The organism is Roseivivax sp. GX 12232 (assembly GCF_021272185.1).
Classification (GTDB): Bacteria; Pseudomonadota; Alphaproteobacteria; order Rhodobacterales; family Rhodobacteraceae; genus Roseivivax.
Map to the genome: position 1 here is coordinate 1 of NZ_JAJSEC010000011.1, position 55630 is coordinate 55630.

51 protein-coding genes (1 of these 51 cut by a window edge) are annotated in these 55630 nt (G+C 70.3%); 39 read left to right on the forward strand and 12 right to left on the reverse strand.

Translation table 11 applies throughout. The features are described from left to right. Positions 1–234 precede the first annotated feature (234 nt). The gene (gene mutY, locus LR948_RS16215; RefSeq protein ID WP_232755131.1) at positions 235–1305 is read right to left on the reverse strand and encodes an A/G-specific adenine glycosylase; all 1071 of its coding nucleotides are present in this window, start codon (positions 1303–1305) and stop codon (positions 235–237) included. A gap of 92 nt (positions 1306–1397) precedes the next feature. Here mutY and LR948_RS16220 point away from each other — a divergent pair, with 92 nt between their 5' ends. From LR948_RS16220 to LR948_RS16230, 3 genes are read left to right on the forward strand one after another with little or no spacing between them, the layout of a single operon-like run. After that, on the forward strand, positions 1398–1910 hold the full coding sequence (locus LR948_RS16220) for a DUF721 domain-containing protein (RefSeq protein ID WP_232755132.1): 513 nt from the start codon (positions 1398–1400) through the stop codon (positions 1908–1910). 26 nt (positions 1911–1936) lie between these two features. Beyond that, positions 1937–2626, forward strand: a complete 690-nt coding sequence (locus tag LR948_RS16225; protein WP_232755133.1) for a DsbA family protein — start codon at positions 1937–1939, stop codon at positions 2624–2626. Continuing rightward, entirely contained in the window at positions 2623–3747 is a 1125-nt protein-coding gene (locus LR948_RS16230; RefSeq protein WP_232755134.1) for a CaiB/BaiF CoA-transferase family protein, read from the forward strand. The genes LR948_RS16225 and LR948_RS16230 overlap by 4 nt, the downstream gene beginning before the upstream one ends. Before the next feature lie 815 nt (positions 3748–4562). Here the strand turns inward: LR948_RS16230 and LR948_RS16235 are convergent. Then, on the reverse strand, positions 4563–6233 hold the full coding sequence (locus LR948_RS16235) for a DNA polymerase Y family protein (RefSeq protein ID WP_232755231.1): 1671 nt from the start codon (positions 6231–6233) through the stop codon (positions 4563–4565). A gap of 495 nt (positions 6234–6728) precedes the next feature. After that, entirely contained in the window at positions 6729–7112 is a 384-nt protein-coding gene (locus tag LR948_RS16240) for an I78 family peptidase inhibitor (RefSeq protein ID WP_232755135.1), read from the reverse strand. 53 nt (positions 7113–7165) lie between these two features. Here LR948_RS16240 and LR948_RS16245 point away from each other — a divergent pair, with 53 nt between their 5' ends. The 4 genes from LR948_RS16245 to LR948_RS16260 all read left to right on the forward strand — a co-directional run bounded on the left by LR948_RS16245 (position 7166) and on the right by LR948_RS16260 (position 10079). Continuing rightward, positions 7166–8296, forward strand: a complete 1131-nt coding sequence (locus LR948_RS16245; protein WP_232755136.1) for an S-(hydroxymethyl)glutathione dehydrogenase/class III alcohol dehydrogenase — start codon at positions 7166–7168, stop codon at positions 8294–8296. 88 nt (positions 8297–8384) lie between these two features. Then, the gene (locus tag LR948_RS16250; RefSeq protein ID WP_232755137.1) at positions 8385–8822 is read left to right on the forward strand and encodes a cytochrome c; all 438 of its coding nucleotides are present in this window, start codon (positions 8385–8387) and stop codon (positions 8820–8822) included. After that, the gene (locus tag LR948_RS16255) at positions 8822–9349 is read left to right on the forward strand and encodes a GNAT family N-acetyltransferase (protein WP_232755138.1); all 528 of its coding nucleotides are present in this window, start codon (positions 8822–8824) and stop codon (positions 9347–9349) included. Before LR948_RS16250 ends, LR948_RS16255 begins: the two co-directional genes overlap by 1 nt. Before the next feature lie 16 nt (positions 9350–9365). Continuing rightward, positions 9366–10079, forward strand: a complete 714-nt coding sequence (locus LR948_RS16260) for an NYN domain-containing protein (protein WP_232755139.1) — start codon at positions 9366–9368, stop codon at positions 10077–10079. A 3-nt stretch (positions 10080–10082) separates the two neighbouring features. Here the strand turns inward: LR948_RS16260 and LR948_RS16265 are convergent, their stop codons facing one another. Further along, positions 10083–10712, reverse strand: coding sequence for a TetR/AcrR family transcriptional regulator (locus LR948_RS16265; RefSeq protein WP_232755140.1), 630 nt, complete (start codon positions 10710–10712; stop codon positions 10083–10085). An 81-nt stretch (positions 10713–10793) separates the two neighbouring features. Further along, positions 10794–10946, reverse strand: coding sequence for a hypothetical protein (locus tag LR948_RS16270; RefSeq protein ID WP_232755141.1), 153 nt, complete (start codon positions 10944–10946; stop codon positions 10794–10796). A gap of 147 nt (positions 10947–11093) precedes the next feature. Here LR948_RS16270 and mbfA point away from each other — a divergent pair, with 147 nt between their 5' ends. From mbfA to LR948_RS16310, 8 genes are all read left to right on the forward strand, one after another. Beyond that, positions 11094–12068, forward strand: a complete 975-nt coding sequence (gene mbfA / locus LR948_RS16275; protein ID WP_232755142.1) for an iron exporter MbfA — start codon at positions 11094–11096, stop codon at positions 12066–12068. Between the two features lie 51 nt (positions 12069–12119). Next, positions 12120–12830, forward strand: coding sequence for a nitroreductase family protein (locus LR948_RS16280; RefSeq protein ID WP_232755143.1), 711 nt, complete (start codon positions 12120–12122; stop codon positions 12828–12830). 32 nt (positions 12831–12862) lie between these two features. Further along, a complete protein-coding gene (locus LR948_RS16285; protein WP_232755144.1) occupies positions 12863–13789 on the forward strand; it encodes an AEC family transporter in 927 nt (308 codons plus the stop codon). A 67-nt stretch (positions 13790–13856) separates the two neighbouring features. Then, positions 13857–14687 carry an S-formylglutathione hydrolase gene (gene fghA, locus LR948_RS16290; RefSeq protein ID WP_232755145.1) on the forward strand — a complete coding sequence of 277 codons (831 nt, stop codon included), beginning with the start codon at positions 13857–13859 and terminating at the stop codon, positions 14685–14687. Then, on the forward strand, positions 14684–15142 hold the full coding sequence (locus LR948_RS16295; protein ID WP_232755146.1) for a YaiI/YqxD family protein: 459 nt from the start codon (positions 14684–14686) through the stop codon (positions 15140–15142). The genes fghA and LR948_RS16295 overlap by 4 nt, the downstream gene beginning before the upstream one ends. Beyond that, positions 15142–15762 carry an HAD family phosphatase gene (locus LR948_RS16300; RefSeq protein WP_232755147.1) on the forward strand — a complete coding sequence of 207 codons (621 nt, stop codon included), beginning with the start codon at positions 15142–15144 and terminating at the stop codon, positions 15760–15762. The genes LR948_RS16295 and LR948_RS16300 overlap by 1 nt, the downstream gene beginning before the upstream one ends. Further along, the gene (locus LR948_RS16305) at positions 15759–16673 is read left to right on the forward strand and encodes an ornithine cyclodeaminase family protein (protein ID WP_232755148.1); all 915 of its coding nucleotides are present in this window, start codon (positions 15759–15761) and stop codon (positions 16671–16673) included. Before LR948_RS16300 ends, LR948_RS16305 begins: the two co-directional genes overlap by 4 nt. Beyond that, entirely contained in the window at positions 16673–17605 is a 933-nt protein-coding gene (locus LR948_RS16310) for an alpha/beta fold hydrolase (RefSeq protein WP_232755149.1), read from the forward strand. The genes LR948_RS16305 and LR948_RS16310 overlap by 1 nt, the downstream gene beginning before the upstream one ends. On the opposite strand, the gene LR948_RS16315 is transcribed toward LR948_RS16310, so the two are convergent. Then, on the reverse strand, positions 17586–18830 hold the full coding sequence (locus LR948_RS16315) for an MFS transporter (RefSeq protein WP_232755150.1): 1245 nt from the start codon (positions 18828–18830) through the stop codon (positions 17586–17588). The two genes, LR948_RS16310 and LR948_RS16315, sit on opposite strands and share 20 nt — an antisense overlap. Before the next feature lie 231 nt (positions 18831–19061). Next, entirely contained in the window at positions 19062–19487 is a 426-nt protein-coding gene (locus tag LR948_RS16320; protein ID WP_232755151.1) for a tellurite resistance TerB family protein, read from the reverse strand. A 141-nt stretch (positions 19488–19628) separates the two neighbouring features. Here LR948_RS16320 and LR948_RS16325 point away from each other — a divergent pair, with 141 nt between their 5' ends. From LR948_RS16325 to LR948_RS16335, 3 genes are all read left to right on the forward strand, one after another. Further along, complete coding sequence (locus LR948_RS16325; protein ID WP_232755152.1) at positions 19629–21206, forward strand: lysine--tRNA ligase; 1578 nt, start codon at positions 19629–19631, stop codon at positions 21204–21206. Between the two features lie 874 nt (positions 21207–22080). Beyond that, a complete protein-coding gene (locus tag LR948_RS16330; RefSeq protein ID WP_232755153.1) occupies positions 22081–22500 on the forward strand; it encodes a DUF4864 domain-containing protein in 420 nt (139 codons plus the stop codon). Between the two features lie 130 nt (positions 22501–22630). Further along, positions 22631–24913 (forward strand): right-handed parallel beta-helix repeat-containing protein, encoded by a 2283-nt coding sequence (locus tag LR948_RS16335; RefSeq protein ID WP_232755154.1) that lies wholly within the window; start codon positions 22631–22633, stop codon positions 24911–24913. A 126-nt stretch (positions 24914–25039) separates the two neighbouring features. Here the strand turns inward: LR948_RS16335 and LR948_RS16340 are convergent, their stop codons facing one another. After that, on the reverse strand, positions 25040–25714 hold the full coding sequence (locus tag LR948_RS16340; RefSeq protein WP_232755155.1) for a hypothetical protein: 675 nt from the start codon (positions 25712–25714) through the stop codon (positions 25040–25042). A 447-nt stretch (positions 25715–26161) separates the two neighbouring features. Between LR948_RS16340 and parA the strand changes: the two genes are divergently transcribed. Genes parA through zapE form a run of 3 tightly spaced genes read left to right on the forward strand, consistent with a single transcriptional unit; the run spans position 26162 to position 28745 of the window. Next, positions 26162–26803: a ParA family partition ATPase gene (gene parA, locus LR948_RS16345; protein WP_232755156.1), complete on the forward strand. Its 642-nt coding sequence runs from the start codon at positions 26162–26164 to the stop codon at positions 26801–26803. 42 nt (positions 26804–26845) lie between these two features. Beyond that, on the forward strand, positions 26846–27688 hold the full coding sequence (locus tag LR948_RS16350; RefSeq protein WP_232755157.1) for a DUF6206 family protein: 843 nt from the start codon (positions 26846–26848) through the stop codon (positions 27686–27688). Then, on the forward strand, positions 27681–28745 hold the full coding sequence (gene zapE / locus LR948_RS16355) for a cell division protein ZapE (protein WP_232755158.1): 1065 nt from the start codon (positions 27681–27683) through the stop codon (positions 28743–28745). Before LR948_RS16350 ends, zapE begins: the two co-directional genes overlap by 8 nt. An 871-nt stretch (positions 28746–29616) precedes the next feature. On the opposite strand, the gene LR948_RS16360 is transcribed toward zapE, so the two are convergent. The 4 genes from LR948_RS16360 to LR948_RS16375 all read right to left on the reverse strand — a co-directional run bounded on the left by LR948_RS16360 (position 29617) and on the right by LR948_RS16375 (position 33742). Further along, positions 29617–30891, reverse strand: a complete 1275-nt coding sequence (locus LR948_RS16360; protein ID WP_232755159.1) for a folylpolyglutamate synthase/dihydrofolate synthase family protein — start codon at positions 30889–30891, stop codon at positions 29617–29619. Beyond that, positions 30888–31838 carry an acetyl-CoA carboxylase, carboxyltransferase subunit beta gene (gene accD / locus LR948_RS16365; RefSeq protein WP_232755160.1) on the reverse strand — a complete coding sequence of 317 codons (951 nt, stop codon included), beginning with the start codon at positions 31836–31838 and terminating at the stop codon, positions 30888–30890. Before accD ends, LR948_RS16360 begins: the two co-directional genes overlap by 4 nt. Positions 31839–31922: 84 nt before the next feature. Continuing rightward, on the reverse strand, positions 31923–32801 hold the full coding sequence (locus LR948_RS16370) for a CPBP family intramembrane glutamic endopeptidase (protein ID WP_232755161.1): 879 nt from the start codon (positions 32799–32801) through the stop codon (positions 31923–31925). After that, a complete protein-coding gene (locus LR948_RS16375; RefSeq protein ID WP_232755162.1) occupies positions 32798–33742 on the reverse strand; it encodes a fatty acid desaturase family protein in 945 nt (314 codons plus the stop codon). The genes LR948_RS16370 and LR948_RS16375 overlap by 4 nt, the downstream gene beginning before the upstream one ends. Positions 33743–33846: 104 nt before the next feature. Here LR948_RS16375 and LR948_RS16380 point away from each other — a divergent pair, with 104 nt between their 5' ends. From LR948_RS16380 to LR948_RS16465, 18 genes are all read left to right on the forward strand, one after another. Then, positions 33847–34464 carry an HAD family hydrolase gene (locus tag LR948_RS16380; RefSeq protein WP_232755163.1) on the forward strand — a complete coding sequence of 206 codons (618 nt, stop codon included), beginning with the start codon at positions 33847–33849 and terminating at the stop codon, positions 34462–34464. Between the two features lie 1032 nt (positions 34465–35496). Then, positions 35497–37260 carry a dihydroxy-acid dehydratase gene (gene ilvD / locus LR948_RS16385; RefSeq protein WP_232755164.1) on the forward strand — a complete coding sequence of 588 codons (1764 nt, stop codon included), beginning with the start codon at positions 35497–35499 and terminating at the stop codon, positions 37258–37260. Then, positions 37260–37958 carry a dihydroxy-acid dehydratase gene (locus LR948_RS16390; protein ID WP_232755165.1) on the forward strand — a complete coding sequence of 233 codons (699 nt, stop codon included), beginning with the start codon at positions 37260–37262 and terminating at the stop codon, positions 37956–37958. The genes ilvD and LR948_RS16390 overlap by 1 nt, the downstream gene beginning before the upstream one ends. An 88-nt stretch (positions 37959–38046) precedes the next feature. Continuing rightward, entirely contained in the window at positions 38047–38817 is a 771-nt protein-coding gene (locus tag LR948_RS16395) for a DUF6478 family protein (RefSeq protein WP_232755166.1), read from the forward strand. 8 nt (positions 38818–38825) lie between these two features. Next, on the forward strand, positions 38826–39203 hold the full coding sequence (locus LR948_RS16400; RefSeq protein ID WP_232755167.1) for a hypothetical protein: 378 nt from the start codon (positions 38826–38828) through the stop codon (positions 39201–39203). 442 nt (positions 39204–39645) lie between these two features. Beyond that, complete coding sequence (locus tag LR948_RS16405; RefSeq protein ID WP_232755168.1) at positions 39646–40290, forward strand: response regulator transcription factor; 645 nt, start codon at positions 39646–39648, stop codon at positions 40288–40290. A gap of 12 nt (positions 40291–40302) precedes the next feature. After that, positions 40303–40935: a response regulator transcription factor gene (locus LR948_RS16410; protein WP_232755169.1), complete on the forward strand. Its 633-nt coding sequence runs from the start codon at positions 40303–40305 to the stop codon at positions 40933–40935. A gap of 582 nt (positions 40936–41517) precedes the next feature. Further along, positions 41518–42837 (forward strand): nucleotide sugar dehydrogenase, encoded by a 1320-nt coding sequence (locus tag LR948_RS16415; protein ID WP_232755170.1) that lies wholly within the window; start codon positions 41518–41520, stop codon positions 42835–42837. A gap of 4 nt (positions 42838–42841) precedes the next feature. Then, positions 42842–44305 (forward strand): glycosyltransferase, encoded by a 1464-nt coding sequence (locus LR948_RS16420; protein ID WP_232755171.1) that lies wholly within the window; start codon positions 42842–42844, stop codon positions 44303–44305. A 23-nt stretch (positions 44306–44328) separates the two neighbouring features. After that, on the forward strand, positions 44329–45516 hold the full coding sequence (locus LR948_RS16425) for a hypothetical protein (RefSeq protein WP_232755172.1): 1188 nt from the start codon (positions 44329–44331) through the stop codon (positions 45514–45516). Beyond that, positions 45513–46952 (forward strand): sugar phosphate nucleotidyltransferase, encoded by a 1440-nt coding sequence (locus LR948_RS16430; RefSeq protein ID WP_232755173.1) that lies wholly within the window; start codon positions 45513–45515, stop codon positions 46950–46952. The genes LR948_RS16425 and LR948_RS16430 overlap by 4 nt, the downstream gene beginning before the upstream one ends. Beyond that, entirely contained in the window at positions 46945–48315 is a 1371-nt protein-coding gene (locus LR948_RS16435; RefSeq protein WP_232755174.1) for a right-handed parallel beta-helix repeat-containing protein, read from the forward strand. Before LR948_RS16430 ends, LR948_RS16435 begins: the two co-directional genes overlap by 8 nt. Beyond that, on the forward strand, positions 48315–49733 hold the full coding sequence (locus LR948_RS16440; RefSeq protein WP_232755175.1) for an MBOAT family protein: 1419 nt from the start codon (positions 48315–48317) through the stop codon (positions 49731–49733). Before LR948_RS16435 ends, LR948_RS16440 begins: the two co-directional genes overlap by 1 nt. 29 nt (positions 49734–49762) lie before the next feature. After that, complete coding sequence (locus LR948_RS16445) at positions 49763–50818, forward strand: hypothetical protein (protein ID WP_232755176.1); 1056 nt, start codon at positions 49763–49765, stop codon at positions 50816–50818. Beyond that, positions 50811–51587 carry a hypothetical protein gene (locus LR948_RS16450; protein WP_232755177.1) on the forward strand — a complete coding sequence of 259 codons (777 nt, stop codon included), beginning with the start codon at positions 50811–50813 and terminating at the stop codon, positions 51585–51587. The genes LR948_RS16445 and LR948_RS16450 overlap by 8 nt, the downstream gene beginning before the upstream one ends. Continuing rightward, a complete protein-coding gene (locus tag LR948_RS16455; RefSeq protein ID WP_232755178.1) occupies positions 51584–52927 on the forward strand; it encodes a hypothetical protein in 1344 nt (447 codons plus the stop codon). The genes LR948_RS16450 and LR948_RS16455 overlap by 4 nt, the downstream gene beginning before the upstream one ends. Continuing rightward, positions 52924–53547: an alginate O-acetyltransferase AlgF gene (locus LR948_RS16460; protein WP_232755179.1), complete on the forward strand. Its 624-nt coding sequence runs from the start codon at positions 52924–52926 to the stop codon at positions 53545–53547. The genes LR948_RS16455 and LR948_RS16460 overlap by 4 nt, the downstream gene beginning before the upstream one ends. A 39-nt stretch (positions 53548–53586) precedes the next feature. After that, positions 53587–55630, forward strand: the 5' portion of a protein-coding gene (locus LR948_RS16465) for a hypothetical protein (RefSeq protein WP_232755180.1). Its footprint extends 689 nt past the window's final position; 2044 of the gene's 2733 nt are visible here — the first part of the coding sequence; the start codon lies at positions 53587–53589; the stop codon falls past the right edge of the window.

The window sequence follows — 55630 nt, forward strand, 5'->3', positions numbered from 1 at the left end:
GCCCGGCACCTTCGGTGCTATTCGGGCGCAAGGGGGTGGGCTTGGTAGGTGCGGTGAAGGCGATTGTCAGAGGGGTGCGGGGTGAGGCGTCTTAGGTGAGGCTTTTTACCTGTCGTCCGGGGAAATTTTCCGGCTTTTCGAGCAGTCGCGCCTGCCCGTCCTCAGCCACATCCCGCCCGGCGCCAGTCATTACGACTGCCACGCCATCCAGTCAAAGCGCCTCGCCAGCCCCCCTTACCGCGGCCGTCCCAAATCAAACGCCTTCCGCATGAGCGTCGGCAGGTCCCCCGGGCGGAATGCCTCGGGCGGCACGAACTCCCCGCGCTCCGGCGCGCGGTCCATGGGCACCAGCGCCACCTTCAGGGTCAGGCGCAGGTGGAAATGGGTGAAAGTGTGCCGCGCCTCCTCGGGCAGGGTCTTCCATTCCGCGCGGATCGGGGCGGCCTCGCCGGGCAGAGGCGTCTCGATGTCCACCCAATCGGTGCCGGGCCAGCCGAGCATCCCGCCCAGAAGCCCGGTCTCGGGCCGGGTCTCCAGGAGCCAGGCGCCGTCCACGCGCCGCGCGAGATAGGCGATGCCGTGGCGCACCGGCTTGCGCTTCTTGGGCGCCTTCTTCGGCAGCTCGGCCTGGGTGCCCGCCGCCCAGGCCGCGCAGGCCCCGCGCCAGGGGCAGAGCCCGCAGAGCGGGTTGCGCGGCGTGCAGACCGTGGCGCCGAGGTCCATCACCGCCTGGGCGTAATCGCCGGGTCGGGCCGTGGGCGTCAGCGCCTCGGCATGGGCGGTCAGAAGCGGCTTGGCCTGGGGCAGCGGCACATGTTCGTCAAAAAGCCGCGCCATGACCCGCTCGACGTTGCCGTCGACCACGGTCTCGGCCCGGTCGAAGGCGATGGCGGAGACGGCGGCGGCGGTATAGGGGCCGATGCCGGGCAGGGCCAGAAGCCCCTCGCGGGTGTCGGGGAAGACGCCGTCGTGTTCCTGAGCCACGGCGCGGGCGCATTTCAACAGGTTGCGCGCCCGGGCGTAGTAACCCAGCCCCGCCCAGGCGGCCATGACCTCGGCGTCCTCGGCGGCGGCCAGATCGGTGACCCGCGGCCAGCGCGCGGTGAAGGCCTCGAAATAGGATTTGACGGCGGCCACGGTGGTCTGTTGCAACATGACCTCGGAGAGCCAGACCCGGTAGGGATCGGGCCGCTGCCCCCGGGCCCGGTCGGCGGGGCCCACCCGCCAGGGCATCACCCGGGCGTGGCGGTCGTACCAGTCGAGAAGCTCCTGCGGCAGCAGCGCGGTATCGGCGGTTTCACGCACGGATCAAGTCCCTTTGATCTTGTGGCCGGCGCGGCTGGGGTGGCGCTGGCCGCGCGGGTGTCTAGTATATCCGCCAGGAGTGGAGTCCAACCATGACGCGACAGCGCAGCACCACGCGGGGCTTCCAGCAGACCGCGAGCCTGCTCAAGACCTCGATCCGCCGCGCCACCGAGACGCGCGGCTTCTCGCAGTCGCGGGTGCTGACCCACTGGGAGGAGATCGCCGGGCCGGAAACCGCCCGCATCGCCCGCCCGGTCGAGGTGAGCTACGGCCGCGGCGGGCTGGGCGCGACGCTGGTGCTTCTGACCACCGGCGCCAATGCGCCGCAGCTCGAGATGCAGAAAGAGCAGATTCGCACCCGGGTGAACCAGGTCTACGGGTTCAACGCGATCCAGAAGGTGCGGATCACCCAGACGGCGCCGACGGGCTTCGCCGAGGGGCAGGTGCGCTTCGCGCCCGCGCCCAAGGCCGAACCCGCGCCGCCCGATCCCAAGGTGATCGCCGAGGCGCAGGATCGTGCCAGCGACGTGGGCGACGAGGGGCTCAGGGTTGCGCTTGAACGTCTGGCGACCAACGTTCTATCCCGAAATCGAAAACCGGGCTGAGGCCCGCGACAGAAAAGGTGACGTGAATGAAACGGATGATTTCCGCGACCGCGCTTGCGGCGGTGCTGGGCCTCGGCGGCTTCTGGGCGCTCGAGCGGATCGGCGCGCCGGCCTCGCCCGAGTTCGACCTGCCGGGCGCCGCCCAGGCGCAGGACGACAGCGAGGATGCCGCGCCCACGGGCACGGTCCAGGAGATGGTGCTGGGCGCCGAGGACGCGCCGGTCGAGGTGATCGAATACGCCTCCTATACCTGCCCGCATTGCGCCAGCTTCCACGAGAACGTCTTCGACCGGATCAAGGAAAACTACGTCGAGACCGGCCAGGTGAAATTCGTCTACCGCGAGGTCTATTTCGACAAATACGGCATGTGGGCCTCCCTGGTGGCGCGCTGCGGCGGCAACACCGACCGCTTCTTCGGGATCACCGACATGATCTACGAGACCCAGTCCGAATGGGCCCGCGCGGGCTCGGATGCGGCCATCGCCGACGGGCTGCGCAAGATCGGCAAGGTGGCGGGGCTGGATGACAGCCAGCTCGAGGCCTGCCTGACCGACGGCGACCAGCTGCGCAGCCTGGTGGAATGGTACCAGGAGAACGCCGAGGCCGACGGCATCCGCTCGACCCCGAGCTTCATGATCGACGGCGAGCTGCATTCCAACATGAACTACGACGACTTCGCCGAGATCCTCGACGAGAAGATCGCCGCGGCGGAATGAGCGTCTCGGCTCCGGATGGCCCGCTGGCCGGGCTGAAGGTCGTCGAGCTCGCGCGGATCCTGGCCGGCCCCTGGGCCGGCCAGACGCTGGCCGATCTCGGCGCCGAGGTGATCAAGGTCGAGGCCGCTGCAGGCGATGACACCCGCCAGTGGGGCCCGCCCTTCATCGAGCGCGAGGGCGACCGCTCGGCCGCCTATTTCCACTCCTGCAACCGCGGCAAGCGCTCGGTGGTGATCGACCTGCGCACCGAGGAAGGCCAGGCGGAGCTGCGCGCCCTGGTCGCCGAGGCCGACATCCTGATCGAGAACTTCAAGGTCGGCGGGCTGGCGAAATACGGCGCGGATTACGCGTCGCTCTCGCAGGTCAATCCGCGGCTGATCTATTGTTCGATCACCGGTTTCGGGCAGGACGGGCCCTATGCCCATCGCGCGGGCTATGACTACATCATCCAGGGGATGTCGGGGCTCATGTCGATCACCGGCGACCCCGAGGGCCAGCCGCAGCGCGCCGGCGTGGCGGTGACCGATCTCTTCACCGGGCTCTATTCGGTGGTGGGCATCCTCTCGGCGCTCGAGCAGCGTCACCGCACCGGGCGCGGGCAGCACATCGACATGGCGCTGCTCGACTGCGCGGTGGCGGCCACGGCGAACCAGGCGATGAACTACCTCGCCACCGGCACGCCGCCCGGGCGGACCGGGAACTACCACCCGAACCTGACGCCCTACCAGGTCTTCGACGTGGCCGACGGGTTCATCATCATCGCCACCGGCAATGATGCGCAGTACCGGCGGTTGTGCGGGCTTCTGGGGCTGGAGGAGATGGCCGAGGCGCCCGAGTTCCTGACCAATGCCGACCGGGTGGCCCACCGCGAGGAGATGATCCGCCGGCTGAGCGAGGCGACGCTGCGCTTCTCCAAGGCCGAGCTGCTGGCCGCCTGCGAGGCCGAGGGCGTGCCCGCCGGGCCGATCAACGACATGGCCGAGGTCATGGCCGACCCGCAGGTCGTCGCGCGCGGGCTTCAGATCGCCCCCGAGGGCCTGCCCGGCGTGCGCGCGCCCTTCCGGTTCTCCGACGCCGAGCTGGTGCTGGATCGCGCCGCGCCGAAGCTGGGCGAAGGGTGAGGGGGGCTGTTCGTGGTTTGGGTCAGGCAATGTCCTCACCACCCCTCGCGCCCGTCTTGCGCCCGAATAGCATCGAAGATGCCGGGCGCGCGCCGGACCGGCCCCTTGGGCCGGCGCTCCTTTGGATGGCGCGCTTAGATCGCAGCTCGTCCTGACCTTGCTGGGATAAAGCGCCTCGCTCAGAGGGCAGCAGCGCCGGCCCCCGGTCCGGCGCGCGCCCTCTGTTGGGGAGGGTGTCGACCGGGCTTGGGCGCAGTTTGAGAGGCCGGTGCAATGCCGGGCGACGCGCGTTCTCGACGGATTTGCCGTTCTGTTGGGGCGTTACTGCAAAGCCCGGCCCCCTTCTGCGTCTGTGGGCTGACGTTGCCCCCCTTGCGCCCGAACAGCATCGAAGGTGCCACGCTGAGGTCAAGGCGCCTCCTTGCGCCCGAATAGCACCGAAGGTGCCGGGCGCGCGCCGGACCGGCCCGATGGGCCGGCGCTCCTTGGAGTGGCGTGCCTAGCTCAAAGCCAGCCCTGACCTTGCTGGGATAAAGCGCCTTGCTCAGAGGTCAGAAGCGCCGGCCCCCGGCCCGGCGCGCGCCCTCTGTTGGCGAGGGTGTCGACCGGGCCTGGTCGCAGTTTGAGAGGCCGGTGCAAAGCCGGGCGACGCGCGCCCTTTGTTGGGAAGGCCGAGAGGGTGGTGACCCCGGCGTCTTTTCTTTGGGAAGGGGAGAGCCGCGGAGGATGGCCGTGCCTTCTCTTCGGGAGGAGACGTGGAACGAAGGCCGAGAACGCGCGCCGTCCGCATCGCCACCCCCCGCACACACCACCCCCTACCCAAACGTCCCATGGCAGAACCAGCCCGAGGACAGCAGGCCGCCGTGGGCGTAGAACAGCCAGAGCCGCTCGCCGCGGTCGGTCTCCACCTGCCAGTAGTCGCGCTGGCCCGAGCGCCAGTCGGGCTCCTCGAGCCACCATTCGGGCGCGATCCGTTCCGGGCCGGTGGCGCCGCGGGTCTCGTGGTCGCGGCCGCGCCAGCGGAAGCGCCCTGGCAGATGCGGCGCGTCGGGGGCCTGCACCGGCTCGGGCCGCCAGAGCCTGAGCGGCCGGGGCACCGGCGGTTCGGGCCAGCCCGGGGCGGGCTCGGACCAGGCGGCGGCCAGGGTCAGCGCGGCCTTCTCGGGGATATGGCTCGAGGCCGGGTGGCGCCGGGTGATCGCCTCGAGCCCGAGCCGCGCGCCGAGCCGTCCGATCAGGTCCTCGAGCGCGGTATCGGCGCTGAGCTTCTCCGAAACCCGCCGCCCGGCATCGAGATGCCCCGCGGGGCTGCGCGCATGCACCGGCTCGTGGGTCAGCACCTCGAGGCGCAGCATGTCGATGCCGAAGCCCGCGTCGATCTCGGCGACCTTCATCGCCAGGAGCGGGCGCAGCCGGGCGGGGTCCTGGGCGGGCCGGGCGAGGCCGACCACGGCCCAGTCCATCGACTGGTCGGCGCGGTAAGCCTCGAGCCGCACCCGCCGGGCGCCGCGCCCCTGCCGGCGGAGCTTCTCGCAGAGCGGCGGCAGCAGCCGGTCGAGCCCGGCCAGGAGGTCGGCCTCGAGCCCGATCGGCTCGGGCAGGGTGAGGCGGATCGAGAAGCGCACCGGCGGGGCGGCGGGCGTGATCGGCTCGGGCGCGGCGCCGAGCGCCTGGTCGAGCCGCCCCACGAGCCCGGTGCCGAAGCGCCGCGCGAGGCTGGCGCGGGGCTGGCCGGCCAGGTCGCCGATCCGCCGCAGCCCGAGCCGCGAGAGGCTCTCCACCGTCTCGGGCGGCAGCCGGAGCGCCGCCACGGGCAGGGGCGCGAGCGCGCCGTAGGTCTTGCCCGGGGCGGCGATCCTCTCGCTGCCACTCCGGGGGGTGCCGGCCTGGGGCGTGCCGACCTGGGGCGCCGCGCCGCCGCGCTCCCAGTGGCGCCGCTTGCCGGCCCGGGCCCGGGTGGCGCGGGCCTCCTGGTCGATGGCGTCGCCGCTGCGGTGGCCCTCGGCGCGGCGGCCGCCGTAGCGCGCCAGCGCCCAGGCTGCGCCCAGGGTGTCGGCGATGCCCGCGCGCAGGCTGAGGCCGAGGTCGGCGCAATCCTCCTCGACCTGGGCCAGGAGCGCCGCCTCGCCGCCGAAGAGATGCGCGCAGCCGGTCAGATCGATGACCAGCGCGTCCGGGGCCTCGCGGGCGACCCAGGGCGAGAACTTGCCCGCCCAGCGGTGCAGGGTGCCGAGAAAGGCCGCCTCGCGGTGCGGGTTGGCCAGCCGGGTCAGCAGGTCGGCGCAGGCGGCATGGGCGTCACGCAGCGGCTGGCCGGGATAGAGCCCCTCCGCCGAGGCGCGCGGCGAGAGCGCCGCCAGGAGCTGGGCGTTGCCCTGCTCCTCGACGGTGGCGAAGGGCACCTGCCCGAGATTGGGGTCGCGGCGGATCAGCCGTTCGGCCCCCAGCCGGGGGAACCAGAGGGAGAGGATGCGTCGGTTGGGCATGGCAGGCGGCAGCATGTGTTCGTGCTTTGTTCTTTATAGGGCGAGTCGGCTGCGGGGTCGAGTCAGGGGGGTGTGGGAGGGGCGTGGCTTCGAATTGCGGGCTTGCTTGCGGGGGCTGGGCCCCATGCGGCGCTCCGCTGCCACGGGCCCGCATCTCTCGAGCCCCGCTTACCCAAGCGCCCCTCTTGCGCCCGAATAGCATCGAAGGTGCCGGGCGCGCGCCGGACCGGCCCCTTGGGCCGGCGCTCTTTGGGGTGGCGTGCTTAGTTCGGCCCTAGCCCTGACCTTGCTGGGATAAAGCGCCTCGCTCAGAGGTCGGCAGCGCCGGCCCCCGGTCCGGCGCGCGCCCTCTGGTGTGACGGGTTTCGACCGGGCAGGGGGCGCGCGGTGTCTTTGAGGAGGGTGCGTCAGGCTCCGGGCTGGGGCCATCCGGCTACGCGCCATCTGGCCAAGCGCCTTCCGGCGCGCGCCCGCGCTCCCCGAGCCCCAATCACCTCACCCGCAATACACCCGGGTGATCACGCCCTCCGCGTCGAGCGCGATGTTCAGCCGGCTTTCGGAGTAATCCATGGTGACCATGTCACCGGGCCTGATGATCCGGGCGTCGAGGTCGGCGGGCAGGGTCACGGCGGCGAGGGGGCTGCCGAGCAATGCGCGGTAGCCCTCGGCGCCGCAGGCGTCCGCGTCGGGAGACCCGGGCTCCTGCAGGCCGTCCCCGGGCGCGCCACCCGGCGCACCGGGGCGCGCACCGGGCCCGCCATCGGCCACCTCCTCACCCCCGGGCACCCCCGGCGCCCCCACCACCGTGCCCCCCGGCGCGCAGGCGGCGAGCAGAAGCGGCAGAAGCCAGGCGAGGCGCGGCGCGGTCTTCGGTTGCATGGGCGCTCCTTTCGGCACAATCTCTGCCCCGATTGAACATCAGGAGGCCCTCCATGAAAACCCGCGCCGCCGTCGCTCTCGAAGCCGGAAAACCACTCGAAATCATGGAGGTGAACCTCGAAGGCCCGAAGGCCGGTGAAGTGCTGATCGAGGTCAAGGCGACCGGCATCTGCCACACCGACGAGTTTACCCGCTCGGGCGCCGACCCCGAGGGCATCTTCCCCGCGATCCTCGGCCACGAAGGCGCGGGCGTGGTGCTCGAAGTGGGCGAGGGCGTCACCAGCCTGGAGCCGGGCGACCACGTCATCCCGCTCTACACCCCGGAATGCCGCGAATGCGCCTCGTGCCTCTCGGGCAAGACCAACCTCTGCACCCGGATCCGCGCCACCCAGGGCCAGGGCAAGATGCCCGACGGGACGACGCGCTTCTCGATGGCGGACGGCACGCCGATCCACCACTACATGGGCTGCTCGACCTTCGCCAATCACACCGTCCTGCCGGAGATCGCGCTGGCCAAGGTGCGCAAGGACGCGCCCTTCGACAAGATCTGCTACATCGGCTGCGGGGTGACCACCGGCATCGGCGCGGTGATCAACACCGCCGGCGTGGAGATCGGCTCCACCGCCGCGGTCTTCGGCCTCGGCGGGATCGGGCTCAACGTGATCCAGGGCCTGCGCATGGCCGGCGCCGACAAGATCATCGGCGTCGACATCAACCCCGAGAAGAAGGCCATGGCCGAGAAGTTCGGCATGACCCATTTCGTGAACCCCAAGGAGCTCTCGGGCACCGTGGTCGAAGAGATCGTCGCGCTGACCAAGACCGATTTCGACCAGATCGGCGGGGTGGATTATTCCTTCGACGCCACCGGCAACGTGCAGGTCATGCGCGACGCGCTGGAGTGCACCCACCGCGGCTGGGGGCAGTCGATCATCATCGGCGTGGCGCCGGCGGGGGCGGAAATCTCGACCCGGCCCTTCCAGCTGGTCACCGGGCGGGTCTGGAAAGGCACGGCCTTCGGCGGCGCCAAGGGCCGGACCGACGTGCCGAAGATCGTCGACTGGTACATGGACGGCAAGATCGAGATCGACCCGATGATCACCCATACCCTCAGCCTCGACGAGATCAACGAGGGCTTCGAGCTGATGCACGAGGGCAAGTCGATTCGCGCGGTTGTGACCTTCTGAGCCGTCTTTGCACTTGCGCCCCGGGGCCCGGCTGGCATGACCGGCGGACCCCGGGGGCAAGCGCCGCCGGACCCCTGGAAGGAGCCCCATGATGACCCGTTCCCTGAGCCTGACCCTCGCGCTGGCCTTCACCGCAGGCGTCGCCCTCGCCCATGAGGGCGTGAAGGATCCCGACGTCATGGCGCGGATGGAGCTGATGGAGGACATCAAGGCCGCCACCGCCCGGATCGACAAGATGCGCCGGGGCCAGGCGCCCTTCGACGCCGGGAAGGCCGCCGCCGACCGCGCGCTCCTGGTCGAGAAGGCCGAGGCCATCCCCGACGCCTTCGCGCGCAAGGCCGAGGACCCGAAATCCGAGGCGCTGCCCGCGATCTGGACCGATTGGGACGATTTCACCGCCCGCGCCGAGGAGATGGCCGCAGCCGCCGCCTCGATGCGCACCGGCTCGCGCCAGGCGCTGACCGGCAGCTTCGGTGACTATGCCGCGACCTGCCGGGCCTGCCACGAAGACTTCCGGATGCCCTGATGCCCGAGACCGCGCCCCAGTTCACGCCCCAGACCGCGGCCCTGCGCCTGCGCCCCTATTCGGAGGGCGATGCCGAGCCGCTCTGGCGGATGCTGGAGCCGGTGTTCCGCGCCGGCGAGACCTATGCGATCGAGCCCGACATCTCGCGCGCCGAGGCGCTGGCCTTCTGGACCGGCGACGGCAACCGGGTGAGCCTCGCCGAGGATGCGGACGGCGCGATCCTCGGCAGCTATTTCCTGCGCCCCAACAAGCGCGGCGGCGGGGCGCATGTGGCCAATGCCGCCTTTGTCACCGCGCCCGCCGCGCAAGGCCGGGGCGTCGCCCGGCAGATGCTCGCCCATGCCGAGGCCGCGGCCCGCGCGGCGGGCTTCCGGGCGATGCAGTTCAATTTCGTGGTTGCCGAGAACACCCGCGCCGTTGCCACATGGGAGCGGGCGGGATACGCGGTCGTCGGGCGCCTTCCGGGCGCTTTCCATCATCCCTCGGCCGGCTATGTCGACGCCCTGGTGATGATGAAACACCTCTGACCCGACAGGAGGCCACATGGCCGAACCGAACCCGCTGCTTGCCGTGCTGATCGACGCGGACAACACCTCGCCGAAATACGCCCGCGCGCTCTTCGACGAGATCGCCACCCTGGGCGAGGCGAGCGTAAGGCGGCTCTACGGCGATTTCTCCAGCCACCAGATGTCGGGCTGGTCCAAGGTCGCCGCCGAGTTCGGCCTGGTGCCGCACCACCAGCCGGCCAATACCGTGGGCAAGAACGCCTCGGACATCGCGCTGGTGATCGACGCCATGGACCTGATGCACTCGGGCCGTTTCGACGGCTTCGTCTTGGTCTCTTCGGACAGCGATTTCACCCGGCTCGCCTCGCGGCTGCGCGAACAGGGGCTCGAGGTCTACGGCATGGGCATGAAGAAGACGCCCGACGCCTTCCGCAAGGCCTGCAAGCGGTTCATCTTCCTGGAAAACATCGACGCCGCGGCCGAGGCGGCGAAATCCGGGCAGCGCGACACCAAGGCCACCGGCAGCCTCGAGGAAGCGCGCAACCTGATCTTCAACGCCATGGATGCGATCGAGCAGGACGACGAGTGGTACACGCTGGGCCAGCTCGGCCAGTATCTGACCGCCGCCAACCCCGATTTCGACACCCGCACCTACGGCAAGCGCAAGCTCTCGGACCTGATCTCGGACCTCAAGGTCTTCGAGACCAAGCGCTCGCAGGGCAACCAGATGCTGGTGCGGCGGCTCGACTGAGGCTCAGGCCCGGGTGCCGTAGCGCGCCATGAAGGTGCGCACGGCCTCGGTCACATTGGCCTCCTTCTCGGCCTCGCTCACATCGCTGCGGATGTTGAAGAGCCGCGCCATGAAAAGCCGCGCCTTGCAGAGCTCGCCGAACTGATGCGCGGCGTGTTCGCGCTGGTCCTCGGGGATCTCGAGGTCGCCGCGCGCGATGGCCAGGTCGAAAAGCGTCAGAAGCGCCTCGACGAAGTAGACCGGGCCGCAGCGCCAGAATTCCTCGGCGAGCGCGGGGAAGCGTTCGGCCTCGGCCAGGCACATCCGGCAGTTCTGGATCGCGAGCGGCGAGAAGACGATCTCGACGAAGGTGCGGCCCGCCTCGTGCAGGAGCGCCTCGGTCGGGCGCGAGCGGTCGAGATGGGTGATCGCCTCCTCGGCCTGGTCGCGGCATTGCAGCCGGGCCACCTCGAGGAAGAGCAGCCGCTTGTCCGAGAAATAGGAATAGAGCGTGGCCTTCGAGACCCCGGCGGCGCGGGCGATGTCATCCACGCTCGCGCCGTCGAAGCCGTCACGCAGGAAGACATCCCGCGCGCCCGCGATCACCTGGTCGTATTTGCGACCCTTGCGGATCGTGTCGAGTGCGGCGTCCATGCTCTCTCCCGCTTTGGGAAAGAACTATAAACTGGGTGGTTCAGTTTCAACAATTCCTGCCCGTATGCCAGTTGCGGCTTTTCAGTAACTCTGTGTCCCGGAAGGCGCTTGCGGCGCCGGCACCGTGGGGGCGCTTTCGGGGAACCAGAGGTTCGGGATGTCGGGTGCCGGGATGCCGGCCGAAGCGGCCGAGGCAAGGGTGGCGGCGGCGATCAGGGAAAGGAACGTGCGCATTTTGGCCTCCTGTGGGTTCGTGAAGCTGAAATGAACAGTGCAGTTCACTTTTTCAAGTATCTGCTGAACTGATCGGTTCACGTTTTCGGGTTGTGCGGGGATCTGGCGGGGTTAGATTAGAATCGTTCTAAACAAAAGGCTGCCGCCATGCGCTTTCTCCCGCACCGCCGCCGGTTCCGCGACCTCTCCGAGAAGGAGGTGCTGGCGCTGGCCATCTCCTCGGAGGAGGACGACGCCCGGATCTACCGGATGTATGCCGAACGCCTGCGCCCGGAATATCCCGCCAGCGCCCGGGTCTTCGACGGGATGGCCCAAGAGGAGGACGGCCACCGCCGCCGGCTGATCGACCTTTTTGCGGCGCGCTTCGGGCAGGTGATCCCGCTGCTGCGCCGCGAACATGTCGCGGGCTTCCACCAGCGCCGCCCGCATTGGCAGGCCGAGACCATGAGCCTCGAGGCGATCCGCAGCGAGGCCCGCGAGATGGAGCGCGCCGCCGAACGCTTCTACCGCGAGGCCGCCCGGCGCTGCAGCGATGCCGACACGCGGCGGCTCCTGGGCGACCTGGCCGCCGAGGAGGCCCAGCACGAGGGCACCGCCGGCGCGCTCGAGGCTGCGCATCTGCCCGAGGAGGTGCGCGCCACCGAGGACGACAGCGCCCAGCGGCAATTCGTGCTGACATGGGTGCAGCCGGGGCTGGCGGGGCTGATGGACGGCTCGGTCTCGACCCTGGCGCCGATCTTCGCCACCGCCTTCGCCACCCAGGACACCTGGACGACCTTCCTTGTGGGTCTTGCCGCCTCCGTCGGCGCGGGCATCTCCATGGGCTTCACCGAGGCCGCCTCGGACGACGGCGAGCTCTCGGGTCGCGGCGCGCCCTGGAAGCGCGGGCTGGCCTCGGGGGTGATGACCACGCTCGGCGGGCTGGGCCATGCGCTGCCCTATCTGATCCCGCATTTCACCACCGCCACGGCCATCGCTATCGTGGTGGTCTTCATCGAGCTCTGGGCCATCGCCTGGATCCAGAACCGCTACATGGAGACGCCCTTCCTGCGCGCGACCTTCCAGGTGGTCCTGGGCGGCGCGCTGGTCTTCGCGGCGGGCGCGCTGATCGGCTCAGGTTGACGCCGGGCGGGCAGGGTGGTCCTGTCTCGCAACGCGACGGAGGAGAACGCCATGCCCAAGGACGACCAGCCGGTCTACACGCCCCTGCCCCTGCCCGACCGGGTGCAGCTGCCCGCCGAGCAGTCCATCGCGGCGGCGGAAGCCTTCCGCGACTACATGAAAAAGCGCCACTCGGTGCGCGACTACGCCGAGACTCCGGTGCCCGAGGCGGTGATCCGCGCCTGCATCGAGGCGGCGGCGACCGCGCCCTCGGGGGCCAACCGCCAGCCCTGGCACTTCGTGGCGATTTCGGACCCGGCGATGAAGGCCCGCGTCCGCGAGGGCGCCGAGGAGGAGGAACGCCAGTTCTACGGCGGCGGGGCGGGCGACGCCTGGCTCTCGGCGCTGGAGCCCATCGGCACCGGGGTGGAAAAGCCGCATCTGACCACCGCGCCCTGGTTGATCGTGGTCTTCGCCGAACGCTGGGGCGTCGACGCGGAAGGCGAACGCTACAAGAACTACTACGTCCCCGAAAGCGTCGGCATCGCCACGGGCATGCTGATCACCGCGATCCATCAGGCCGGGCTGGTCTGCCTCGAGCATACGCCCAACCCGATGAAGTTCCTCAACGAGATGTGCCACCGCCCCGAGCGCGAGAAGCCGGTGATGATCCTGCCGGTGGGCTACCCTTCCGAAGAGGCCACGGTGCCGCAGGCCGCCAAGCGGAAGAAACCGCTCGACGAGGTGATGACGCTTTTCCCCGCGGGGCCGTCGCCCCGTTGACCCCGGGGCGACGCGCGCGCAGTTAGCGGCTCATGCTGGCGATCCTTCTCAAGACCCTGCCGTTCTTCGCCCTGATCGGGCTCGGCTACGGCGCGGCCAAGACGCGGTTCTTCACCGAGGAGGCCAGCGCCTATCTGACGAAGTTCGTCTTCTACTTCGCGCTGTCGGCGATGCTCTTTAGGTTCTCGGCGAACCTGTCCTTCAGCGAGATCTTCGACCCCTGGCTGGCGCTGGCCTACCTCTGGGGCACGGCCTTCGTCTACGGCGTCGGGCTGATGGTGGCCTTCTGGCGCCGGGTGAAGATCGAGACCGCCGCGATCGAGGCGCAATGCGTGGCGATCGGCAACACCGGCTTTCTCGGCGTGCCGATGCTGGCGCTTCTTCTGGGCGAGGCTTCGGTCGGGCCGATCATCCTGCTTCTGTCGATCGACCTGATCATCTTCTCCTCGGCGCTGGTGATCCTGGTCGAGGGCTCGCGCGACGGGCGGATGTCGCTCGGGGTGCTGCGCACCATCGGGCTGGGGCTTCTGAAGAACCCGATGATCGTCTCGATCACGCTGGGCATCTCGGTGGCGGCCTCGGGCTGGCAACTGCCGGTGCCGGTGAACGAGTTCGTCACCATCCTCGGCAATGCCGCGACGCCCGGGGCGCTTTTCGCCATCGGCGCCTCGCTGGCCTCGAAATCCGCCGAGCGGCTGGTGATCGCGGGCTGGCTGAGCTTCGGCAAGCTGATCCTGCATCCGCTCTTCGTGGCGCTGGGCACGCTGGTCCTCTTCCCGGTCGAGGCCTATCCGGCGGCGGTGGCGATCTCGGCGGCGGCGCTGCCGGTCGCGGGCAATGTCTTCATCCTGGCCCAGCACTACGGCACCTCGCCGCAGCGGGTCTCGGCCTCGATCCTGATCTCCACGGCGGCCAGCATCGTGACCGTCTCGGCCTGGATCGCCTGGGTCACCGGCTGACCCCTTGCCGGACCCGCGCCGGGCCGGTAGCCAAAACCGCAAAGCCGCTTGAGCGAGGGATCGACAGATGCAGACGAAATCGGAAAACCGCGCCTTCGGAGGCTTCCAAGGGGTCTACAGCCACGCCTCGGAGGCCTGCGGCTGCGAGATGACTTTTGGGCTTTTCCTGCCCGAGGAGGCGGCGACCGCGCCGGTGCCGCTGCTGTGGTATCTCTCGGGGCTGACCTGCACCCATGAGAACGCGATGACCAAGGCCGGCGCCCAGGGCTGGGCGGCCGAACACGGGGTGGCGCTCTGTTTCCCCGACACCTCGCCGCGCGGCGCGGATGTGGCCGACGACGAGGCTTTCGACCTGGGCCAGGGCGCGGGCTTCTACGTCAACGCCAGCGAGGCCCCCTGGGCGCCGCATTACCGGATGTGGGACTATCTCTCCGAGGAGCTGCCGGCGCTTCTGGGCGCGGAATTCGCGCTCGACATGGAGCGGCAGGCGATCACCGGGCACAGCATGGGCGGCCATGGCTCGCTGACACTGGCGATGCGGCACCCCGGGCGCTACCGCTCGGTCTCGGCCTTCGCGCCGATCGCCAATCCGACCGAAAGCGACTGGGGGCGCAAGCAGTTCACCGCCTACCTCGGTGCGGAGGAGACGACCTGGGCCGCGCATGACGCGACGCTCCTGATGCGCGAGACGGGCTTCGACGGCCCGGTGCTGATCGACCAGGGGGCCGCCGACGACTTCCTGCCGCTCCTGCGGCCCGAGGCCCTGTCTGAGGCCATGGCCGCGCGCCGGCAGGAGGGCAGCTTCCGGATGCAGAAGGGCTATGACCACAGCTACTTCTTCATCTCGAGCTTCATGGAAGAGCATGTCGCCTTCCACGCCGAGGCGCTCTATCGGTGAGCGCGCTTTACGTCGACGCCGATGCCTGCCCGGTCAAGGATGAGGCCGAACGGGTCGCCACCCGCCACGGGGTGCGCATGTTCCTGGTCGCCAACGGCGGGCTGCGCCCCTCGCGCAACCCGCTGGTCGAGGTGGTCGTCGTGCCCGAGGGCCCGGATGTCGCCGACATCTGGATTGCCGAGCGCGCGGGCCGGGGCGACGTGGTGGTGACCTCGGACGTGCCGCTGGCCGCGAAATCCGTCGCAGCCGGGGCACAGGTGCTCGCGCCCGACGGCACACCCTTCACGGAAGCCAATATCGGTGCCAAGCTCGCGGCGCGGGATCTCGCGGCGGATCTGCGCGCCGCCGATCCCTTCCGGCAGGGCAGCGGGCGCGGCTTCTCCAAGAGCGACCGGGCGCGGTTCCTCGACGGCTTGGAACGCGCCATGCGGCAGGCAGCGAAGGAGGCAGGCTGATGCAGCCACAGGCGGTGGTCTTCGACATCGGCAACGTGCTGATCGAATGGCAGCCCGAGCGGTTCTACGACGCCCGGATCGGGCCGGAACGCCGCAAGCGGCTGTTCTCGGAGGTGGATCTGCACGGGGTCAACGACGCCGTGGACCGGGGCGGGGATTTCCGCGCGCTGGTCTATGCCGCCGCCGAGGCCAACCCCGGCTGGGAAGACGAGATCCGGCACTGGCACGACAGCTGGTCGCGCATCGCCGGGCCCGAGATCCCGGCCTCGGTCGCCACGCTGCGCGCGCTGCGGCGCCGGGGCGTGCCGGTCTTCGCGCTGTCGAACTTCGGCATCGGCCCCTTCGAGGTCGCCCAGGAGGTCTGGCCCTTCCTGACCGAGTTCGACCGGCCTTACATCTCGGGGCACATGGGCATGGCCAAGCCCGACGCCGAGATCTACGCCGCGCTCGAGGCCGACAGCGGCGTCGCGCCCGGCGGGCTTCTCTTCACCGACGACCGGGCCGAGAACATCGCCGCCGCCGAGGCGCGCGGCTGGCAGACCCATCTCTTCGAGGGCCCCGAGGGCTTTGCCGCCCGGTTGGTGGACCTGGGCCTGCTTGCGCCCGAGGACCTGGCATGAGCGCCCCCGCGGTCATCCCCTTCGCCGAGGGCGAGGCGGCGCTCGACTGGCTGGGCCTCTGCGCGGCTTTCGAGGCGGGCCACGCCCGCCCCCGCGCCGAGATCGCCGATACCTTCCTCTACCGCGGTGAGGACACGCTTCTGAACCGCGGCGCCTGGATCGACGGGCTGGGCCTCGCGGTGAAGGCGGCGACCATCTTCCCGGGCAATACCGCCGCCGGGCAGCCCGCGGTCAACGGCGCGGTGAACCTCTTTTCCGACACCACCGGCATGCTCGAGGCGGTGGTCGATTTTCACCTGGTGACCAAGTGGAAGACCGCCGGGGACAGCCTCTACGGCGCGCGGATGCTGGCCCGGCCCGAGAGCCGCGAGATCCTGATCATCGGCGCGGGCACCGTCGCGCGCTCGCTGATCGCGGCCTATGGGGCGGGCTTCCCCGAGGCGCGGGTGACGATCTGGAACCGCTCGCCCGCCCGGGCCGAGGAACTGGCCGCCGAGGTGCCGGGCCTGCGCGTCGCCACCGACCTCGAGGCCGCGGTGGCCCGCGCCGACATCATCGCCACCACGACCATGGCCAAGGAGCCGGTCCTGCGCGGCGACTGGCTGCGCCCGGGCCAGCACCTTGACCTGATCGGCGCCTATCGCCCCGACATGCGCGAGGTCGACGATGCCGCGCTGACCCGCGCGCGCATCTTCGTGGACAGTTTCGACACCACGCTGGGCCATATCGGCGAGCTGAAGATCCCGCTCGAGGCGGGCGTGATCTCGCGCGCCGACGTGCTGGGCGATTACTACGACCCCGGCGCCTTCACCCGTGCGACCGAGGACATCACCATCCTCAAGAACGGCGGCGGCGCGCATCTCGACCTGATGTGCGCGCGCTACATCTACGAGGCCTGGCGGGGGGCGTGATGGGCTGGGCGCTTCTCCTCCTCGTCCTGGTGCTGGCGCTGCTGCCCACCCTGCGCGAGAGGATGCGCCGCCCGATCACCGAGGCCCAGCGGCAGGCGGCCCCCGGCGAGGTGCTGGAGCTGTCGCGCGGGGCCACGCAGTGCCGCTGGTCGGGCCGGGTGCGAGGGCCGGTGGCGGTCTGCGTGCACGGGCTGACCACGCCCTCCGAGGCCTGGGACGGCTTCACCCCCTATCTCGAGGCGGCGGGCTTCCGGGTGCTGGTCTACGACCTCTACGGGCGCGGGCTCTCCGATGCGCCCGCCGGGCGGCAGGACCTGGCCTTCTTCACCGACCAGCTGCGCGAGGTGCTCGACCACTACGGGCTGACCGAGGATGTCACGCTTTTCGGCTATTCCATGGGCGGGCTCATCGCCGCGAAACTGGCCGGGGAGGAGCCGCAGCGCTTCCGCCAGGTGGCGCTGGTGGCGCCCGCCGGGCTGGGCATGCCCTTCTCGCCCGCGCAGCGCTTCGCCATGCGCTGGCCCTGGATCGGCGACTGGGTCTTCCAGGTGCGCTACCCGCGCGCCCATGCCGCCGCGCTCCGGGCCGGGCAGACCCCCGAGGAGGTGCTGGCCGTGCAGCTCGCCCAGCTCGACCGGCGCGGCTTCGTGCCCGGGGTGCTCTCGAGTCTGCGTCACACGCTGGCCGATCCCGCGCCGCAGGTCTTCTCGCGGCTGGCGGCCACCGGGCTGCCGGTGCTGGCGGTCTGGGGCGGGGCCGACCGGGTGATCCCCGTCGCCTGCATGGGTCGGCTCGCGCAATCGGTGCGCCGCGCCCACCAGGAGGTGCTCGAGGAGGCCGACCACGGGCTGCCCTTCACCCATCCCGAGCCGCTGGCGCGCGCCATGGCGCGGATGATGGACGAGCTGCGCCTCAGGCCGTCGCGGGGGTGATCCGCGGCCCGCGGTCCTCCTTCACGCCCAGGTGCACCAGCGCCGAGACCGCGCCGACACCCACGCCGACCCACCAGACCATGGTGTAGCCGCCGGTCAGATCGTACATCCGCCCGCCCAGCCAGACGCCGATGAAGCTGCCGAGCTGGTGGCTGAAGAAGACGATCCCGTAGAGCGTGCCCATGTAGCGCAGACCCCAGATATGCGCGACCAGCCCCGAGGTCAGCGGCACCGTCGCGAGCCAGAGCGCCCCCATGACGGCACTGAAGACCAGGACCGAGACCGGCGTGATCGGCAGCATGATGAACAGCGCCGCGGCGATGGTCCGCCCGGTGTAGATCGCCGTCAGCAGGTATTTCCGCGGGAAATGGTTGCCGAGCCAGCCCGCCACCAGCGTGCCCGCGATGTTGAAGAGCCCGATGAGCGAGATCGCCACCGCCCCCAGCGCCGAGGTCGTGGTGATCCCCACCGAATGCAGCACCCCGCCCTGCAGGATCGGGCCGCACATCTCGGTCACCAGCGCGGGGAAATGCGCGGTCACGAAGGCGAGCTGGTAGCCGCAGGAGAAAAAGCCGATGAAAATCAGCGAGAAGGAGGGATCGCGCAGCGCCTTGCCGAGGATATGGCCCATGCTCTCTTCCAGCTCGCTCTTCGAGGCCTGCGGCGCGCGGATCATCGGCAGGCACAGCAGCACCGCGAGGATCGCCGCGGCGAAGAGCAGGAAGACCTCCTGCCAGGCCATGAAGCCCAGCATCCATTCCGCCAGCGGCGCACCGAAGACCTGGCCCGCGCTGCCCGCCGCCGTGGCGATGGCCAGCGACATGGAGCGGTTCTTGTCCGAGGAGGCGCGGCCCACCACCGCGAGGATCACCCCGAAGCCGGTGCCCGCGACGCCGAAGCCCACCAGCACCTCGAGCGCCTGGTGCGCCTCGGGCGTGGTCGCGAAGGACGACAGCACCAGCCCCACCGCGTAGGTGATCGCCCCGAGCACGATCGCCAGCCGGTCGCCCAGCCGTTCCGCCATGGCCCCGAATAGCGGCTGGCCGATGCCCCAGGCCAGGTTCTGGATCGCGATGGCGAGCGAGAACTCCGAGCGCAGCCAGCCGAACTCCTCGGCGACGGGGATCTGGAAGACCCCGAAGCTCGCGCGGATCGCGAAACTCACGAGGATGATGATGCAGCCGGCGACAAGCACGGGCGTGATCAAGGGCGCGGGACGGTCCATGGGCGGGCTCCTTTGGCCCGGAAATACCCCGCGTCGCCCGGACGGGCAATTTTTCGATTGTCACCGATACGATTCGCGGGGGGGCGCCCGGCCTCGCAAGTGGCGCGCCGATCAGGGCACCCGGGGTGCCACGCCGGTCAGGGCGCCGCGAAATCTCTCCTGCGCCCGCCAGCTCACCAGGCGTTCAGTCCCGCCAACCTCCCGAATGAGGCACGGCCCCGCCGGTGCCCCTCACGCCCGCATGTGGCGAGCGCGGGCGCCGCGTTCGATGGCGGCGGCGTGCAGGCGGTCGATGTCGAGCTCGTAGCGGATCTCCTCGAGCAGGCGCAGCTCGGGGTCGGTCAGCGTGCCGTCGGCGGCGGCCACGTCGCAGGCCAGGGCATAGGCGGTCTCGTTCAGCCGCTCGGGCAGGGCCTCGCGCAAGAGCCCGAAGAGCGCGTCGAGCCCGTCTTCCTGGTCGAAGAGGTCGAAGACGCTCTGCGAGACGTTCTTGATCCGGTCGACGTCGAAATCGGTGAAGACCGGCAGAGTGGTCACGATCGACTGGATCTTCACCAGTTCGGTGGTGCGGATGTTCTCGTCCGAGGCCGAGACCGCGACCATCAGCGCCACCAGGGCGTCCTGCGGTGAAAACGAATGTTCGATCGAATCTTGCATGTGTCGGTCCTTGCCGGAGGGGAACTTTTGCCTGCGTTGAAAATATTGACCCCGATCAAGCGCCGCAATAGGTAGCGGGCGCTCGAGAGAGCCCCATTTTCCCCGCCTGCGCGGGGTCTTGCCAATCAAGGAGCAGACGAGATGTCGGAGTTTCGCGACGCCGCGATGAATTCGAAGGCCTGGCCGTTCGAAGAGGCACGCCGTCTGCTCAAACGCCACGAGGCCGGCAAGAGCCAGAAGGACCACATCCTGTTCGAGACCGGCTACGGCCCCTCGGGGCTGCCGCATATCGGCACCTTCGGCGAGGTGGCGCGCACCACGATGATCCGCCGCGCCTTCGAGGCGATCTCGGATGTGCCGACCCGGCTGATCTGCTTCTCGGACGACATGGACGGCATGCGCAAGGTGCCCGACAACGTGCCCAACCCCGAGATGCTGCGCGAGCACCTGCAGAAGCCGCTCACCTCGGTGCCCGATCCCTTCGGCACGCATGAGAGCTTCGGCCATCACAACAACGCCATGCTGCGGCGTTTCCTCGACACCTTCGGCTTCGAGTACGAGTTCTACTCGGCCACCGAATACTACAAGTCCGGCGCCTTCGACGAGGTGCTCCTGCGCGCCTGCGAGCGCTACGACGACATCATGGCGGTGATGCTGAAGTCGCTGCGCGAGGAGCGCCAGCAGACCTATTCGATCTTCCTGCCGCTGCACCCCGAGACCGGCCGCGTGCTTTACGTGCCGATCAAGCATGTCGATGCCGCCAAGGGCGAGATCACCTTCGACGACGAGGACGGCCGCGAGTGGACCCTGCCGGTCACCGGCGGCCAGGTGAAGCTGCAGTGGAAGCCCGATTTCGGCGCGCGCTGGGCGGCGCTGGGCGTCGACTTCGAGATGTATGGCAAGGACCATTCCACCAACACGCCGATCTACGACCGGATCTGCGAGATCCTCGGCGGCGCCAAGCCCGAGCATTTTACCTACGAGCTGTTCCTCGATGCCAACGGCGAGAAGATCTCGAAGTCCAAGGGCAATGGCCTCTCGATCGACGAATGGCTGACCTATGCCTCGACCGAGAGCCTGGCCTATTACATGTTCCAGAAGCCCAAGACCGCCAAGCGGCTGTCCTGGGACGTGATCCCCAAGGCGGTCGACGAATACCACCAGCAGCTGCGCGCCTACCCGGGCCAGAGCCCCGAGCAGCAGGCCGCGAACCCGGTGTGGCACATCCACGGCGGCGCGGTGCCGGCCTCGACCATGGTGGTGCCCTTCGCGATGCTTCTGAACCTGGTGTCGGTCTCGGGCGCCGAGAGCAAGGAGACGCTCTGGGGCTTCATCCGGCGCTACGCGCCCGAGGCCTCGCCCGAGGGCAACCCGGATCTCGACCAGGCCGCGGGCTTCGCGATCCGCTACTACGAGGACTTCGTGAAGCCGGGCAAGACCTACCGCGCGCCGGACGAGACCGAGGCCGCCGCGATGCGCGACCTGGCCGAGCGGCTGCGCGCCCACGAGGGCCCGCGCGACGACGAGACGCTGCAGAGCCTGGTCTTCGCGGTCGGCAAGGAGCACGGCTTCGAGCCGCTGCGGAACTGGTTCAAGGCGCTCTACGAGGTGCTGATGGGCGCGAGCCAGGGCCCGCGCTTCGGCGGGTTCATCGCGCTTTACGGCGTGGAAGAGAGCGTGGCGCTGATCGAGAAGGGCCTGGCGGGCGAGCTGGGGTGATTTTGGCGGGGCTTTGGGGGGCGGCGTGGCGTGATGGTGCTGCACCGCTGACAGTCGCGCGCACCGCCCAAATCCCCGCGCCCCCTTGCGCCCGAACAGCACCGAAGGTGCCGGGCGCGCGCCGGACCGGCCCGATGGGCCGGCGCTCCTTGGGGTGGCGCGCATAGCTCACCCCTAGCCCTGACCTTGCGTGGATAAAGCGCGTCGCCCAGAGGTCAGCAGCGCCGGCCCCCGGTCCGGCGCGCGCCCTCTGGCCGTGCGGGCCGATAGGGCGGCATGGCGCTCCCTGTGCCGACCTTTCGCTGCACAACGCTAATCCTCAGAACGCCCACGGCGGGTTGTCCGCTCCCATCTGCCAGCTGGCGGGAGGGGCGGCGAGGGCAGAGCGCGTGGCTTCTGCACGTGGTCTTCTGGCCAGCCGCCAGCACCAGCGTGCTCCGGTTCAGCCAGCCCCCCTTGCGCCCGAATAGCACCGAAGGTGCCGGGCGCGCGCCGGACCGGCCCCTTGGGCCGGCGCTCCTTGGGATGGCGCGCATAGCTCACCCCTAGCCCCGACCTTGCTACCATAAAGCGCGTCGCCCAGAGGTCGGCAGCGCCGGCCCCCGGTCCGGCGCGCGCCCTCTGGCCGTGCGAGCCGATTGGGCGGCATGGTGCTGTCTGTGCCGACCGTCCGCTGCACAACGGTAACCCCCAGAACGCCCACAGCGGGTTGTCCGCTCCCATCCGCCGACACACCCCATGCGCCGATGCATCCCGCACCACATCCGCCATCGCGCCCCGACACCCCCCCGAAACTCCCCGGCTCGCCGGGCCGTGACTTGGGGACGGGCGGAGACGCGCTATCTCTCCTCCCACCCCGAGGAGAGGAGGACCCATGATGCGCCTGCGCATTCTCGCCCCGCTCGCCGCGCTCTGGCTGGCCCTGCCGGCCTGGGCGCAGGATGTCCTGGCCCCCGAGCCCGGCATCGAGGCGGTGATCTCGAAACAGATGGAGGCCTTCCGCGGCGGCGATGTCGCGGGCGCCTTCGAATACGCCAGCCCGATGATCCGCGGCATCTTCCGCACGCCCGAGATGTTCGGCCGCATGGTCGAACAGGGCTACCCGATGGTCTGGCGCCCCGACAACATCGACTTCGGCGCGCTCAGACAGATGGACGGGCGGCTCTTCCAGCGCGTCATCGTCACCGACGAGGGCGGGCGGCTGCATGTCCTCGAATACCGGATGCTGGAGACCGAGGGCGGCTGGCTGATCGACGGCGTGCAGATCCTGCCGCAGACCGGCGTCGCGGCCTGAGCCAAACCGCGCCCCGGCCCGCCCCGAAGGCCGCAACGCGCGCCGCCCCAAGGCCCGGTTAACCAAGGGCTCGCTATCCCTGTCCTCCCGCGCGGTGCCGCCGCGCGGCCTGCCAAGGAAGGGGACAGCGATGAACAAGGCGATCACCGAGGGCTGGGACCTGATGCCGCCGCCCTTTGCCGAGGGGCTCGAGGTCTGGTCGCGCCAGGACGGCACGCCGGGCTCGGACAGCTACGCCAGTGCGGCGGGCGCCAGCATCGTGACCGCCGACCAGGACTTCGGCGGCTGCCTCGAGCTTCTGAAGACCGAGGCCACCCAGAAGATCCGCTACATGGGCGAGGTGCCGATCGCGCCGGGCGTCTACCTGCGGGTGCGGACCCGGGTGAAGGTGCTCTCGGGCAGCCTGCCCTCGGTGCGGGTCGCGGCCTGGGCCGGATCCCCGGGCGGAGCGGCGGTGACCGGCATCCCGCTCACCGCCGCGAGCGTCGCGGTGCCGGACTACGGCACCGTGGTGGAGGTCTCGGCGATCATCGGCTCGGGCGCGCGCACCGGCGTCGACATGGTCTGGGGGCCAAGCCCGACATACGGCCATTTCGGCATCGACCTCACGGGCGCGACGGGCGCGCTCGTGCGCGTCGACGACATCGAGATCGAGGATGTGACCTCGGTCTTCCTGCGCGACATGCTGGGCTATGTCGACGTGCGCGACTACGGCGCGCTGGGCGACGGGATCACCGACGACAGCGCCGCCTTCGAGGCCGCCGACGCCGCGACCCAGGGCCGCTCGCTCTTCGTCAGCGCGGGCAGCTACCTCCTGGCCGAGGACGTGACCCTCGACAGCGAGGTGATCTTCGAGGGCCAGGTGACCATGCCCGCCGAGAAGCGCCTCTCGCTGACCAAGAACTTCCGCCTGCCGAGCTATATCGACGCCTTCGGCGACGAGGAGGAGGCGCTGAAGAAGGCGCTCCAGGCGCTGATGAACGACGCCGACCACGAGAGCCTCGACATGGGCGGGCGGCGGGTCTCGCTCTCGGGCCCGCTCGACGTGCAGGCGGCGGTGGCCAACCGCACGAGCTATGCCCAGCGGCGGGTGCTGCGGAACGGCCAGCTGCAGGCCTCGGCGGGCGGCGACTGGGCGGAAAGCGTGGTCACCCGGCAGGCCAGCTATTCCGCCGCCCAGCCCACCCGGCTCAGCAATGTGACCAATGCCGAGGTCATCCCCGTCGGCGCGCTGGTCGAGGGCGCGGGCGTCGGCCGCGAGATCTACGTCCGCGCGGTCAATCCCGCCGCCCAGGAGGTCACGCTCTCGCAGCCGCTCTCGGACGCGGTGGGCACCCAGAACTACACCTTCCGGCGCTTCCGCTACATGCTGGATTTCTCGGGCTTCGAGCGGCTCGACGTTTTCCAGCTCGAGGACATCGAGTTCCAATGCGCGATCGAGGCTTCGGGCGTCATGCTCGCACCCTCGGGCACGGTGATGGTGATCCGCGAATGCACCTTCAACCGGCCGAAGAACCGCGGCATCACCAGCCCCGGCGAGGGCTGCCAGGGCATGTTGATCGAACATTGCCAGTTCCTCAGCCACGAGGGCGGCGAGCTGGTGCAGAACCGCCAGTCCGTGGCGATCAACGTCAACGCCAACGACGTGAAGCTGCGCGATTGCCGGGCCTCGCAGTTCCGCCATTTCGTGGTCGCCTCGGGGGCGCAGAACCTGATCACCGGCAACCATTTCTTCCAGGGCGACGCGGCGGCGAACGGCATCCGCACGGCGGGCATCGTGCTGGCGCTCCGGGCCTGCAACACGCAGATCGCCAACAACTACATCGACAATTGCTTCGTCGAATGGACCAACGAGCGCGAGCCCGAGCCCGATTACGTCAGCGGCTTCGGCTTCGCGGGGCTCTCGATCACCGACAATGTCTTCCTCTGCTCCAAGGTCGCGACGAGCTTCGCCTTCATCGTGGTCAAACCCTATGGCTCGGGGCATTTCCTCAACGGGTTCAACGTCTCGGGCAATACCTTCCGGGCCTCCTCGGGCACGATCGAGCGGGTCGAGCGGCCCGACACCAGCTTCGCGCCCCTGGATTTCGCCAGGATGAAGCGGGTGCGCTTCACCAACAACACCTTCGCCAATGTCGAGAAGGCCGCGCAGAACCCGCTGGTGGTGGCGCATGCCCAGAACACACATGCCGACACCTGGGTGATCGACACCGAGGGCGAGCTGCCCTTCGACGCCTGGGCCGAGGAAGTGGACGCCGTGGTGCATACCTCGCGGCTGCGCAACGCCGCCAATGTGAGCGAATGGTGGATGCCCTATGTCTCGACCCGCGAGGGCGGGGCGAACAACCAGGTCCATCTGATCTACCCCGGCGCGGTGCGGGGTGACGCCAATGTGACGATCCGGATGGATTGAGGTTTGGGCGGGGGGTTGGGGGCGGGAGAGTGTGGCGGGTGTGAGTGTGGGGCAGGGGCGTTTTCGGGGCTGGACAGGGCGGGGCGGTTGCTCGGGTGGCTGGTGGAGGCGCCGGCCGCTGCCCTCTCAGAACTCCGCCCAGAGCCCCAGCTTCAGCCCCATGCTGCTGTCCCCGATCACCCCGTAGCTGCCGCCGAGCTCCAGCTCGTAGCGCTTGAAAAGCGGCGTCGTGACCGAGGGCACCACCCGCAGGAAGGGCGCGTCGCCCGCCTGCTGGCCGCCCTGGAACTGCACCATCGCGCGGCGGCGGCCGAATTTGGCGCCCATGGTCAGGTCGAGCTTCACGTCGGTCTCGCCGCGCTCCGGGAAGAGCTCGGCGGCGAAATCCGCCGCCAGCCAGCCCCAGTCCGCGCCCTTGCCGAGCGAGAGCGCCGGGCGGATCACCTGCATCCCGTCGATCTGGCCGATGCCCAGCGTCGGCGCCACCTGCAGCCCAAGGACCGGCCGCGCGAAGGGCCGGGTCGCGAAGGCCACCGTCTTGGTCGCCCCCGAGACCGAGCGCCCGAGGTCGAGCCCCACCGTCCAGCGCTCGGTCAGCCCGTATTCGATGAAGAGCGTGTCGTAGCGGGCGCTCGGGTAGTAGCTCGTCCAGGTGGTCAGGTCCTGCGACCAGGAGAGGTAGCTGGTGGTCGAGACGAAAAGCGCACCCTTCTCGCGCGGCCAGGCCCCGGCCTCGGCAAGCGCGGCGGGCAGACAGGCCAGAAGCGCCAGACCGGCGCGGCGGAGGGCGGAGCGCAACATGGCGGAATCGTCTCGCCAAAGCGGTTAACCGTTGGTTAATCGGCGGGGGTGTGGGGGGACGTGAGGGCGCGCGGCGGACCGGGGGCCGGCGCTGCTGCCCTCCGGGCTATGCGCTTTATGGCAACAAGGTCATTGCTCACTGTGAGCTAGGCACGCCACTCCCAAGAGCGCCGGCCCATCGGGCCGGTCCGGCGCGCGCCCGGCATCTTCGATGCTGTTCGGGCGCAAGTGGGGGCCGTCAGCGTCTTGCAGCAACCTGCCGTCTCGTCGCATGGCGAGCCCCCTGCCACACACCTCCCGGCCCTCCCAAACACCTCCCCCAAAGCCCACCCTTTCAGCACCCCCGTCACCCGCATGCCGCGCTGCGGCGCTGTCTCGGCGGCGCATGTGGCCATTCCTATGCTGCAGGTGCAAACTCCCTCGCGGATCAACAGGAGGGCGATTCGCATGGCCGGCTCGATCATCACCGTCGCGCAGCAGAAGGGCGGCTCCGGCAAGACCACGCTGGCCGCCAATCTCGCGGTCGGCTTCCTGCGCCAGGGCAAGACCGTGGCGCTGGTCGACACCGACCCGCAGGGCAGCCTCGGGCGCTGGTTCATGACCCGGGTCGAGGACCATCCCGACGCCACGGTGGGGCTCGATTTCGCGACCTCTTCGGCCTGGGGGATCACCTATGAGACCCGCAAGCTCTCCTCGGAATGCGACGTGGTCATCGTCGACACCCCGCCCAAGGCCGACAGCGACCTGCGCCCGGCGCTGCGGGTGGCCGACCTCGTGGTCGTGCCGGTGGCCATGAGCCATGTCGATCTCTGGGCCACCGAGGGCGTGCTCGACCTTGCACGCCGCGAGGAGAAGGACGCGCTGGTGGTGATGAACCGCACCCGCGCCCGCACCCGGCTCGCCGGCGAGGTGAGCGAGGCCGCGGCCCGGCTCGAGGCCGCGATCGCGGCGAGCCAGATCGCCAACCGCACCATCTACGCCGAGGCCATGGGCAAGGGGCTCTCGGGCGCCGAGGGCCGCAAGACGCCGGCCCGCGCCGAGGTCGAGGCGCTTGCACAAGAGGTGGCAGAGCGGCTCGCAACCGGGTAGACCCCGAGGGCAGAGGATGTCCGACCCGCGCCCGGAGACGCCATGACCGACCTTGCCGCCCTTGCCGATCTGATCACCTCCGATGCCGCCACGCGGGGCCGGACGATATCCCGGCTGGGCTATTTCTGCGCGCCCTTCCAGCCGCCCTCGGGGCCCTTCTCGGACCGGGTGATCAAGGTCTACCGCGGGGCCGCCAGCCGCGCCGAGCTGGCCAAGCTCGCCCAGGCGCACGAGGATTACGTCCGGGTGCTGACCGACTGCGACGTGCCGCTGCCCGAGACCGAGTTCCACCTCGTCGAGCTCTCCGGCAAGGAGACCCCGGTCATCGTGCAGGAGGCGCTGCCGCTCGACAGCCTGATGCGGCCGCGGATGCGCGACGACGGCAAGCAGGCGACGCTCGACATGATGCAGGCCGCGGGCGAGGTCATCGCCGGCTTCTGGGCCAAGGCCGAGGGGCTCGAGACCCGCGTCGGCTTTCACCCCTCGATCCGCAACTTCGCGATCCGCGACGGCCGCGCGATCTTCTTCGACACCTTCCCGCCGCTGATCCACTACAACCGCGACGAGATGGGCAAGCTGCTGCTGCAGTTCTCGGAAAAGCGCATCATGCGGCTTGTCGGGCCTTTCCTGCAGTCCACCGTGACCGGCATCCAGGACGAATGGTATTCGCCGCCCGAGACGCTGGTGGGGCTTGTCGGTTCGGCCTGCCGGCTGCGCCCGGAATATGCCGACGACTACCTCGACTGGGGGCGCGGCTTCGCGCGCTCGCATATGGCGCCCTGGGCCGAGGCTGCGATCGAGGGGCTCGACGGCCCGCCGCAGCTGCCCGGCTATTGGACCGGCTTCCGCAAGCTCCTGGGGCTGCAGGGCGAACCGAATGTCTGACCCGCTGACGGCGCTTTACGAGGCGCGGATCGCGGAAGGACGGCTCGAGGCCGACCCCGCGCAGCGCGCCGTCCTGCCCGAGTTCGACCGTATCGCAAAGGCGCTGAACGCGCCGAAGAAGCGCGGGCTTTTCCGCAAGGCGCCGCCGCCGCCCGAGGGGCTTTACATCTGGGGCGGGGTCGGGCGCGGCAAGTCGATGCTCATGGACCTTTTCGTGGAAAGCCTCGAGGTGCCGACCCGCCGGGTGCATTTCCACGCCTTCATGCAGGAGGTGCAGGAGGCCGTGCACCGCGAGCGCCAGGCCGGCACCGAGGATCCGATCAAGCCGGTCGCCAAGGCGGTCTCGGACAGCGTGAAGGTCTTTGCCTTCGACGAGATGCAGATCACCGACATCGCCGACGCGATGATCGTGGGGCGGCTTTTCGAGCAGCTCTTCGAGGCCGGCTGCGTGGTGGTCACCACCTCGAACCGGGTGCCGGATGATCTTTACAAGGACGGGCTGAACCGGCAACTCTTCCTGCCCTTCATCGCGCTTCTGAAAGAGCGGATGGTGGTGCACGAGCTTTCCGCCGCCAAGGACTACCGCCAGGACCGGCTGGCCGGGACCGAGACCTATTTCACCCCCGCCAATGCCGAGGCCCGCGTCGCGCTGGATGCGCTCTGGGAGCGGCTCTCCGGGGGCCAAGAGGAGGAGCTGGTGCTCTCGGTCAAGGGTCGCCAGATCACCCTGCCGCGCTACGCCGGCGGCGCCGCGCGGGTGCCCTTCTACGAGCTTTGCGGCAAGCCGCTCGGGCCCGCGGATTACCTCAAGCTGGCCGAGAGCCTGCGGGTCCTGATCCTCGAGAACGTGCCGCAGCTCGGCCGGTCGAACTTCAACGAGGCGAAGCGCTTCGTGACGCTGATCGACACGCTTTACGAGGCCGGGACGCGGTTGATCGTCTCGGCGGCGGCGGAGCCCGAGTATCTTTACGTCGAGGGTCCGGGGGCTTTCGAGTTCGAGCGCACCGCGAGCCGGCTGCGAGAGATGCAGTCCGCGGATTGGGGGCAGGAGAGGTAGAGGGGGCTTCTGCCACTTTGCCTTGGCGCACGACCCTCACCACCCGCGCCTCTTCTTGCGCCCGGACAACACCGAAAGTGCCGGGTTTGGACCAATGCGCCCCACTTGCGCCCGAACAGCACCGAAGGTGCCGGGCGCGCGCCGGACCGGCCCCTTGGGCCGGCGCTCCTTGGGGTGGTGCGTTTAGCTTGCAGCTTGTCCTGACCTTGCGTGGATAAAGCGCATAGCTCAGAGGTCGGCAGCGCCGGCCCCCGGTCCGGCGCGCGCCCTTTGTTGGGGCTTGTTGAGAGGGGGCAAGGGCGCGGGATTTGGCTGTTTCTATTGGGTGTGGCGGCGTCGCGAGGCGGTGGCCTCATGCGCTGTCGAGTTGATCAGTGTGTCGGGGTGCGTTCCATCCGGGTGCGGCCCGGCCGTTAGCCCGCCACGCGCGCTTCACGCGTGCGTCTCGACCCCGGCACCCCCCGCGCGCTTCACGCGTGCGCCTCGACCCCAGCACCCGCCAAGCGCCACCAAGAAAAACCGACCGCCCACACACCCACCTCACTCACGCGCCCCAACACCTCTCAACACTCCACCAAACAAACACAAAAAAAGGGGCCCCGAAGGACCCCTATTGTTCTCTGCTCGATCCGGCCTTGAACTGCCTGTTTTGTCGCGTGGCCCGGGCGCTGTCCCCGCGGGCGCGAGACGGAGTCCTTCCGTCGCGCGAGGCCGCGATCGCCTGGGCGATGTCCCCTCGTGCCGTCCCCTGGTTGTATTGTTCGGCAAGATGTTGCCCGAATCATAGCGGGCTTTGCACAGAGCCGTCAATATATAGTGTTGCCGCCAAGCTATGGTTTCGCAGAAATCCGACCCGACAACTTGTTGCGGGTCAGCCGTTCTCGCGCAGGATGCGGCCGGCGAGGTAGAGCGAGCCGCAGATCAGCACCCGGGCGCCGGGGCTGCGGGCGGTGATCGCGGCCAGCGCCGCAAGCACATCGGAAGCCGTCTCGGCCTCGAGCCCGGCGTCGCGGGCGCGGGCGGCGGTCTCCTCGGCGGGCAGGGTGTTGGCCTCTCCGGGGATGTCCACCGCGACGAGCCCGCGAACCTGGCCCGCGAAGGCGCGCAGGAAGCCGGTCACATCCTTGGTGTTGAGCATCCCGCACAAGAGATAGGTCGGCCGCTCCGGCAGATCGCCCAGATGCGCGGCCAGCGCGGCCCCGGCGGCCGGGTTGTGCCCGCCGTCGAGCCAGAGCTCGGCGCCCCCGGCGGCCGCGACGAGCGGGCCGTCGCGCAGCCGCTGCATCCGCGCGGGCCATTCGGCGCGGGTCACGGCAGCCTCGCAGGCGGCCTCACCGCGGCCCAGGTGCCGAAGCGCGGCCAGCGCGGCCCCGGCGTTGTCGAACTGGTGCCGCCCGGGCAGCACCGGGCGCGGCAGGTCGAGCAGCCCGCGCTCGTCCTGGAAGACCAGCCGGCCGTGCTCCTCGGTCACATGCCAGTGCTGGCCCGCGGCGATGACCTCGGCGCCGAGCCGGGCCGCGCGGGCCTCGATCACCTCGAGCGCGGCCTCCTCCTGCGGGCCGACGACCACCGGCACGCCGCGCTTCAGGATGCCGGCCTTCTCGCCCGCGATCTTGGTCAGCGTGTCGCCGAGGTAGGCCTCGTGGTCCATGGCAATCGGGGTGATCACCGTCAGCGCCGGGCGCGCGACCACATTGGTCGCGTCGAGCCGCCCGCCGAGCCCGGTCTCGAGCAGCAGGTAATCCGCGGGGCTGCGCGCGAAAGCCAGCAGCGCGGCGCAGGTCGTGATCTCGAAATAGGTGATCGGGTCGGGGCCGTTGACCGCATAGACCTCGTCGAGGAGCGCGGCGAGGTCGGGCTCCGAGATCAGCGCCCCGGCCAGGCGGATGCGCTCGTGAAAGCGCGCCAGATGCGGCGAGGTATAGGCATGCACCCGCGCGCCCCCGGCCTCGAGCCCGGCGCGGATCATCGCCTGGGTCGAGCCCTTGCCGTTGGTGCCCGCGAGGTGGATCACCGGCGGCAGGTCGCGCTCGGGGTGCCCGAGCTTTTCCAGAAGCCGCCAGACCCGGTCGAGCGTGAGGTCGATATACTTGGGGTGCAGGGCCATCATCCGCTCGAGGATGTGGTCCGAGGCGGCCCCGCTCATTCCTTGGAGGACTCGCCCGCGGGGGGCTCGGGGGCCTCCGCGCCCTGATCCTCGACGACGGGCTCGGCGGGGGCGGGCAGATCGCCCCAGACCGCCGGCGGCGACTGCATCAGGATGCGCAGGATCACCACCAGTTCCTCGCGCAGCTCGCGGCGGTCGGTCACCCGGTCGAGCATCCCGTGCTCGAGCAGGTATTCCGCGCGCTGGAAGCCCTCGGGCAGCTTCTCGCGGATGGTCTGTTCGATCACCCGCGGGCCCGCGAAGCAGATCAGCGCGTTGGGCTCGGCGATCTGCACGTCGCCCAGCATCGCGTAGGAGGCCGTCACCCCGCCGGTGGTGGGATGGGTCAGCACGACGATATAGGGCAGCCCCGCCTCGCGCAGCATCTGGATCGCGACCGTGGTGCGCGGCATCTGCATGAGCGACAGGATGCCCTCCTGCATCCGCGCGCCGCCCGCGGCGGAGAACAGCACCAGCGGACGGTGCAGGCGCAGGGCCTCTTCGGCGGCGGCGATGATCGCATTGCCGACATACATGCCCATGGAGCCGCCCATGAAGCTGAAGTCCTGCGCGGCGGCCACCACCGGGGTGCGGCCGATCTCGCCGGCGGCGACCAGCATGGCCTCTTTCTCGCCGGTGGAGCGCTGCGCCGACTTCAGCCGGTCGGGGTATTTCTTCTGGTCGCGGAAATGCAGCGGGTCGGCGACCGGCTCGGGCACCGTCACCTCCGAGAAGATCCCGCCGTCGAAGAGCGCGGTGAAGCGCGCCCGCGGGGTGATCTGCATGTGGTGGCTGCAGTTCGAGCAGACATAGAGGCTGTCGGTCAGCTCACGGTGGAACAGCATCGTCCCGCAGGACTCGCACTTGGTCCAGAGGTTCTCTGGAATCTCGCGCCGCGAGAAGATCGAGTTGATGCGCGGACGAACGTAGTTGGTGATCCAGTTCATGCGGTCTTTCCGGCGCTGCCTAGGTCGAGGCCCGACTTATTCCGGGGCGGGGCGAAATGCAATCACGCGGGGGAATGCGGGCGCCTATCGCCTGAGCGCGACCCGCGCGGCGAGCCAGCTCACCAGCAGGCCGCCGAACTCCAGCGGCATGGCGCGGGCGACCTCGGTCTCGTCCCCGGGCGAGAAGGGCAGCGTGTAGAGCGACAGGCCCGAGAGCATCCCGTCCATGGAGATCACCAGGATCACCATGGCGTTGTTGACGAAATGCAGCGCCATGGCGGGGCCCAGCGTGCCCGAGCGCGCGGTCAGGTCCCCGGCGATCAGCCCGAAGACCCCGGCCCAGAGCGCGATCCCCAGGGCGTTCGACCCGAAGGTCCCGGCGGTGTAATGCCCGGCGGCGAAAAGCGCCGCCTGCGGCAGGATCCAGAGCGCGGGATGGGAAAAGCGCGCCGCGAGCTGGCCCTGGATGTAGCCGCGGAAGAGGATCTCCTCGGCGCTGGTCTGGATCAGCACCGCGAGCAGCCCCAGCGGCAGGAGTGCCAGCCAGATCCCCAGCGCCCTCTGCTGGATCAGCGCGCCCTCGAAGCCCCAGCTCATCAGCCCCAGGAGCAGCGCCTGCAGCACCACCAGCGCGCCGAAGACCCGGCCCGCCTGGCGCAGCGCCAGCCCGTAGGGCCCGATCAGCGTGCGCAGCCCGCGCCCGTGCAGCAAATGCGTCGCCGCCAGCGTGCCGAGCGTCAGCGTGCCCATGCCGGAAAGCACCAGGATCAGCCCCGCTGGCGTGGTGCCGCCGATGATGCCGGGCAGAAGCTCCTCGCCGCCGATGCGCACCGCCCCGAACAGGAGCGCCTGGCTCAGCGCCAGCGAGACGATGAGCGCCAGCGCCAGCCCGGCCAGGAGCCGCCAGAGAGCGGGCTTGGTCCGGGCCTCCGCGATGCGGGGGCCGTAGGGGGCGTAGCTCATGCGGGGCGCGACGAGGCGCGGGCCAGGACGGAAAGGTAGTTCGGCGCGGTGGTCATCGTGCTCCCGTGTCCCTTCTCGATCATCAGGGCGTGCAGCTTCGGCAGGTTATGCGCCGGGATGTGCATCACCAGGTGGTGTTCGAGATGGTAGTTCACCCAGTAGGGCGCAACCAGCAGCCGCTCGAGCGGGTTGGCCAGCGTCGTCCGGGTGTTGCGTAGCGGGTCGTCGGAGAACTCCACCGCGCCGTGTTCGGCGATGTTGCGGATGCGTAGCACCAGCTGGAACCAGGTCAGGAGCGGCAGGAGCCAGAAGGCGAGCCAGGCCCACCAGAGCCCCGAGACGGCCCAGAACAGCGCGAAGAGCGCCAGGTTGGCCAGCACCGCCCGCCCGATCACCGGCCCCGAGAAGGCCTGCGCGAGGTCCTGCGAGGAGGGCGTGCCCTCGACCTCGCCGGCCATCTTGAAGGCGAACATGATCTGCTGGGCGCGCTGCTTGATGCCGGTCTGGCCGGTGATGTCGCGGAAGAACTTCCGCATCAGCGAGGCGCGGGTGGTCGGGAAGGGCTTGGAGAGCCGCAGGTCGGGGTCGCGCTCGGTCTGGGTGTGGCGGTGGTGGGTCAGGTGGTAGTGCCGGTATTCCGGCAGGTCGGCGATGATCGGCCGCCCGCAGAGCCATTCGCCGGCAAACTCGTTCCAGGCCTTGGTGCGGAAGAGCGCGTTATGGGCCGCCTCATGCATCAGGATCGCGAGGCCGAGCTGTCGCGAGCCGATCACGATCACCGCGATCAGGAAGTTCAGTGGGTTCGGCCAGAGCGCGAAGAGCCCCAGCGCCAGGAGGATCACCCCCCAGCAATGGCCGACAAGCCACATCCCCCAGAGATCCGATCGGGCCGAGAGGCTGCGGATCTCCTCGGATGTCAGAAAGGCCTTGCCGGGTGTCATGTCGTTCTCCCTTGGTTCTCATTCTGCGCCCCGCGCCCGGCCCCGGTCAAGCGGGACGCCACGTCCTATGGGCAAAGGGGCGCGCGGGGCCTAGCTTGGCGGTGATGGCACAGGATCTCGCCCTCATCGCCTGGGACTTCGACGGCGTGTTGAACGACAACATCCACGAGGGGCGCCACCTCTGGGCGCGCCACTTCGAGGCGGAGATCGGGCATCCGGTGTCCTCGCTGACGCGGCATCTCTCGGGCGAGGTCTTCGAGGCGGTGGTCGCCGGCCGCCGCGACCTGCGCGAGGCGGTGGCAGGCTGGACCGAGGAGGTGGGCTACGCCCCCGGCCCCGACGCCATCCTGCGCTACTGGTTCGAGCGCGACGCCAACACCGATCCGGCAATGCAGGCGCGGCTGAAGGCTTTGAGGGCGCGCGGGCTGCGCCAGGTGATCGCCACCAACAACGAGGACCGCCGCTGCCGCTACATCGAGGAGGAGATGGGCTTCGGCCCGCTGATCGACGGGATGTTCTCCTCGGGGCGGATGGGGGTGCGCAAGCCCTTCGCGGAGTTCTTCGCGATCCTGGAGCGCGAGACCGAGGTGCCGCCCGGGCGGATCCTGCTGGTCGACGACACCGAGGAGAACCTCGAGGCCGCGAGCGCGCGCGGGTGGCAGGTATTCCACTACCGCGCCGGGGCGGGGGAGGCGCTGGACCGGCGGTTGGGGTTGGGGTGAGTGGTTGTGGTAGGGTGTGGGGCGCTTGTGTGGGGCTTCGGGTCACCGGGTCACCTCCGGGCTGCCCAGTCCGTCCGAAGCCAAGTCTGCGCAACAGCGACACTCAAGTTTCCCTGCACTTCCCACCTCCAGAGCAAATTCCGTCGAGTTTGCTCCCTCCTTACATCTAATCCGAGCACATCCCGTCGTGTCTGTGCCCTCCTTGCGCCCGAATAGCACCGAAGGTGCCGGGCGCGCGCCGGACCGGCCCCTTGGGCCGGCGCTCCTTCAGGCGGTGTGCTAAGCTCACACCTAGCCCTGACCTTGTTGGGATAAAGCGCGTAGCTCAAAGGTCAGAAGCGCCGGCCCCCGGTCCGGCGCGCGCCCTCTGTTGAGCTGGTGGAGAGGGTCGTGGCGAGGTCGTCGGCGACAGCACGTTGATCAGACTGCTCAGTTGGACGCCACGTTTAGGCCGAAGCGCCCGCTTGCGTCCGAACAGCAACGAAGATGCAGCGCCGGGACCAAAAGCGCCCGACCAACACGGAAGATGCCACGCTGGAGCCAAAGTGCCCTCCTTTCGCCCGAATAGCATCGAAGATGCCGGGCGCGCGCCGGACCGGCCCCTTGGGCCGGCGCTCTTGTGGGCGAAGCAAATAGATCACCTCTAGCCCTGACCTTGCTGGGATAAAGCGCGTAGCTCAGAGGTCGGCAGCGCCGGCCCCCGGTCCGGCGCGCGCCCTCTGTCTGGAAGGGGTGAGAGGGTGGTGGGGGGATGCTGTCGACCTCGGCACGACGCACCGACCTTTCGCCAAGACGCCGCGGTCCGCCCGCGCCCCTGAATCCCCCTCCGCCGAGCCCACCAACCGCCCCCAAGCCCCCTCCTCTCGGCAGGATGTGGCCGACACCCCGCCCAACGCTCCCGATCCGCTGGCCCCTGCGCCCGCGCCGCGCCATGCTCCCGCGCATGGCAGCGCTGAGCCTTCTTTCTTGTGAAGCCACAGGGGCTTTTGTATGCGGGATCGAACAATCGCACGAGCCCCGCGGGAGGAAGCCATGCTGAAGCGCGCCTTCGACAAAACCAAACTGCCCAGCCGTCACGTCACCGAGGGGCCGGCGCGCGCGCCGCACCGGTCCTATTACTACGCCATGGGGATGTCCGAAGAGGAGATCCACCAGCCGCTGGTCGGCGTGGCGACCTGCTGGAACGAGGCCGCGCCCTGCAACATCGCGCTTTCGCGGCAGGCCCAGGCGGTGAAGCTCGGCGTCAAGGCGGCCGCGGGCAGCCCGCGCGAGTTCACCACCATCACCGTCACCGACGGCATCGCCATGGGCCACGAGGGCATGCGCTCCTCGCTGGCCTCGCGCGAGGCCATCGCCGACACCGTCGAGCTGACCATGCGCGGGCATTGCTACGACGCGCTCGTGGGGCTCGCGGGCTGCGACAAGTCGCTGCCGGGCATGATGATGGCCATGGTGCGGCTGAACGTGCCCTCGGTCTTCATCTACGGCGGCTCGATCCTGCCGGGCAAGGCGCCCGCCAGGGCCGACATCCCCGAGGATTTCGCCAGCCGCGACCTGACCGTGCAGGACATGTTCGAGGCCGTCGGCCGGCACCAGAACGGCCAGCTTTCCGACGCCGCGCTCGACGTGCTCGAGCGCGTGGCCTGCCCCTCGGCGGGCGCCTGCGGCGGCCAGTTCACCGCCAACACCATGGCCTGCGTCTCCGAGGCGATCGGGCTGGCGCTCTTCAACTCCTCGGGTATGCCCGCCCCCTACGAGAGCCGCGACCAGTATGGCGAGGCCTCGGGCCAGGCGGTCATGGACCTGATCGAGAAGAACATCCGCGCGCGCGACATCGTCACCCGCGAGGCGCTGGAGAACGCCGCCCGCGTGGTGGCCTGCACCGGCGGTTCGACCAATGCCGGGCTGCACCTGCCGGCCATCGCCCATGAGGCGGGCATCGAGTTCTACCTCGACGACGTCTGCGAGATCTTCCGCGACACGCCTTACTTCGTCGACCTCAAGCCCGGCGGGCAGTTCGTCGCCAAGGACCTCTACGAGGCCGGCGGCCTGCCGGTGGTGATGAAGGAGCTGCGCAAGGCGGGGCTGATCCACGAGGATTGCATCACCGCCTCGGGCCGCTCGATCGGCGAAGAGCTCGACCGCACCACCCGCGAGGCCGACGGCCGGGTGATCCACAGCATCGAGACGCCGATCACCAAGACCGGCGGCGTGGTTGGCCTCAAGGGCAACCTCGCCCCCGAGGGCGCCATAGTGAAGGTCGCGGGCATCGCCGCCGAGGACCAGGTCTTCACCGGCCCGGCGCGCGTCTACGAATGCGAGGAAGAGGCTTTCGAAGGCGTCAAGAACCGCGAATACGCCGAGGGCGAGGTCATCGTGATCCGCAACGAGGGCCCCGCCGGCGGCCCCGGCATGCGCGAGATGCTGGCCACCACCGCGGCGCTCTCGGGCCAGGGCATGGGCAAGAAGGTGGCGCTGATCACCGACGGCCGCTTCTCCGGCGCGACCCGCGGCTTCTGCGTCGGCCACGTCGGCCCCGAGGCCGCCCACGGCGGGCCCATCGCGCTTCTGAAGAACGGCGACATGATCACCATCGACGCGGTCTCGGGCGAGCTGTCGGTCGACCTCTCCCAGGAGGAGCTGGACAAGCGCCGCGCCGATTGGGCCGGTCCGAAGGACACGATCTACGCCTCGGGCGCGCTGTGGAAATTCGCCCAGCTCGTGGGCGCGACCTACAAGGGCGCCGTGACCCATCCGGGCGGCGCCAAGGAAAAACACGTCTATATGGATATCTGATGACCAGAACGCGCGCGGTTCTCCTTTCGCTCTGTCTTCCGGTGCTCGCGGGCTGCGAGGTCTCACCCGAAGGCGAGCTCGTGCCCGCGCGCGGCTTCCTGTCGGACTTCGCCTCGCCCGGCTCCTCGGGCGGGGCCTCGGCACTGGCGCAGCCCGACGGCGGCGCGCGGCTGATCGAGGCCGCCCCGCTCGCCGACGGCGAGATCATCGTCGCCGGCCCGCCGGGCTATTGCATCGACCCCGAGACGGTCGAGAGCGGCCGCCGCGGCGGCTTTGCCATGCTGGCCAGCTGCAACATCCTCTCGGGCGGGAAGACCGGCCCCGAGGTGACGCCCGCGATCATCACTGTCTCGGTCGGCCCGGAAGAGGAAACCCCGGTCCAGCCCAGCGTCGAGACCCTGGCCGAGCTGTCCGGCGCCTCGGTGCTCGAGGCGCGCAGCGACGAGGCGACCACATTTGTCTACCTCGAAGAGGGCGGCCAGGAGCTCCTGCCCGGCGGCAGCCCGGGCTACTGGCGCGGCGCCTTCCTGCAGGGCGCGCGGCTTGTCGGCCTTGCGGTCTATGCCCCCGCCGACAGCGGGCTGACCCGCGACGCGGGCGCCGAGCTGCTCTCGATCACCGCCGAACGCATCCGCCGCGCCAGCCCGCGCCGCGAGATCCCGGTCTCGGCCAGCGGCAGCGCCACCCCGCCGGGCTGAGCGGGCTTTGTCAAAGCCCGACTTTCTGTCATAGGATGATGAACCGGCGCAGAGGTGCCGGATTGCGGGCAGAGCGACAGGCAGTGACATGGCGGGGCGGCAGGGCTTTCTTGAAGGGTTGTTCCAGCGCGGCGCACTGCGCCGCCTGAAGCGCATGGCGCGGCGCGCGCCCCGGGCCGACCTCGCACGGCTGCGCCGCCAGCGCGGCGAGGCGCAGAAGCTGCGCCGGGCGCTCGATGATCTGCTTTTCGTGGCCGACAGCCGGCTGGCGCTGCCGCCGCTCGGCAGCCAGTCCTTCCCGCGCCCGCATGACGCCGACTGGGCCTGGCGCCCCGAGATCTGGACCGCGCCGCTGCCGGCCCCCGGCGCCGCGGCGGTGGAAAGCGGCACCGCGCTCGGCCGCGAGGCGCGGCTTTTCCACGATTGCGCCCGCTCCGAGGTGACCCTGCGCCAGCTGCGCAACCGCCGCGAGGCCGACCTCGCGCCGCAGGGGCTGCGCATGGATGTCTTCCGCTTCGACGGCTCCTACCTGTCGCTGGCGCTCGAGCTGCCGCGCGAGGTCGCCAAGGGGTTGAAGCGCCGCCACCTGATCCGGCTCGAGAGCGTGATCGAGATGGAGCGCCCGATCGAGATCTTCGCCCGGCTCAACATCAAGCACGGGCCGAACACCGAACAGCTGGTGCGCGAGCTGCCGCTCGGGGCCCCCGAGGTCGCGGTGGAGTTCGACCTGGCCTATACCAAGCTCAACGAGAAGCGGGTGGAGAAGCTCTGGCTCGACATCATCTTCGAGGGGCCGGAAATGAACCAGGTGGTGCTGCGCGACCTGACCTTCTCGCGCCGCCCGCGCGCCGAACTCTGAGGGATGCCATGGCCGCCTATACGCTGACCAAGACCCGCTTCAAGGACGGACGCTGGCAGGGCGAGATCGCCGCCGAGCCCGCCGATGCGCCGGCCCCCGAGGTGCAGGTCTCGCTTTTCGACGCGCCCCTGCGCGGCGCGGTCCTGAGCCCCACCGACAGGCCCGGCCGCTGGGCGCTAGAGGTGCCGGTGCCGCCCGAGGCGCTGGGCGACGGGGTGATGACCTTCCTGATCACCGAGGCCGCGAGCGGCGCCCGGCTCGGCTCCTTCACGATGATCGGCGATGAGCCCCTGGCCGAGGACATCCGCGCCGAGGTCGACCTGTTGCGCGCCGAGCTCGACATGCTGAAACGCGCCTTCCGGCGGCATTGCACCGAAACGGGGTGAAGGGCGGGGTTAGCCCGGGCGGCTGATTTGGCGGTCCCCGCGCCTTGAGCGGCGCGGGGGCAGGTCTGGCCCTTGGCGCCTTGGCAGGCGCTGCGGGCGGGTCCGGGCCGCCTTTGGCGCCCCGGACCGGGGGGCTCTGCCCCCTCAGCGGGCCTTTGGGCCCGCATTCACCCCCGAGGTATTTTTGCCAAGCTGAAGCTGCGGGGGGGCGCTTGTTGGGGTGCGGGCGCTCTGATGGGGGACGGTGTGCTGGTGGCACGGAGGTGTGATCGAGGGGCGCTATTTTCGGCGGATTTGCGCGGCGGCGGGCGGCGGTTTGGGCGGGTTTCTGCGGTTACCTAACGTGATTTTCAAAAATATGAATTTCTTTGGAACTCGCGCGCGCGCAGCGGGCTTGCCTCGGTGACGAATTGTCCCGTGAAACGACCAATAAAGGACCTACATGCAGGCCCCCACGACCGACACCGCGGTGCGGATCCTGGTGATCGACACCAGCCTGATCCTTGCGACCACCCTCGCAGAGCGGTTGGACGCGCTGCCGGACTGTTCCGCCGAGGCCCATGTGGGCCAGAAGGCCCTGCCGCCGCGGGGCATGGGGCAGGGGCCCGACATGGTGATCTGCGACCCCGCGCATTGCGGCCAGTCCCCCGACCGGCTGCGCGCGGCGCTGACCGAACAGCTCGGCCCGCATGAGACCCTGGCCTTCCTGCCGCCCTCGGCGGCGAGCACCGCGGCGGCCTGCCTCGAGGCGGGCTATTCGGGTGTCATCGCGCGGAGCGAGAGCCTCGAGCATTTCGCCAGCGCGGTGGAAAGCGTGCTTTTGGGCGGCATCTACGTCGACGGCGCCTTCGGCGACCCGGGCGCGCCCACCGAGGCGCTGACGCTCTCCGGCACCGGCGATCTGACCGCGCGGGAGCGCGAGGTGCTGGTCGAAGTGGCGCGCGGGCAGAGCTGCAAGCACATCGGGCGGCTCTTCTCGATCTCCGCGCGGACGGTGGAGACCCACAAGTACCGCGCCATGGAGAAGCTGGGGCTGGCCAACCGCTCCTCGCTGCACAGCTTCGCCATGCAGAACGCCTGGTTCTGAAGGACGCCTTTCATGCCGAGAGCCGCCGCGAAGATCGTCGTCGCCGAGGAGAACCCGATCCTGGCCCAGGCCCTGGCCGGGCTTTTGCGCGACACGCTCGGGCCCGAGGGCCACGAGGTCGGCGCCGAGGCGCCGGTCACGCAGGCGGGGCTTTGCGGCGCGCGGCCCGACGTGGTGCTGCTCGACCCGCTCCTGGCGCATCCGCTGAAGCCCCTGGTCGCGGCGCTGCGCGCGGCGGTGCCGGGGGTGCGGCTCATCGCCTATGCCACCCGCCCGACGGTGGAGCTGGCGCGCTACTGCGTCGAGATGGGCTTTCGCGGCGTGCTGCCGAAGACCGTGGACGCCAAGGCGCTGGCGCGCTCGGTGCGGGTGGTCTGCGAGGGCGGCACCTTCGTGCACAAGTCGGTGGGCCGGGGGCTGGCGCGCGGGCAGATCGCGCGCACCGCCGGGCGCGACGTGACCGAGCGCGAGGAGACGATCCTGCGCATGGCGGCGCTCGGCCATGCCAACCGCGCCATCGCCGAGGCGCTGGAGCTGAGCCCCAAGACCGTGGACACCCACCGCGCCCGGGCGATGCAGAAGCTGGAGATCGCCAGCAAGCCCGAGCTGGTGCGCATGGCGGCGGCGCGGGGCTGGCTGCTGTAGGGGGGGTGCTGCGGCGCGGGTGTTGAGCCCGGAGCGCGGGGCCAAGGTCGGGGTCGGGCGCAGGGCGCAGGGCGTGGGACGAAAGCCAAGCGCGCGCCGTTCGTCAGGGACACAACGACAGTCACTTGGCCCGTGCCTGTCGAGAGCCGCTTGGTGTGGGCCGGGCGCGGGCCGTGTGAGACCGCTTTAGCAAAGACCGCTGGAGAGCCGCGTGGCACGAGCTGGATCGGCAGGACTTTGCCGCAGCCTCAGCCGCTCTTTGCCATTCCTCCGACAGCTCTGGTTTGACGGGGTTGAGGGCCTTGAGCCCGCGCGCCAGCGGTCTCTGCACGCATCCTCCGCGCCTCTTACCCACCGCAGCGACGCCCCCAAAACCCCCGGGGTGGGGCGCCGCCCCACCAGCTCTCGGGAATACCACGCAGGCCGGGGGCGAACGCCCGACCCGACTGCGTAGTCCTCCCGACTGAAGCTCCCGATCCAAAGCCTCTATCCCCCGCCCCGAACCCGGCGGCCGCCAGCAGGGCGGCGCGCCGGAGACAGAATCGCACAAGGCCCCGGGCCGCGGGGCAGAAAGGGATAGACATGGCTAGGATCAGCGTCTTCGGCATCGGATATGTCGGCGTCGTCTCGGCCGCCTGCCTCGCCCGGGATGGGCATGAGGTCATCGCCGTCGACGTCGACGCGGAGAAGGTCTCGGCGCTCAACGCCGGCAGGCCGCCGATTGTCGAGGCCGGGCTCGACACGCTCGTGGCCGAGACCGTCGCCAGCGGCGCCCTGCGCGCCACCACCGATGCCGAGGCGGCGGTGGCCTCCACCGAGGCCTCCTTTGTTTGCGTCGGCACCCCCTCGGACGCAGATGGCGCCGTCGGGCTGAAATACGTGGTCTCGGTCTGCGAGCACATCGGCCGCGCCCTGGCGCAGAAATCCGAGTTCCACTCGGTCGTGATGCGCTCGACCATTGTGCCGGGCACCATGGAAGAGGTCTGCATCCCCACGATCGAGGCCGCCTCGGGCAAGATCGCCGCGCGCGACTTCGGCGTCGGCTACTTCCCCGAGTTCCTGCGCGAGAGCACCGCGATCAAGGATTACGACGACCCGGGGCTGATCGTCTTCGGCAGCCTCGACACCAAGACCGAGGCGCTGCTCTCGGGGCTGAACGAGCATCTGCCCTGCGAGATCAACCGCGTCGACCTGCGCACCGCGGAGATGGTGAAATACACCTCCAACTCCTGGCGCGCGATGAAGATCAGCTTTGCCAACGAGATCGGCAATATCGCCAAGGCCAACGACCTCGACGGGCAGCGGGTCATGCAGATCCTCTGTTCGGACCGCAAGGTCGCCATGTCGCCGGCCTTCCTGCGGCCGGGCTTTGCCTTCGGCGGCTCCTGCCTGCCCAAGGACGTGCGCGCGCTGCGCCATGTCGCCGCCGACCGCCGGGTACCGACGCCGCTTCTGGACGCGGTGCTGACCGCCAACGACGGGCAGATCGCCCGCGCGGAAGGGCTGGTCCGGGCGGCTTCGAAGAAGGCCGTGGGCCTCGTCGGGGTGTCCTTCAAGTCGGGCACCGACGACCTGCGCGAGAGCCCCTTGGCGGATCTCGCGGCGCGGCTCATCGAGACCGGCCAGGAGGTGCAGATCTACGACCCCTATGTCTCGACCGCCTTCGAGATGGATCCGACCGCCGTCGGCCGCGGCAACGCCGTGGTGCCGGAGTTGAGCGACCGGATGCAGACCGACATCGACGCGCTGATCGAGGGTTCCGAGGTCATCGTGGTCGGCAACCGCTACCCCGAGGTCGAGGCCCGCATCCGCGACAGCATCGGCAGCCGCCGGGTCGTCGACCTGACGCGGATCGAGCCCGGCATGATGTCCGACGCGACCTACCAGGGCATCTGCTGGTAACCCCATGCTCGGACACCTGGCCTATATAGCCCTCTGCGCGGCGATCGCGCTGGCCGTCCACGACCGGAGCTTCTCCGGCGCGGAAGGCGCGATCCTGACGCTCGGCGCGATCGGGGCCTGGCGCTACAGCTGGGGGGCGATCAACTTCAGCCGCGCCCTGGCCTATATCCACTGGCGCTACCCCCGGCAGCGGCGCCGCGCCGAGGCGGCCTATGCCCGCCGCGCGGTGCCCGCGCATGGCTATTTCATGGTCACCACCTTCAAGATCGAGCCCCGGGTCACCGCCCGGGTCTACGCCTCGATCTTCGAGGCGGCGGCGGCCTCTCCGGGGGGCGCCACCATCGTCGCCTCGGTGGTCGAAGGGGCCGACCTGAGGATCATCCGCGACCTCTTCGAGGCCAGGAAACCGCAGATGCCCGGCGTCAAGCTTGTGATCGACCAGATCCCCGGATCGGGCAAGCGCGACGCCATCGCGCGCTCGCTCCGGCTCCTGCAGCGCGAGGCGCCGAGTCCGCGGGACGTGCTGGTCTTCGTCGACGGCGACAGCTGCGTGCCAGAGGACATCGTCGCGCGCTCGGCGCCTTTCTTCACCGATTCGCGGGTCGGCGCGCTGACCACCGACGAACAGGTCGAGATCGAGGAGACGCCGCTCTTCCGCGACTGGTTCGAGCTGCGCTTCACCCAGCGCCAGATGATGATGTCCTCCATGGCCTTCGGCGGGCGGGTGCTGACGCTGACCGGGCGGATGTCGGTCTTCCGGGCCGATCTCGCGACCGATCCGAGCTTCATCGCCCAGGTGCAATCCGACCAGATCGACCACTGGCGGCTCGGGCGCATCCGCTTCCTGACCGGGGATGACAAGTCCACCTGGTACTGGCTCCTGAGCCGGGGCTACCGGATGACCTATCTGCCCGACCTGCATTCGCTGAGCATGGAGGAGCAGCCCAAGCCCGGCTTCGTCGAAAGCGCCGTGGCGCTGATGAAGCGCTGGTTCGGCAACATGCTGCGGACCAACGGGCGGGCCATGGCGCTGGGGCCCTGGCGGATCGGGCTTTTCACCTGGTGGTCGATCGTCGACCAGCGGCTCTCGATCTGGACCACGCTGGCCGGGCCGCTGGCGGTGATCGCCACGGCGCTTCTCGCGACGCCGGCGGTGCTGCCCGCCTATCTCGCCTGGATCATGTTCACCCGCTACGTCTATTGCGCCGCGCTGTCGCTGTTCCGGCCGGGCTATTTCCCGATCGTCTTCCCGCCGCTTCTGTATTTCGGCCAGATCGTCGGGGCGAGCGTGAAGAGCTACGCGCTCTTCCGGCTCGACCGGCAGAAATGGACCCGCCAGAGCGCCTCGGGCGGCGGCGCCCGCCCGGCCTTCCGCGAGCGGGTGAAAGCCGCCTCCTCGACCGGGATGCACGCGCTGGCCTTCGGCTGGCTGGCCATCGGGGCGCTGTTTCTCACCGGCCTTCTCTGACCCTTCCTGCCCAAGAGTATTCCATGACCTCATCCCCTCAATTCCCGCAGGCCCACGCGCATCCCGCGCAGGTCCATGACGGCAACGAACACCCGATGATCGACCTGCCCTTCAGCGTCCTGATCGACGGGCGCCACCACAAGGGCGAGGCGCTGTCGCTGGTCGAGGCCCGGATTTCGGGGCTTGTCGACCCGGCGCTCGACGGTGCCGAACGGGTGGTGCGCCTGGGCTTCGACTTTCCCGGCTTCCAGGTGGTGCTGACGCCCACCGCGCGGATCACCCTGCAGGACGACGCCAGCGCCGCGCTGGTCTTCACCGATCCCACCGGCGAGCATCAGGCGCAGCTCAGGCAGATCCTGAACGACTATATCTCGGGCGATCTGACCAGCGCCGGGGCGCTCATTCGCAGCGGCGCGCTGACCCAGCCGCGCGGGCCCAAGGCGCCGCCGCCGGCGCGCGGGTTCGGCGACCGGCTGGGCAGCGCCCTGGCGGGGCTCGCCGTGGCGGTGTTCTCGCTGGCGCTGATCGGGCTGATCCTGACCCTGATGCAGGAGCGCATCTTCACCACTTCGATCGACACGCCAGGCCGGGTGCTGCCGAGCGGCCAGGCGATGCGCGCCACCGCCGACGGGCAGATCGCCTTCCTCAACCCCGAGGCCGCCCAGGGCGAGGTGCTCTACAGCATCGACACCTCGGACGGCGAGACCCTCTCTTTCGCCAAGCCCTGCGACTGCGCGGCCCGGCCGCTGAACATCGCCGAGGGCAGCACGGTCCTCGCCGGCGAGCCGCTGATCGCGCTGCGCCGCGCCGAAGGCGGCATGGTGGTCGAGGCCGACATCCCCAGCGCGCTCTTGTTCGACATCCAGCGCAGCGGCGCGGTCGAGGTCGAGCTGGCCAACGGGCTGTCCTTCGAGGCCCGCCCCGAGGGCGCCCCGCGCATCGCGCCGGGCACCATGGCCGAGGACCACGTCCACGCGACCTTCACCCCTGAGACCGACTTGCCCGAAAGCGCCATGGGCCAGGTCGCGGCGCTCAGCGTCTCGCATGACGCCCTGGCGCCGCTGGCCCCTCTGCAGGACCTCGGCGCGCGCGCCCTGTCGGGCGCAGCCGCGCTCTGGACCGGCGCGAGCGATGGCGCCGAGGCGCTTCTGGCCGGCACGGCCGACACCCCTTCGGCCGCGGCCGACGAACCCCAAGGAGACATCCAATGACACATAACCTCGTGAATCCGGTCATTCTCTCGGGGGGCATGGGGACACGCCTCTGGCCGATGTCCCGGGTGCGCCAGCCCAAGCAGTTCCAGCCGATCGACGGCGCGGACGGGCGCAGCTTCTTCCAGGAAACCGTGCTGCGGCACACCTCCGCCCTGTTCGAGGCCCCGATCGTGGTGGCCTCCGAGGCCGAGCGCGAGCTGCTCTTCGACCAGGTCTCCGGGATCGGCGCCGAGGCGCGCTTCATCGGCGAGCCGGTCGGCCGCAACACCGGTCCCGCGGTGCTGGCCGCCGCGCTCTCGCTCTATGCCCGCGATCCGCAGGCGCTGCTGCTGGTGCTGCCCTCGGACCATATCATCGAAGGCGACATGGACGCCTATGTGCGCGCCATGGTGGCGCCCGCGCGGGCCGGGCATATCGTGCTTTTCGGCATCGTGCCGCGCTACCCCGAGACCGGCTTCGGCTACATCAGCTCGGGCGCGGAATACCCCGAACACCCCGGGCTGCACGCGGTCGAGGGCTTCATCGAGAAACCCGAGGCCGAGCGCGCGCAGCAGCTGGTCGACCAGGGCGATACCTTCTGGTCCTCGGGCATCAGCATGATGCGCGCCGACGTTCTGATCGAGGAGTTCGCCCGCCACGACCCCGAGACCCTGACCGCGGTGCAGGAGGCCGTCCTGCTGGGCAGCCGCGACCGCGACGGCCAGGTGCTCGAGGCCGAGAGCTTCGCCCGCGCCAAGGACGACCCGACCGAACGGCTGATCTTCGAGAAGTCCGACCGGGTGAGCGTGGTGCCGGTCGACGTGCTCTGGAGCGACGTCGGCGCCTGGCCCGCGATCCACAGCCTGGGCGAGAAGTCCGACGACGGCAACGTCGAGACCGGCTCGGTGGTCACGCTCGACACCCGCAATTCGCTGATCCGCGCCAGCGACAAGCTTGTCGCCGTGGTCGGCATGGAGGACGTGATCGTCGTGGACACGCCCGACGCGCTCCTGGTGACCAACCACGAGAACGCCCAGAAGGTGAAAGAGGCCGTGGGCGAGCTGAAAAAGCGCGACCGGAGCGAGGTGCTGACCCATGCCGAGGCCGCGCCTGCCTCGGACAGCGCCACCGACCGGGTCGCCGAGGAACATCTGGCCCCGGGCGAGAGCCTGGAGCTCTGCGCCGAGCCGGGCGCCAGCCTGGTGCTGGCGGTGACCGCCGGCTGCGCCTCGATCGAGGGCCCGGCGCGGGCCGCGGGTGAGCGCCAGGCCGGCGAACATGTCACCCTCGCCCCGGGCGAGGCGCTGCGGGTCGCCAACGAGGGCCCCGAGCCGCTGGCGCTGGTGCGTGTCGATCTCTGCGCATCGGCTGGCTCCCCTTCGGAGAAGGCCGAGGAGCCGGTGGCGGCGCAGGCGGAACTTCCGGGCGGAAAAAGGAGCCGGGCCCTTGCCTAAGGCGCTGCGCCATATCCTGGCCTGCGCTTCCGCGGCGCTCCTGCCGGCCATGGCGGCCGGACAGGAGGCGGCCGCGCCGCAGGTCTCCATCGCCAACGCGCGGCTCGCGGTGATGCAGCTGGCCACCGGGATCGGGGCGGATGTCTCGGACCTCGTGGAGGCCGGGCCCGAGCGCGCGATCTACCTGCAGTCCGGCGCGGCGACGCTGGCCGACCTCGACCGCGCCACCGAAGAGGCAGGCGCCCCCGAGGCGGTGACCACCCGCGGCGCGGGCTACCGGCTGAGCCTGCCGGTGGTCGTCGTCCAGGGCGCCGAGCTCAGCATCTCCGAGGGAGAGGAGCTGACCCTCGACCGCCGCGCCGGGGCCTTCCTGCTGTCGCTCGGCGAGACGCGCATCACCGGCGCGCGGATCGCGGCGCAGGGCGGCGCGCATCCCAAGATCGACGGCTTCCGGCCTTTCATCGCGGGCGTCGGGCGCCAGAGCCTCGCCGTCCGTGACAGCGAGATCGCGCATCTGGGCTACGGCGACGCGCCCCATGCGGCGGGCCTGCACATCGGCGGGCGCGGGATGCTCGGGCGCGGCGAGGCGGGCGCGCTCAGCGGCAACCGTTTCCTCGGCCTGCGCGGCGTCACGCTCAGCGGCGTCGACGGTTTCAAGATCACCGAGAACCGCTTCCAGGCCAGCACCGGCACCGCGCTGCATGTCCGCACCGGCGCCGAGGGCGTGATCGCCGGGAACGAGATCCTCGGCACCCATGGCGCCCAGGCGCTGCACCTTTCGGATGTCTCGCGCAGCGAGGTCCGCGACAACACCCTGCGCCGCGGCGGCGGCAAGGGGCTGCGCGTCGACAACGGCGCGCATGGCGTCGCGCTCAGCGGCAACACGCTGGCCGACTTCGAGGGCACCGCGGTCACACTGGCCGAACGCGCCGACTGCCTGCGGCTGAGCGACAACCGCATCACCCGCAACGACGGCGCGGGCCTCGCCTTGCGCGGCGGCGGCACGCTGATCGCCGAGGGCAACCGCATCCTCGACAACGACGGCCCCGGCATCGCGCTGCACCGCCAGGCGCCGGGCGCCAGCGCGCTCCTGATCCGCAACCGGGTGGCGGGCAACCGCGTCGGCATCCGCGGCTCCGAGATGACCCATGTGCGGCTGGCGATGAACGACCTTTCCGACCAGCTGCCGCGGCTCCTGGGCGGCGATCTCGACCAGCTCACGCCGACCGTCCTGAAGGCCGGCGCGGGGCCCGCGCGGGCCGATGTCATCGTCGAGGGGCTCGCCGCCCGCGAGGCGCTGGCGCTGCGCCGCGACGCCGCCGACCGGGCCTTCGAGGCCTGCCGTTCCGGGGGGGCAATCTGATGGTCTTTTCCTCCGAAACCTTCCTGTTCCTTTTCCTGCCGGGCTTCCTGGCGCTCTATTTCCTGACGCCCTGGCGCTGGAAATCGGCGACGCTGCTGGCGGGGTCTTACGTCTTCTACGCCTGGTGGCGGCTGGATTTCCTGGCGCTGCTCGTCGGCACGACGCTCTGGGCCTTCGGCATCGGCCGGATGATCCGCCATACCGAGGGCCGGGCCCGCAAGTTTTGGTGCGCGCTGGGCGTGACCGGCTGCCTGGGGGTGCTGGGGCTCTTCAAATACCTCGATTTCTTCGTGGCGAGCCTCGCGGGGCTCTTCGGCACCACGCCCGAGGCGCTGGGCATGCATTGGCAGATCCTGCTGCCGATCGGCATTTCCTTCTACGTCTTCCAGTCGGTCAGCTACCTGGTCGACACCTATCGCGGCGACGCGCCCGAGGACGTGCGGCTTCTGGATTTCGCGGCCTTCATCGCGCTGTTCCCGCAGCTCATCGCCGGGCCGATCCTGCGCTACAAGGACCTGGCCGACCAGTTCCGCGAACGCCACCACTCGATGGAGAATGTCACCAGCGGGATGATCCGCTTCTTCATCGGGCTGTCGAAGAAGGTGCTTCTGGCCGATGCGGTGGCGCCGCTGGCGGACCTGGCCTTCGCCACGCAGAACCCCTCCATGGCGCTCGCCTGGGCCGGGGCAGTGGCCTACATGCTGCAGCTCTACTTCGACTTCTCGGGCTATTCGGACATGGCCATCGGCCTCGGCCGGATGATGGGCTTCCGCTTCATCGAGAACTTCGATCTGCCCTATCACGCCCGTTCGATCACCGAGTTCTGGCGGCGTTGGCACATCTCGCTCTCGGTCTGGCTGCGCGACTACTTGTACATTCCGCTCGGCGGCAACCGGCGGGGGCGCCTGCGCACCTATGTCAACGTCGTGGCGGTCATGGTGCTGGGCGGGCTCTGGCACGGGGCGGCCTGGACCTTTGTCCTCTGGGGCGCCTGGCACGGGCTGTGGATGGCCGGCGAACGGGCCACGGGCCGCGACCGCGCCGCGGGCCTCGCGCCTCTGGTGCGCACGCTGCTCGTGGTGCTCTTCGGCTGGGTTCTCTTCCGCGCGCCGGACCTCGGCACCGCGGGGCAGGTGCTGGCCGGCATGGCGGGCGCGCATGGCCTGGCGCTGAGCCCCGTCGCCGCTTTCGAGATCAGCGGCGAGAGCCTGCTCTTCACCGCGCTGGCCGCGGGGGTGGTGCTGATCGAGCCCGCGTTGCGCGGGCTCGTGCACCGCCGGCTGATGCCCCGCGCCGACGGGACGCTGACGCTTGCCAGCGCGCTCGCGCCCTCGGTCCTGGTCTCGGGGCTGGCCGCGCTGACGCTGATGAAGCTCGCCGAGCAGAGCTTCTCTCCTTTCCTCTACTTCCAGTTCTGAGGCCCGCGATGCAGAGAGTCTTGCAGATCATGCGACACGCGCTGCCCCTGGCCTTCCTGGGCTATGCCGCGGTGGTGAACCTTCAGATCTTCACCGCGCCCGAGGCGCTCGACGGGGTCGAGGGCGATCTGGTCAGCGGCGAGGCGACGAGTGAGCTGGGCCAGCTCTACAGCGCCGAGCTGCCGCATCGCGCGGCCTCGGTGGGGCTGATCGGCGCGGGGCGTTACGCGCTTCTGGGCGAGGGCCGCGCCGGGGTCACCGCGGGCGAGGAGGGCTGGCTTTTCTCCGACGAGGAGATGACCCGCGCCTCCGAAGACAGCCTCGATCTGGCCATGCAGGCGGTGCGCCGGGCCGATGCGGCGCTGGCCGAGATGGGCGCGCGGCTGGTGATGATCCCGGTGCCCGCCAAGGCCGACATCTACCGCGACCACGCCCCGGAGGGGGCGGGCGCCCGGATGCAGGCGCAATACGACCGCTTCCGCGCGGCGCTCGACCGCGCGGGCATCCCCGCCGTCGACACCCGCCCGGCGCTGGCCGAGGCCGCCGAGGACGCGCCGGTCTATCTGACCACCGACACCCACTGGACGCCCGAGGGCGCCCGGCAGGTGGCCGAGGCAGTCGCCGCCTCGGGGCTGATCGAGCCGGGCGACACCCGCTTCCGCCGCGCCCCGGCCGAGCCCGAGGAATTCGTCGGCGACCTGGTGTCCTTCGTCACCTCGGAGAGTTTCGCCCCGGCGCTGGGCCTCGGGCCCGAGCGGGTCACGCCTTATGTCGCCAAGAAAGCGGGCGGCGCCGAGGGCGGCATCTTCGCCGCCGACGCGCCCCGGGTCGACACGCTTCTGGTCGGCACGAGCTACAGCGCCAACGACAGCTGGAGCTTCCTGCCCGCGCTGAAGCTCGCGCTCGGGCGGGACATCCTGAACCTTGCCGAAGAGGGCCGGGGCCCGGTCGCGCCGATGCGCGCGCTCTTGGAGGACCCGGCGCTCTCCGAGGCGCCGCCCGCGCTTGTCCTCTGGGAGTATCCGGTCCGCTACCTCGGGCTCCCGCAAAGCCATCCGAACTCCGAGGAGGCCCCCCATGGTTGATCCCAGGCTCGCCTGCGCGGCGCTGGCGCTCTGCGCCGCGACCCCGGCGCTGGCCGCGCCGCTTGGCCCCCTGCGCCCCGAGGCCGCCACGGCCCCCGGCGCCGCGCCGGTGATCCAGGCCCAGGCGCTGGACCGGCGCGTCACCGAAACCACCGATCTGCCCACCTGGGAGCTGCAGCAGCTCCGCCGCCGGATGCTGGACGGGAAGCCCATCTCCTTCCAGGACATGCGCCGGCTCGCGGATGCGGGCGACGGGCTCGCCGCCTTCCGCTACGCCGAGCGGCTCCTGGAACTGGACGGCCGCGACATGCGCTCGGCGGCGGCGCTCTATCTCGCCTCGGCGGGGCTCACCGGGCGCGACTACGCGGTCTACGAGCTGGTGCGGCTGCTCGATCAGCGCGACATCGACTTCTCCGAGGCGCGGCTCGACCACCTCGAGAACGCCATGCGCAACCTCGCACTGCAGGGCAGCGACACCGCCTCCGAGGCACTGCTGCGCTACTACGAGACCGGCCATCCCTTCGGCCGCAAGCCCGGCAAGGTCGAGGCGCTTCTCGAAGAGAAGGCCGCCGCAGGCGACGCCGAGGCGGCGCTGGAGCTCGCGACCGAGGCGCTTTCGGGCGCGGGCCCCGAGGATCCGGCGCGGCTGCGCGGGCTTCTCAAGGGCGCCATGCAGGCCGAGAGCCTCGGCACCCGCACCGCGGCGCAGAACCTGCTGCGCCAGCTCGACACCCAGGACACATCCAACTCCGAGGAGGCCCCGGAATGACCAAGGCCGCCCCAAAGCTCTGCGCCGCGCTGCTGGCGCTGACCTCGCCGCTTTCCGCCCCGCCGCTCGCCGCCGCTCCCGAGGGCGGAGAGGGCCCCGCGCCCTCGCGCTACGGCTGCCACGGGCTGCAATCGGCCAAGCCGATGCGCCTGATGGAAGGCTCCGAGGGCACCTTCTACCGCGTCACGCTGGACATGCGGACGAACCACCCGCTGTCGGTCGAGGCCGCGGGCCTGATGGGCCGCCTCGCCGAGGCGCTGCGCGCCCAGGGCACGGAGCTGATCTATGTGCCGGTGCCGACGAAGAGCCTCGCCATGCCCGACAACCTGCCCGAGGCGGCGGCGGGCTACGGCTTCGACATCGGCATCGCCGAGACCGCCTATGACGCCTTCCTGGGCAAGCTGCGCGAGGCCGGGGTGACCACCGTCGACAGCATGCGCGCCATGCGCGGGGCCGAGGGCGCGCCCTTCATCGGCACCGATTTCCACTGGAGCCCCGAGGGCGCCCGCGCGGTGGCCGAGGCCTTGGGCAGCCGCATCCGCGAGCTGCCGGGTTACGGCGAGATGCCCAAGACCGACTTCGAGACCACGGCCTCCGAGCCGCGCATGGTGAACTCGGCGCTCCGCCGCCAGATCCAGGCGCATTGCCGCGAGACCGTGCCCCGCGCCGAGGTGCGCGGCTTCGAGACCGAGGCCGCGGGCGGCGCCGACACCAGCGGCGGCATCTTCGCCGAGGAGGGCTCGGGCCCGCCGATCGCGCTGGCCGGGACCTCGATGTCGGCCGAGCCGCGCTTTCACTTCGAGGGCTTCCTGTCGCAGGCTGCGGGTGCTGCGGTCGCGAACTACTCGGTGACCGGCGGCAACCAGTTCGGCGGCATCACCGGCTACCTTCTGTCCGAGGACTTCCGCGACAATCCCCCCGAGGTGCTGGTCTGGGAAAACCCGATCTACAACAACCTCGGCGATTTCGGCGAGTTTCCCTTCCGCGAGCTGCTGGGCGCGGTCGCGACCAGCTGCGCGCCGCTCGAGACCGAGGTCACCGAAGACGGCGGGCTGCGGGCCGCGCTGCCCGAGGAGGGCCTCAACCGCGACAGCTACGTCGAGGTCGACACCGGCGCCGCCGACGGCCGCGCGGCGCGGCTGACCTTCGTCACCGACGCGGGGCTCGAGGCCCGCGCCGAGGTGACCCGCCCGGACCGCTACGCCCCGACGCAGCGCTTCTACCACCATGTCGCCCCGCTTTGGCGGGACGATTTCACCGCCCTCCGCGTCACGCTCGACCAGCCGGCGCGCGAGGGTGCCTCCCTGTCCATCTGTCACGAGAAGGAGACCTCCACATGATCAACCGTTCGACGCTGCTGCCGCTCTCCGCCGCGCTGCTGACCGCGGGCACCGCGCTGGCCCAGGACGCAGGGCTTTATCCCGAACCGAGCTCGCCCGACGCCTCCTTCCTGCGGGTGATCGGCGCCGAGGCCGACCGCGTGGCCATCGCCGGCACCGAGGTCACCCCCGGCGATGCGGGCGTCACGCCCTACGTCGAGGCCGCGCCCGGCGAGGTGACGCTGCGCCTCGGCGAGGAAGAGACCACCGTCGAGCTGGGCGCCAACACCCATTACACCTTCCTCGCCGGCACCGAGGCCGGGCTGATCGAGGACAAGGTGAAGGATTCCCCGGCCCAGGCGGACCTGCTGCTCTACAACCTCTCGACGCTGGAGAGCTTCGATCTCTACGCGCTCGAGGCCGAGACCGCCGCGCTTTCGGACATCGCTCCCGAAGGCCACGACGGCGTCGGGCTCAAGGCGCCGCTGACGCTGAGCTTCGAGGTCCGCCAGGAGAAAGAGCCGCTGGTCGCGCTCGATCCGGTGGAGCTGCGGCGCGGCACCGCCACCACCGTGGTGCTGACCGGCGAGGGCGCCGAGGCGCTGGCCGCCGCGGCCACCACCAGCACCTACGCGCAATAAGCCCCGGACCCGCGGGCCGCAGATCCCTAGGAGGACCCGATGACCTTCCCACGCGCCATGCCTCTGTCGGCGGCGGCCCTCTGGGCCGTCGCGGGGCTTGCCCCCGGCGCCCAGGCCGCGCCGATCGACGTCACATTCGCGCCGCCGGAGATCGAGGCCCGCGCGGTCTGCGCCCCGCGCCCGCCGGGCCATGTGCTGACCGAGCGCTGGGCCGACTGGCAGGGCCAGGGCTTCGACGGGCGCCCCGTGGCGCTCGTCCGGCGCGACCTGCGGCTCCTGCGCCAGCGCGACGCCGAGGGCTGGTTCGAGACCATCAGCGCCGCGCAGGACCTCCTGCGCGCCGAGGTCGAGAGCTACGGCCCGACCGACCAGATGCTCGACCGGCTGGACCTGCTCATGGCCGCCGACCGGATGGAGGCGGCACGCGAGGAGGGCCTTTTCGAGGCGCTTCTGGAGGCCGCGGAGACCGGGCCGATCAAGGCCAAGATCATGGCCGCCGAGCTTCTGCTCGCGGGCGAGGGGCTCGAGGCCGACCGCCCGCGCGCCATCGCGCTGTTCCGGGAAGCAGCCTACGGCGGGCACCCCACCGCGCTTCTGCAGATGGCGCGGCTCGCCAGCGAGGGCGCCGAGATCGGCGATTGGAACATCGACCCCGAGGTTGCCGTGACCATGGCCTTCGGCGCCCGCATCGGCGAGGTCGACGCGCTGGTCTGCGACCGGATCAACCAGATCGCCGGGGAATACCGCGACGGCGAGGTCGTCACCCGCAACCCCGCGCTGGCCGAGGAATGGTATCGCCTCTCCGCCAGCATCGGCGGGGCCAACGCCGCCTGGGACGTGGCGCAATACCACCTCGACGCGCAGGAGATCGACAAGGACAACGCGGTCCTGCTCGACCACCTCGAACAGGCCTCGGACTTCGGGCTGACCTTCGCCATGGCGGAATACGCCCAGATCCTGAACCGCGGCGCGCTGACCGACCGGGACAGCGCCCGCGCGCGAGACATCTACGAACGCGCGGCGGGCTACGGCGACCGCACCGCGCTGACCCGGCTGGCCGGCATGGCGCGGGCCGAGAACGACGGCTCCGAGGCGGACCTGACCCGCGTCATCACCCGGCTCACCGCGCTCACCGAGCTGACCGACCCGCCGGCCTGGGCCTTCGTCCAGCGCGGCGACGCCTATCTCGCGCGCGACGGCCGCTGGGGCGGGGCCGAGGCGGCGCTCGCCGACTTCCGCCGCGCCGCCGAAATCGACGGCTCCGACCATGCCGCCGAGCTGCGTCTGGCGCGTCTGAACCTGCGCGCGATCGAGGACCGGCAGGATTTCCTGGATGTGACCTCGGCGCTGCGCAACGTCGTGCGCGCCAATGGCCGCACCGGCCCGATGGAGGACCTGCAGACCGCCCATATGTGCCGCGGCCCTGCCGCGCCGCAGCCGCAGGAGGCCGCCTATTGGGCCGGGATGGAGCAGTTCTCGGGCGACGAGACGGTGGAGCTCTCCGCCGAGGCGCTGGCCCGGGTCGACCGCGAGACCGCGCCGCTCGTCTATGCCAAGCTGCAGAGCCAGGCGCTGAACGCCCGCGCGCGCTCGCTCGCGCATTTCGACGCGGTGACCCAGGAGGACCGCGGCCTCGCGCCGCTGCGCGGGCTGGCCCGGGCGCAGGGCGCGCAGGTGCATGTCGCCCGCGCCCAGGTCGCCGAGACCCGGGGCGAGATGCAGGCCGCCCGCGAGCACCTGCGCGCCGCCATCGCGGCGGGCGAGGGCGGCGCCCGGATGCGGCTCATCGAGCATCTGCGCGACGCCGATCCCTCCGAGGAGACCCGCGCCCGGATGCTGGAGCTGGCCCGCGCGCTGGCCGCGGAAGGGCAGGGCCAGGCCATCGAGATCCTGATCGCGGAAGACCCCGCGCTCGATGCCGCGGGCGCCTGGGCCAAATACCGCGAGGCCATCGCGCGGAACGGCGATTTCGCCGGGCTGATCTTCGCGCTGCCCTATCTCGCCGAGGAGGGCGCGCCGCTGGGCCCGCAGCTTGGCCGCATTCGCAGCCTGGCCGATTGCAGCGCCGAGGGCGCGCTGCGCT

Bases quoted from the DNA above. Each gene is read 5' to 3' on its own strand.
- LR948_RS16220 (WP_232755132.1), top strand. From the start codon at position 1,398: ATGACGCGACAGCGCAGCACCACGCGGGGCTTCCAGCAGACCGCGAGC.
- LR948_RS16225 (WP_232755133.1), top strand. From the start codon at position 1,937: ATGAAACGGATGATTTCCGCGACCGCGCTTGCGGCGGTGCTGGGCCTC.
- LR948_RS16230 (WP_232755134.1), top strand. From the start codon at position 2,623: ATGAGCGTCTCGGCTCCGGATGGCCCGCTGGCCGGGCTGAAGGTCGTC.
- LR948_RS16235 (WP_232755231.1), bottom strand. From the start codon at position 6,233: ATGCCCAACCGACGCATCCTCTCCCTCTGGTTCCCCCGGCTGGGGGCC.
- LR948_RS16240 (WP_232755135.1), bottom strand. From the start codon at position 7,112: ATGCAACCGAAGACCGCGCCGCGCCTCGCCTGGCTTCTGCCGCTTCTG.
- LR948_RS16245 (WP_232755136.1), top strand. From the start codon at position 7,166: ATGAAAACCCGCGCCGCCGTCGCTCTCGAAGCCGGAAAACCACTCGAA.
- LR948_RS16250 (WP_232755137.1), top strand. From the start codon at position 8,385: ATGATGACCCGTTCCCTGAGCCTGACCCTCGCGCTGGCCTTCACCGCA.
- LR948_RS16255 (WP_232755138.1), top strand. From the start codon at position 8,822: ATGCCCGAGACCGCGCCCCAGTTCACGCCCCAGACCGCGGCCCTGCGC.
- LR948_RS16260 (WP_232755139.1), top strand. From the start codon at position 9,366: ATGGCCGAACCGAACCCGCTGCTTGCCGTGCTGATCGACGCGGACAAC.
- LR948_RS16265 (WP_232755140.1), bottom strand. From the start codon at position 10,712: ATGGACGCCGCACTCGACACGATCCGCAAGGGTCGCAAATACGACCAG.
- LR948_RS16270 (WP_232755141.1), bottom strand. From the start codon at position 10,946: ATGCGCACGTTCCTTTCCCTGATCGCCGCCGCCACCCTTGCCTCGGCC.
- mbfA (WP_232755142.1), top strand. From the start codon at position 11,094: ATGCGCTTTCTCCCGCACCGCCGCCGGTTCCGCGACCTCTCCGAGAAG.
- LR948_RS16280 (WP_232755143.1), top strand. From the start codon at position 12,120: ATGCCCAAGGACGACCAGCCGGTCTACACGCCCCTGCCCCTGCCCGAC.
- LR948_RS16285 (WP_232755144.1), top strand. From the start codon at position 12,863: ATGCTGGCGATCCTTCTCAAGACCCTGCCGTTCTTCGCCCTGATCGGG.
- fghA (WP_232755145.1), top strand. From the start codon at position 13,857: ATGCAGACGAAATCGGAAAACCGCGCCTTCGGAGGCTTCCAAGGGGTC.
- LR948_RS16300 (WP_232755147.1), top strand. From the start codon at position 15,142: ATGCAGCCACAGGCGGTGGTCTTCGACATCGGCAACGTGCTGATCGAA.
- LR948_RS16305 (WP_232755148.1), top strand. From the start codon at position 15,759: ATGAGCGCCCCCGCGGTCATCCCCTTCGCCGAGGGCGAGGCGGCGCTC.
- LR948_RS16310 (WP_232755149.1), top strand. From the start codon at position 16,673: ATGGGCTGGGCGCTTCTCCTCCTCGTCCTGGTGCTGGCGCTGCTGCCC.
- LR948_RS16315 (WP_232755150.1), bottom strand. From the start codon at position 18,830: ATGGACCGTCCCGCGCCCTTGATCACGCCCGTGCTTGTCGCCGGCTGC.
- LR948_RS16320 (WP_232755151.1), bottom strand. From the start codon at position 19,487: ATGCAAGATTCGATCGAACATTCGTTTTCACCGCAGGACGCCCTGGTG.
- LR948_RS16325 (WP_232755152.1), top strand. From the start codon at position 19,629: ATGTCGGAGTTTCGCGACGCCGCGATGAATTCGAAGGCCTGGCCGTTC.
- LR948_RS16330 (WP_232755153.1), top strand. From the start codon at position 22,081: ATGATGCGCCTGCGCATTCTCGCCCCGCTCGCCGCGCTCTGGCTGGCC.
- LR948_RS16335 (WP_232755154.1), top strand. From the start codon at position 22,631: ATGAACAAGGCGATCACCGAGGGCTGGGACCTGATGCCGCCGCCCTTT.
- LR948_RS16340 (WP_232755155.1), bottom strand. From the start codon at position 25,714: ATGTTGCGCTCCGCCCTCCGCCGCGCCGGTCTGGCGCTTCTGGCCTGT.
- parA (WP_232755156.1), top strand. From the start codon at position 26,162: ATGGCCGGCTCGATCATCACCGTCGCGCAGCAGAAGGGCGGCTCCGGC.
- LR948_RS16350 (WP_232755157.1), top strand. From the start codon at position 26,846: ATGACCGACCTTGCCGCCCTTGCCGATCTGATCACCTCCGATGCCGCC.
- zapE (WP_232755158.1), top strand. From the start codon at position 27,681: ATGTCTGACCCGCTGACGGCGCTTTACGAGGCGCGGATCGCGGAAGGA.
- LR948_RS16360 (WP_232755159.1), bottom strand. From the start codon at position 30,891: ATGAGCGGGGCCGCCTCGGACCACATCCTCGAGCGGATGATGGCCCTG.
- accD (WP_232755160.1), bottom strand. From the start codon at position 31,838: ATGAACTGGATCACCAACTACGTTCGTCCGCGCATCAACTCGATCTTC.
- LR948_RS16370 (WP_232755161.1), bottom strand. From the start codon at position 32,801: ATGAGCTACGCCCCCTACGGCCCCCGCATCGCGGAGGCCCGGACCAAG.
- LR948_RS16375 (WP_232755162.1), bottom strand. From the start codon at position 33,742: ATGACACCCGGCAAGGCCTTTCTGACATCCGAGGAGATCCGCAGCCTC.
- LR948_RS16380 (WP_232755163.1), top strand. From the start codon at position 33,847: ATGGCACAGGATCTCGCCCTCATCGCCTGGGACTTCGACGGCGTGTTG.
- ilvD (WP_232755164.1), top strand. From the start codon at position 35,497: ATGCTGAAGCGCGCCTTCGACAAAACCAAACTGCCCAGCCGTCACGTC.
- LR948_RS16390 (WP_232755165.1), top strand. From the start codon at position 37,260: ATGACCAGAACGCGCGCGGTTCTCCTTTCGCTCTGTCTTCCGGTGCTC.
- LR948_RS16395 (WP_232755166.1), top strand. From the start codon at position 38,047: ATGGCGGGGCGGCAGGGCTTTCTTGAAGGGTTGTTCCAGCGCGGCGCA.
- LR948_RS16400 (WP_232755167.1), top strand. From the start codon at position 38,826: ATGGCCGCCTATACGCTGACCAAGACCCGCTTCAAGGACGGACGCTGG.
- LR948_RS16405 (WP_232755168.1), top strand. From the start codon at position 39,646: ATGCAGGCCCCCACGACCGACACCGCGGTGCGGATCCTGGTGATCGAC.
- LR948_RS16410 (WP_232755169.1), top strand. From the start codon at position 40,303: ATGCCGAGAGCCGCCGCGAAGATCGTCGTCGCCGAGGAGAACCCGATC.
- LR948_RS16415 (WP_232755170.1), top strand. From the start codon at position 41,518: ATGGCTAGGATCAGCGTCTTCGGCATCGGATATGTCGGCGTCGTCTCG.
- LR948_RS16420 (WP_232755171.1), top strand. From the start codon at position 42,842: ATGCTCGGACACCTGGCCTATATAGCCCTCTGCGCGGCGATCGCGCTG.
- LR948_RS16425 (WP_232755172.1), top strand. From the start codon at position 44,329: ATGACCTCATCCCCTCAATTCCCGCAGGCCCACGCGCATCCCGCGCAG.
- LR948_RS16430 (WP_232755173.1), top strand. From the start codon at position 45,513: ATGACACATAACCTCGTGAATCCGGTCATTCTCTCGGGGGGCATGGGG.
- LR948_RS16440 (WP_232755175.1), top strand. From the start codon at position 48,315: ATGGTCTTTTCCTCCGAAACCTTCCTGTTCCTTTTCCTGCCGGGCTTC.
- LR948_RS16445 (WP_232755176.1), top strand. From the start codon at position 49,763: ATGCGACACGCGCTGCCCCTGGCCTTCCTGGGCTATGCCGCGGTGGTG.
- LR948_RS16450 (WP_232755177.1), top strand. From the start codon at position 50,811: ATGGTTGATCCCAGGCTCGCCTGCGCGGCGCTGGCGCTCTGCGCCGCG.
- LR948_RS16455 (WP_232755178.1), top strand. From the start codon at position 51,584: ATGACCAAGGCCGCCCCAAAGCTCTGCGCCGCGCTGCTGGCGCTGACC.
- LR948_RS16460 (WP_232755179.1), top strand. From the start codon at position 52,924: ATGATCAACCGTTCGACGCTGCTGCCGCTCTCCGCCGCGCTGCTGACC.